This window comes from Nocardia veterana NBRC 100344 (genome assembly GCF_000308855.1).
In the GTDB taxonomy this organism is placed as follows: Bacteria; Actinomycetota; Actinomycetes; order Mycobacteriales; family Mycobacteriaceae; genus Nocardia; species Nocardia veterana.
Genome location: NZ_BAGM01000045.1, coordinates 1 through 48,224 on the forward strand (window position 1 = coordinate 1; position 48,224 = coordinate 48,224).

Consider the following 48,224-nt stretch of genomic DNA (forward strand, 5'->3'; position numbering starts at 1 on the left):
GCTCCGGCCCGCCCGGGTCGGTGCGGCGCCGGCGGCCGTCAGTCGGCCAGGTCGGCAACGGTCGGTGCGATCCGGCCGAACAGATCACCGACGGTGGTCAGGGCGCTGGTGTGCAGGACGTTCGCGGGCACCGTGGTGCCGTCCGGGGCGGCGAGGGGGCGGGTGGCACATGCTTCGGCGACGACGGTCGGGTGGTAGCCGTGGTTGAACGCACCCTGTGCGGTGAAAGTCACGCACATGTGGGTCATGAAACCGGCCAGCACCAGCTCCGGGCCGGCGGCCACGCGCCTCAGGGTGTCGTGCAGGTCGGTCCGGTGGAAGGCATCGGGAAAGGTCTTGACCACCACCGGTTCTCCGTCCACCGGGGCGACCTCGTCGATGATGGCGCCGACCTCGGAGCGGATGTCGTAGGGCGTACCCGGGCCGCCGTCGTTGACGACGTGCACGATCGGCCGGTGCAGCGCGCGCGCCGCGCGCAGCAGCCGGGCGCCGGCCGCGACCGCCGTGCCCGCATCGGGTAGGGCCATCACGCCCGAGCGATAGGTGTTCTGGAAATCGATCAGGACGAGGGTCGCCTCGGCGAGGCGGGGCAGTCGCTGGTCGAGTCCGACGATCCGCCGCAGGGGAGTGGAGACGGTGGTCATGGTGTCCTTCTTTCTTTGTGCGGCAACGGTTTCCGGATCGGCAACCGTGGCTACGGGTGGTACGTGGGTGTTTTCGGGCAGGCGCCGGTGCCGGGCCGGACACAGGGTCCGGCTCGGTCGACAGCGGGATCGGATCAGGCGGTGGTGCGGAACCGCCTGCGGTAGGCACCCGGACCGGTGCCGAGGCGACGCAGGAATGCGCGGTGCAGGGTTTCGACCGAGCCGAGGCCCGCGTCCCGCGCGACCCGGGTCAGCGGCAGATCGCTGGTCTCCAGCAGTCGCCTGGCGGCCTCGACCCGTGCGGCCTCGACATAGGCCGCCACGGTGAGCCCCATCTCCTGCCGGAACACCCGGGTGAAATGCCGCTCGCTCAGGCACATTCGGTGCGCCAGCGCGGCCGCCGACAGATCGGCGTCGAGATTCTCCGCGATATAGGTGCGCAATTCGTCGATATCGCGCCGGGCCGGCGCGGGCCGGCTCAGCGGCACACTGAACTGGCTCTGTCCGCCCTGCCGGCGCAGATAGACGACGAGTTGCCGGGCCACCGCCAGGGCCAGTTCCTCACCATGGTCCTCGGCGACCAGGGCCATCGCGAGATCGAGGCAGGCGCTGATGCCCGCACCGGTCCACACCCGGCCCGACCGCACGAAGATCGGATCCGGATCCACCGTGATGGTGGGGTGATCGGCGGCCAGTTGGTCCGCGGTCGACCAGTGGGTGGTGGCCGTCTTACCGTCGAGGAGCCCGGCGGCGGCCAGCAGATGCGCACCGACGCAGACCGAGGCGATCCGCCCGGTGCGCGGCGCGACCGCCCGCAGCCAGCGCACCACTTCGTCGTCCACCCGGGCGACCGGGCCGGACGGACCGGCGTCGACCGCGCCCGGGACGATGAGAGTGTCGATGCCCGTGTCGATGTCGTCGAAGGCCAGGTCGGGGAGCACCCGGACCCCGGCCGCGGTGCGCACCGCCTCGCGATCCGGTCCGGCCAGCAGCACCTCGTAGTCGGCCGTGCCCCGTCCCTCCCGGTTGGCCAGTGCGAACACCTCCGCCGGACCGGTGACGTCGAGCAGGTCCACATCCGGAAAGGCCGCGACCACCACGCGATGCTTCGATGACATGCCTCCCATCCTGTGGGGTGTCCGGTGGTGGCCGCAACGACAGATCACTGTCGGATCCGGTCATTCCGCTCGTGGAAGGCCCACCCGGCTCCTGCGGCGAGCAGCCCCATGGCGACCATGTACAGCCAGCCGGCCCGGAAATCGGACAGACCGTAGCCACCGGTCCGGGCGAGGATCGCGGTGAGGACGGCGACGCCGAGCGCCGAACTGGTCTGGCGCGCCATCATCAATGTGCCCGAACCCAGCGACAATTGCTCCGGCGGCAGCAGTGCGGAAGCGCCGAACAGGGGCGGTTGCAGCAGGGCGGTACTGATGCCGGCGAGTACGGCACCGGGCAGGAAGACCGTCGCGTAGCTCGCGCCGGTACCGCACAGCGCGGTCCACCACCCCGCACCCGCCGCGATCGCCAGACCGCCGAGTGCCGCCGAGGCCCGCGCGCCGATCCGCGCCACGACACGACCGGACAGCGGCGACACGAGCAGGCAGCTGATCGGGATCGGCGCGATGCCCAGGCTGGCTCGAAGTTCGGAATAGTGCCACTGCGCGGTGAGGAACAGGGTGCCCGACAGCAGCAGGGCGGCGAAGGCCAGGTAGTAGCAGAAGACCCCCAGCGTGGCGATGCGAAACATGCGGTGCCGCAGCACGACCGGGCTCACCACGGGATCCGGATGGCGCCGCACGTGATAGCCGAAGGCCAGCGTCAGGGCCACCGCGCCCGCGAGGGTCGTGAGTGTGGCCGCGGAGCCGTAGCCCCAGGCCGCGGCCTGGACGAACACCGTGGTCAAGGCCGCGGTCGCCCCGAGAATCAGGGCGGCGCCGAGGAGATCGAGCCGCCGCCGAATCCGGGCGCGGATATCCGGCAACACCCGCAGCCCGAAGCCGAAGGCCGCGATCGTGATCGGAACGTTCAGCCAGAAGATCCACCGCCAGCCCAGTTCGAGCAACAGCCCGCCGATCACCGGGCCACTGCTGGCGCCCGCGGCGGCGATCGCCGTCCAGATCCCCATCACCGTGGCGTGTTCGCGCGGATCGAAACACGGCAGCACGAGGCCCAGCCCGGTGGGGACGAGCAGTGCCGCGGCGGCCGCCTGCAGAATTCGGGCGGCGATCAGGATCGACAGCGTCGGCGCCAGTGCGCATCCGACCGATGCCAGGCCGAAAAGCGCTGTGCCGAGGAGGAATCCGCGGCGGCGGCCGGTGTCGTCGGCCAGCCGCCCGGCCGGTACCAGCAGTGCGGCCATCACGATCGTGTAGGCGTTGAGTACCCAGGACACCGAGCTCGCGGAGGCACCCCGGAACGCATGTTCCAGGGTGGGGAAGGCGACGGTGACCGCGAACAGATCGAGGATTGCCAGGTATTGCGCGACGCTTGCCACCGCGAGGACCCGCCAGCGTCGGGGTGAGCCGACGAGAGTGGCCGGGTCGGCCGACCGGAGACTGTCCGTGATTGTCATACCAGCAACTATTCAGTCGCGAACCACCAACGTTCGAGTGGCAGAACTGCCACCATGCGCTAGATTTTCGACATGACAGTGGAATCGCCGGCGGAACCGGGACGACCCCCGACGGTGGCCGTCGCCGTGGCCCCGGGCCAACCGGTGTTCGAGGTCGCCATCCCGTATCAGGTCTTCTTCGAACCGCCGGTCGGTGTCGAGGCCGAGCACTGGTACCGATTGCGCATGTGCGGGCCGCGTGGCACTCGCCATGCGACACTGCGGGATCCGTTCGTCACGCTGACCGACTACGACTACGACGACCTGATCGCCGCCGATACGGTGGTGGTCCCCGCGACCCCGGACGTCCGCGTGGATCCGCCCGCCGACCTGGTCGAGGCGGTCCGCGCCGCCTACGACGCCGGTGCCCGGATCGCCGCACTGTGTTCCGGCGCCTTCGTGCTCGCCGCCGCCGGACTGCTGGACGGTCGACGGATGACCACGCACTGGAAGCATGTGCCCGTGCTGCTGGAGCGCTATCCGCACCTGGATGTCGATGCGAGCGTGCTCTACATCGACGACGGGCAGATCCTCACCAGCGCCGGCACCATGGCGGGTATGGATCTGTGTATCCACATGATCCGCAAGGATCTCGGCGCCCGCGTGGCCAACGCCGCGGCACGGGCACTGGTGGTGCCGCCGCATCGCGCGGGCGGGCAGGCCCAGTACGTGCCGACCCCGGTCCCGGCCGGCGCGACCGATCCCGGCCTGGCCGCCACCCTGCAGTGGGCGCTCGCCCGCCTGGACACCGTCCTCACCATCGGTGACCTGGCCCGCCACAGCGGTCTGAGCGAACGCACCCTGGCCCGTCGCTTCCACGCCGAACTGGGGACGTCGCCGCTGCGCTGGCTGCTGTCCCAGCGCATCATCCGCGCGCGGGAGTTGCTGGAGACCACGGACCTCGCGGTCGATCTCGTCGCCCAGCGTTGCGGTCTGGGGAGCGCGGCGAATCTGCGCGCGCACTTCGGCCGCGAGGTGGGAATCGCCCCCAGCGAGTACCGGCGGTCGCATCGCAGCAGCCGCCACGAGGTCGTCTTGGACACCTCGGCGTAGCGGCGCTCGGCGGGCACGGCTCAATGTGGCTGTGCGGCAGCCCTTCCCGCGCGGCGCCCGAAGAAGGTGCCGTCGCCCAGCGAGGTTCCGCTGATGTAACCGAGTCCGTGCAGGTTGACCGCGGCGCGGCCGGCCGCGAAGAGGCCGGGGATGGGTGTCGCGTCGAGGTCGAGCACCCGGCCCTGCCGGTCGGTGTGCAAGCCCCCGAGGGTGAAGACCGAGGCGCCGGTACCGCGCCGGTCGCCGCTCTCGGCGGGCGGCCGGATGCCCGCGCGCACGTCCACGGCGGCCAACGGGGAGCGCAACGGACGCAGCCAGCGGGCGGCCTTGTGCTGATCGGGATCGGTTCCGCCGGCGGCGAATTCGTTGTATCGCCGCAGTGTCGCGTCCAACGCGCCGGGCGGCAGGCCCATCGCGGCACCCAGTTCCTCGGCGGTGTCGGCGACATGGGTGGGCCGGACCCCCCATCGTTGCTGTTCCGGAACGGCCTCGAAGGCCTCCTCGTCGAGGACCACCCACACCCGCATCCCCTGGGTGAACAGTGCCGCCTGCCCGATCCGGCCGGGGTAGGTGTCCTCGTTGACGAATCGAACGCCCTTGTCGTTCACCACGATTCCGCGCGCCGCCAGGCCGGGGATCAGCGAGATACCGACCTGGCCGGTCGCCATGTGGCGCACGGCGGCACCCGCCGCCTGGGCCATCCGGATCCCGCTGCCGTCGTCGGTCCCGGCGCTGACCTTGGTGTGGCCCAGCAGCAGGGGAGCGTGCGCGGCCAGCATCTCGTCGTTGTCGACGAATCCGCCGGTGGTGAGCACACAGCCGCGCCGCACCCGGATCGTCGACTCCCGGCCGTACCGCCGGGCCACCACACCGGTGATCGCGCCGTCGTCGGTGCGGATCAGCGTGGTCGCGCAGGTATCGAAAAGCGTGCGCACGCCGGCGGATTCGACCGCGTCGGTCAGGCACTGCATCAGCAACCGGCCCCCGAAGTCGTTGGCGGTCGGCCGGTGCCCGCGCGGCGCCGGGCGGGCGATCTCGGTGAACGGCCAACTGTTCTCCCCGAGCCACATCAGTCCGTCGTCGGTCGGCGGCACCCAGGCGGGCGCATCCCACAGCGACGGCTTGAACGGGACGCCGCGGTCGACGAGCCAGTGGAAATGCTCGACGCTGTGTTCGCAGTAGTCGGCGATCTTGTCCGCATCGGCCCCCGGGCCGAGCGCGGCGTTCAGGTACGCGGCCATGTCCTCCGGGGTGTCGTCGAAGCCGCAGGCACGCTGGATGGGCGTGCCACCGCCGAGATAGATCTCGCCGCCCGACATCGCCGAGGAACCGCCCGGGCCGCCCGCCCGATCGAGGACGAGGACGCGGGCTCCGGCCCGCGCGGCCTCGAAAGCGGCTGCGGCACCGGCGCATCCGTAACCGACCACCAGCACATCGGTGTCGAGGTCGTAATGGGTGATCTCGCGCGCCGAGCGGGGCGCGACGGCGTGAACCGGCATGGTTCCTCTCTCGTCGGCGGTACGCCGCGCCCGATCGGACGCGGCGTACCGGTGTGGTCAGCGTCCGGGCTTGTCCAGCAACTTGGTCTTCAGCGCGTCGACCGTCGCGGCGTCGACACCCAGCCCGTCGGACAGGAACCGGTCGAAGGATCCGTAGGACTGGCGTACCTGGTCGAAGGAGGCGTCCAGATAGTCGGCCTGTACGCCGAGGATCGGGTCGAACAGCGCCGGATCCTGGACCAGCCCCCGCTGCACCAGGGCATCCATCTGCGCCTTGTTGCTCGCGGCCAGATAGTCGTTGGAGGCCAGATAGTCCTTGTAGATCTGCCCCTTCGGCACCCCGAGCGCCGACATCAGGATCGCGGTCATCCAGCCGGTGCGGTCCTTACCCGACGTGCAGTGGTAGAGCACCGCGTCGGGCGAGCCGGCGATGGTCTGCACCGCCGCGGCGAACTGGGCCCGGGCCGCGTCGTCGGTGACCAGCCAGCGGTAGTAGTCGCGCATGATCTGCGCGGCCTTGCCGTTGCCCAGCTGGTCCTGCTGGGCCTGCGGGCCACCGGCGATGACGCCGGACACCATGAGATAGAAGTCGTTGCTCGGGTTCCAGACCGACTGTGCGCTGTAGGGGATCGACGGCGGCAGCTGATCGGGGGCGGCCTTCATCTCGTTCGGGCTGCGGAAGTCGATGATCTTGCCGATCCCCAGCGAGGTCAGCTTCTGCTGATCGGCCGGCGAGAGGCGATTGAGCGCATCGGACCGATAGACCACGCCGAAACGGATCTTGCCGCCGCCGTGTTGGGTCGGATAGCCGCCGATATCGCGCGCATTGGGCGCGGAGATACCCAGCGACTGCTGCTGGTCCGAGGTCGCCGGTGCGGTGTGGACCAGCGGTGGGGCGGCGAAGGCGGGGGTGGTCGCCGCGGGCAGAACGGCGATGAGCGCGGCGGCCAGACCGGCCACCGATCCCCGCAGGACATGCGAAATCGGCACGAGTGGTGTTCCTTTCCTCGAGGTCCGCCGCATCGTGGACGGACCGCGTCACACGCCGCGATGACGATGCGGCGTCGATCTCGGCAGCCGGCGGTACTAGGCGTCGGCGAGCAGGGTGACGGTGCCCGTGGCCCCGTCGACCCGCACCCGCTGCCCGTCCGACAGCCCGGTGCTGGCGGTCTTGGTGTCCACCACGCACGGAATTCCGAACTCGCGCGCGACGATCGCGGCGTGCGAGGCGGAGCCGCCGATATCGGTGACCACCGCCGCGGCATAGGCGAACATCGCGGTGTGCCCGGTGTCGGTGACCGAGGCGACCAGGATGTCGCCCGGCTCGATATCGTCGTCGGAGCTCAGTACCAGTTTCACGGTGCCCTCGACCACGCCCGGGCTGACGCCGGTACCGGTGAGGCTCTCGCCGACGGCGAGAGCGCCCGAGACCGGTTGCGGTTCCCAGCGGCCCACCACCAGATCGGGCATCCGGATGGCCTGCAATCGCACCCGCTCCGCCCGGCGGCGTGCCACGCGATCCGCGAGATCATCGGGCGCCCAGAGTAATTCGTCGAGGGTGAGGAACCAGGCGTCGTCGACGTTGTTGAGCAGGTGCCGGTCGACGAGTCGGGTGGCGAGCTCGCGCGCCGCCATCCGCAGGCAGTTCGTGTACCGCACTACCGCGTCGCGCACGCGTTCGCGAGCCACCGTGGCGCCGACCGCCATGCGCGCGGTGCGCGAGGTCGGTTCGGCCACCGCGTCCCGTTTCGGCGCGGGCAGTTCCGCGGCCCGGGCGGCCGCCGTGACCAGCAGTTCCGGCCGGTCGCCGAAGGTCGGGTTGAGAAATTCGCATTCGCCGGGGCCGCGGTGGCCCACCACGGCCAGTTCAGCGTCCAGGGCCGCGGCGAAGCGCGCAGAGCGGCGGCGCGCCAGTGCCACGTCTCCGGCGCGGGCCGCCTCGTGTACCTGCGGGTCCTCGCGGCAGATGGCCGCCAACCGCTCCACGGCCAGCATCGTCCGCGCCGATTCCAGGCGGTTGACATCGATCGCGACGTCCGGCGTATCCGCGCCCCGGGCGTGCATCGCGGTCGCGGCGCCGACCAGCATCACCCCGATCGAGGCCGCCGCCCAGGACTGGTTGAGCCGGTCCCGCCACAGCAGCGCGCGCGCATGCAGTTGCGCATCGGTCAGTTTCGCGATCTCCGCGGCGGTCAACGCCTCGCGGCGGGAGGCCGCGTTGATCGTTTCGGTGGTGCGGCCGTAGCGCAGCGCCGTGGCCAGCACCCGACCGGTCGCCTTCGCGGTGCCCCAGGTACTGCCCAGGCCGGTCGGCATCGGCGGGCGGCCCATGGGCTGCAACGGAACCTCGGGCGGGATCGCGCCGTAGACGTCGCGCCGGATGCTGTCCTCGTCCCAGCCGGGCATGTTGTCCGCCGCGAGCACGCCGATCGAGGCGTTGATGAAAATGTGATGGCCCAGCACCGAGGTGACTCGACTGGTCCAGTGCTCCAAGGCGATTCCCTCGAGCGCGATCATATGGCCCATCGCGGCGTTGGCCAGCCGGATCGCGCCGGCCTGCAGATCGATGGTGAGCGGGCTCATCGGTCCCGGCAGCGCCTCGGAGGTATTGGTCGCGGTGTGGACGGGAATTCGCGGATCGACGCGATCGTCGAATTCGCCCTCCAGACCGTCCGGGGCGGCAACCTCGAGCGGATGTCCGTCGGAGGTCGTCGCTCGCGCCGGAATCACATAGTCGGGCAACGGGATCTCGCCGCGGAGGGCACGGAACCCGGCTCCGTGGGCCCGGCGGCCGATCAGAGCGCGGGCCATATCGTCGACCACCTCCGCGGCGGTCCAGCCGTATCGGAAATCCCACTCGTGCTGCGCCGTCCCGGGATCGAGCGGTGGCAGGCCGGCCCGCCGGGGCCGCCCGACGCGTGCCGGGAGGCGGACTCCGGCCGCGCGGAGGGCGGCGCGCGCCTGTCCACCCGAAATATCGCCGGGCGCAACCAGATCGACCGTTCCGTTCCGGTCCGTCGTCGCGGCGGTCACCAGGAAGCGTTCCACGTCGTCGGTGTGGACCAGGGGCAGCGGCTGGGAGCGGCCGGCGCTCAGCACGGACCGCAGCACCGCACGGCTATCGGCGTCGGTACGCCGCCCCGCCACCCACGCCGTGCGCACCAGCAGCGCCCGAGCGCCCGAGTCGGCCACGACCGTGCGCACCGCGGCTTCTCGGCCGGCGAGCACCGGAACGATCAGACGGGCGCCGGCCGCGCGGGCGGCGCCCGCCGCGGCCGCGATCGGGGCCGTCGACAGGTGCAGCACGGCGGCGCAGTCGTCGGCGAGCCCGCGGAACGACCCGGCGCTGCCGGGGTCGGCGATCCGCACCGGGATCCGCGAATCCACATAGCGATGCCCGGCCCGGTCCAGCCCGACGACCTCGTGCCCGGCGGCCAGCAGCATCCGTGCCACCGCACGGCCGCTCGGTGTGGTGATTCCGGTGATCAGGACCCGCATCGACTCTTCCTCCTCGCGCGCGCCACTCAGGAACGTGACGCCGTTCACACACCATGGCGAGTCCGCCCCGCGCAGCCCCGGCCAAGTCTCGGTCAGCGGGAGCGGCGGTTCGGTGAGCGGATGGGCGCGAGACCGCGGGGGGACGGTTCCGATGATCGGGACTGTCCCGGCGGTCGCTCACCTCCCGGTCGTAGCGTCGAGACATCGCCCAGCGTGGGGCCGCCGCGGTGGAGCGCGGCCGCGGAGATGCAGGAGGAACACCGGCAATGACGAACAAGGTGCTCGACCGGGTGCGTGATCTGCTCCCGGGTATCGGGGAGCGTGCGGTGACGGCCGAAGAGCAACGGCGGGTACCGGAGGAGACGATTCGGGAGCTCACCGCCGCCGGGGTGTTCCGGATGCTGCAGCCCAGCCTGTTCGGCGGTGCCGAAGACTCCCCGGTCGCCTTCTACGAGGTGATCCGGACGATCGCCACGGTCTGCCCGTCGACGGCCTGGGTGGCCTCGGTCCTCGGCGCCCACCCGTGGCAGCTCGCGCTGTTCGATCAGCGGGCACAGCAGGATGTCTGGGGTGCGGACCCCGACACGCTGGTGTCCTCGTCGTACGCGCCCACCGGCAAGCTCACACCGGTCGAGGGCGGCTTCGAGATGAGTGGCCGCTGGAGCTTCTCCTCCGGCTGCGATCACGCGAGCTGGGCCTTCCTCGGCGCGGTGGTGCCGAACGAGCAAGGGGGCGCGGACTATCTGACCGTGTTGGTCCCGCGCACCGACTACCGCATCGAAGACGTCTGGCACGTCTCCGGCCTGTCGGGCACCGGAAGTAACGACATCGTGGTCGAGAAGGCCTTCGTTCCCGCCTACCGCACCTACAGCGCCGCCGACCAGTCGGCGCTCGTCGGGCCCGGGCAGCAGGTGAATACCGCACCGCTGTACCGGATCTCGTTCGCGAGCGTGTTCTCCAACACCATCACCGCGCCCATCATCGGCGCCGCGCAAGGGGCCTACGAGGCGCATCTGCGGCGGCAGCGCGAGCGGGTCCGGTTGTCCTACGGCGGGCAGAAGGTCGCCGAGGATCCGTTCGCTCAGGTTCGGATCGCCCGGGCGGCCTCCGAGATCGACGCCGCCGTCCTGCAGCAGGAACGCAATATCAACGAACAGTTGCGCTATGCCGAAGCGGGCGAGGAGATTCCGTACGAGTTGCGCCTGCGGACCCGCCGCGATCAGGTGCGCGGCACCGAGCGCGCGATCTACGCCATCGACCTGCTGTTCGAGAACTCCGGCGGCCATTCGATCCGCAAACCCAATGTGATCGAACGAAACTGGCGTGATGCGCACGCCGGCAACGCGCACGTGATCAACGACGTCGAACGGGCGCTGGCAATGTACGGTCAGGGTGAAATGGGCGTCGAGGTCGCGGAGCGGATGGTCTGATGGGATTCACTGCCGAGGACACCACGCGCTGGGTCACCGTCGACGGGGTGAAACTGCGCTATCACGAGGCGGGTTCCGGTGCGCCGCTGGTGCTGCTGCACGGGTCCGGCGCCGGCGTCTCGGGGTGGGCGAATTTCGGCGCGAATCTGGACGCGCTCGCTCCGCATTTCCGCTGTCTGGTCCTCGACCAGCCCGGCTTCGGCGCCAGCGAACCGCCGCCGGCCTACGATCGCAACTATCTGCGCATCGCCGTCGACGCGGTCCTCGGGCTGCTGGACGAACTCGGCATCGCCGAGGCGCACCTGCTGGGCAATTCGATGGGCGGCGCGGTCGCGACCCTGCTGGCCGCCGAACATCCCGACCGGGCCGACCGGCTGGTGCTGATGGCTCCCGGCGGTGTCGGGGTCAACATCCTGGGACCCGAACCGTCGGAGGGGATTCGGCGGTTGCTCGACTTCAACGCCGACCCGACTCCCGAGCGGGCGGTGGACTGGTTGAAGACGATGGTGTTCGATCAGGCGGTGCTCACCGAGGAACTGATCGCGGCGCGTACCGCCGCGGCCTCGGACCCGCGTCAGACCAAGGCCCTCGCCGACGCCTATGCGACGTTCTACAACCCGGCCTTCGCCGATCCGGTTCCGCTGTGGGCCCGGCTGCGCGGGATCGGGCACGAGGTGCTGATGCTGTGGGGCCGCGACGACCGGGTGACACCGGTGGAGGGCGCGCTGTTGCCCGCGCGGCAGTTGCCGCGGGCGGATCTGCGCATCTTCTCCCGGTGCGGGCACTGGGTGCAGGTCGAGCGCAAGGATGCCTTCGAACGGGCGGTGATCGATTTTCTGCGCAACGGCTTGTAGCCGAGAGCCGGACCGCTCACCTGACGGCCGCCGGATCCCCCGCGGATCCGGCGGCCGTCACGCGTCCGGGCCGATCGCGTTCACAGCCCGTGGTCGCGGGCCCAGCCGGCGATCTGGGTGCGGGAGGTGAACCCGAGTTTGGTGAGGATGTGCTCGACATGGGTTTCGGCGGTGCGCACCGAGATGACGAGATCGGCCGCGATCCGCTTGTTGCTGTGTCCGGCGGCCACCAGCCGGGCCACATCCTTCTCCCGGCGGGTGAGCACCGACAGCGCGGCGGTATCGGCGGGGGAGGCCGGTACCGACGGGACGATCGGCGCGGGCGGTTCCCCGGCCTCGCTCGCGCGGCCCAGCGCGTAATCGATGGCCGCCGGTAGGGCCATCGCGGCCCCGGCATCGTAGGCGGCCCGAAAACCGTTGTCGCCCAGGGCTGTCCGGACCTGTTCGCGCACCTTCTCACCGACGGCGCTGGTGATGGTATGCGCCAGCCGCACGGTACTGCGTTGCAGTGTTTCCGCGGCGCCCATCAACCGGGCCGCGCGCTCCATATCGCCGCGGGCGGCCGCCGACCAGGCCATGCCGTCGAATCCGGAGGCGAGCCAGACGCAGCGGTCGAAGAGGGCGAATTCCTCGATCGCCCGGCCCAGGTAGTCGTCGGCGGCGTCCTGATCGCCGAGTCGCCAATGATCGATACCCAGTGTCCACAGGGCCAGTCCGCCCAACATGTGCGGACCGTAGCGTTCGGTCAGCGTGTGGAAATCGCGGGCGATCGCACTGGCGCGCGGATCCCGCAGCAGGGTCGCGCACATGAAACCGAATGCCAGACTGTCCATTTCGGTGGCATGATGGCCGTGCTCGCGCGCCCCTCGCGCGGCGGTGTCGGACCGGCGCAGCGCATCGGCGGTATCCGCGTCGGTGAACGCGATCAGCGCGGAATCCAGCTCGGCTTCGGCGAGGATGTCGGATGCGCCGAGATCGCCGGCGAGGGCGACACATTCGTCCACCAGGCGGGCAGCCGACTCCCGATCCGACAGCAGGGCCGCGAGCGAGGCCGCCGACGACAGCGCCCGGGCTCGCTCCCAACTGGGCTCCGGATTGCGCGCCAAGGCATCGGTCAGCCACCGGTAGCCCTCCGACAGGAATCGGTAGTGCTCCCAGAACGGGCGCAGCACGGTCGCGGTCTCCATGGCCAGCTGCGGTGCGTCCGCCATCGAGAACTGTAGGGCCGAGCGGAGATTGGCGTGCTCGCGGGCCAGTTCCCGGAACCACGGCAGATCGTCGGCGGTCCAGTACGCCCGTTGTCCGCGCAGGGCCAGACCCCGGTAATGGTCGCGGTGGCGGGCCCGGACCCGGCGCTCGTCGCCGTGCTGGACGAGCCGTTCGTGACCGAATTGGCGGATCGGCTCCAACATCGAATAGCGCGCCGCCGCATCGTCGTAGCGCAGCCGCAGCACCGACTTGTCCACCAGCCCCGCGAGTGCGTCGATCAGTCCCTGCGGTGCGGGCGGCAGGTCACAGACCGCCTCGGCGGCATCGATGTCGAAGCCACCGGCGAAAACCGACAACTGTTGCCACAGCAGCTGTTCGGTCGGGGTGCACAGCTCGTAACTCCAGCGGATCGCCCCCTCGATCGTCTGCTGCCGCTCGGGTGCGGTGCGTGGGCCGGCGCTGAGCAGCTCCATGGTGTCGTCGAGCCGGTCGCGGATCTGTTCGGGGGTGAACACCCGGAAGCGCAGTGCCGCCAGTTCGAGGGCGAGGGGAATCCCGTCGAGCCGGTGACAGATCGCGGCCAGGGTGTCGCGGTTGGCGCGGGTCGGGGTGAATTCCGGATTGGCCGCCGTCGCCCGCTCCACGAGCAACCGCATCGCGTCGCTGTCGTCGTCGGCGATGGGTAGCGGCGGGATCGGCATCACCTGCTCCCCGGGAACGCCCAGCACCTCGCGGCTGGTCGCCAGCACTCGCACCTCGGGGGTGGCGGCGACCAGATGGGCGACGAGTTCGGCACAGGCGTCGATCAGATGTTCACAGTTGTCCAGTATCAGCAGCAGTCGCTTGTCGGCGAGAAATTCGGTCAGCCGCCGCAGCGGGACGGTGGTGTCGTCGCGCAGATTCAGCGCTTCGGCCACGCTGAGGGTGACCAGCTCCGGATCGTGCACATCGGCCAGTTCGACCAGCCACACCCCGTCGGGAAAGGCACGTGCCGTCGCCGCGCCGACCTGCCGGGACAGCCGGGTCTTGCCGACCCCGCCCGGTCCGAGGAGGGTCAGCACCCGGGTCGCGGGCAGCAATCGTTTCGCGGTGGCCAGCTCGTCGCGGCGGCCGACGAAACTGGTGACCTCGGCGGGAAGATTCCCGGTGACACGCCGCGCCATGATCGCCAACCCTATCCTGATCGAAACGCCTGCGGACCACATCGGCGATGTCGGGCGCGGCGGTGTGCCCGGGCCGGGAACGGGAATAGTCTGGGTGGGTCCACAGCCGTTCCCCCGCCGGTCCGTTCGGGCCGCGGGCACCGGTGGTACCCGACTACTCCAGGAGGCCCGCAGTGCGGATCGGCATCATGCTCAGCGAACAGACCGGACCGGATGCGCTGGTGCGCATGACCGATGAACTGCAGCAGATCGCCGACGAGGGGTTCGAATCGGCGTGGCTGTCGCACATCTTCGGCCTCGACGCGCTCACCGCGCTCGCCGTCGCCGGCAGCAAGGTTCCCGCCATCGAACTCGGCACCGCGGTGGTGCCGACCTATCCGCGCCACCCGGGTGCCCTGGCCCAGCAGGCTGCCACGACCGCGCTGGCCGTCGGGCGAGGCCGGCTCACCCTGGGCATCGGCCTGTCGCATCGGATCGTCATCGAGAACATGTTCGGTTACGACTTCGAGCGCCCGGCCCGGCATATGAAGGAATATCTGTCGATTCTGGGCCCGCTGCTCGACGGCCGGCCGGTGTCCTACCGCGGCGAGACGCTGAGCGCGAATCTGGGCTTGACCGTCGGCGAGACCGGCCGGATCCCGGTGCTGGTGGCCGCGATGGGCACGCAGATGTTGAAGTTGGCCGCCCGCCGCACCGACGGCACCGTGTTGTGGATGACGGGACCGGCGACGATCGCCGACCACATCGCCCCGACCATCACCGCCGCGGCGGCCGAGGCGGGCCGCCCGGCGCCGCGCGTGGTCTGCTCGCTGCCCGTCCTCGTCACCGACGATGTCGACCGGGGCCGCGAGCGGGCCGCGACCGTGTTCGCCGCCTACGGTTCGCTGCCCTCGTATCGCGCGATGATGGACCGCGAGGGCGCCGAGGGACCGGCCGATCTGGCGATCATCGGCACCGAGGAGCAGGTCGCCGCGCGCATCGAGCAGGTGTTCGCGGCCGGTGCGACCGAGTTCGTCGGGGCACCCTTCGTCGGCGGCCAGGCCGCCGAACGCACCCGCAAGCTGCTGACCCAATTGGCGGACTGAGGCGTCGCGGTGGCGCGCCGCGCGCGGCTCGAGGATGTGGAGCGGCTGGCATCGGAGATGCCGCATGTGAACGTGGTCCGCGGCTCGCGCGGTAATCCCGTCTACCAGGTCGGCGGCAAATCGTTCATCTTCTTCCGCAACCCGCGCCCGGATGCCGTCGACCCGGAGACCGGACAGCGGTACCCCGATGTGATCGTCTTCTGGGTGCCGTCGGAGTCGGACAAGCTCGCGCTGGTTCAGGATCCGGACTCGCCGTTCTTCACCACCCCGCATTTCGACGGACATCCGTCGGTCCTGGTGCGGGGGTCGCGAATCGGCGAACTCGATCTCGACGAATTGCGTGAGGTTGTGCAGGACGCCTGGCTTGCGCGGGCCTCGCCGGCGCGGGCGCGGCGCTGGTCGGCGGAACATCGGCTCTGACCGACCGGCCGCGCGAGACCGCGACCGGTCCTGTGCCACAGGGGGATTCAGTGGGCCGCGACCGCGTCCAGACCGGCGAGCTGGTGTCGCATCCGCTCCCGTTTGGTGCGCAGGTAGCGGACGTTGTGCTCGGTCGGGTCGGTCTGCAGCGGGATCCGGCGGGTGACCGCGATCCCGTGGGCCTGCAGCCCGGCCTCCTTGTCCGGATTGTTGCTGAGCAGCCGCACCGACTCGACGCCCAGATCGCCGAGGATCTGCGCGCCCGCCCCGTAGCGACGGGCGTCGATCGGCAGGCCCAGGCGCAGATTCGCATCGACGGTGTCGGCGCCGGCATCCTGTAATTCGTAGGCGCGCAACTTGTTCAGCAGCCCGATCCCGCGCCCCTCCTGACCGCGCAGATACACCACGACGCCGCGGCCCTCGGCCGCCACCGCGCGCAGCGCGGCGTCCAATTGTTCCCCGCAATCGCACCGCAGTGAGCCGAAGGCGTCACCGGTCAGGCATTCCGAGTGCAGGCGGGCCAGCACATCGGTGCCGGCCGGATCGCCGAAGACCAACGCGAGATGTTCGACCGGCGGCTGCGTTCCGGAATCGGCGTCGCGGTAGCCGTAGACCTGGAAATCGCCGTAGCGGGTGGGCAATCGAGTCGCGGCGAGACGGGTGACGGTGTGCTCGTTGCGCTTGCGGTGCTCGATGAGGTCGGCGATCGAGATGATCGGCAGTCCGTGGGTGCGGGCGAAGGTCAGCAGCTGTGGCAGGCGCGCCATGGATCCGTCGTCGTTGACCACTTCGGCGATGACGCCGGCCGGCCGCAGTCCGGCCGCCCGCAACAGATCGACCGTGGCCTCGGTGTGGCCGGGGCGGCCCAGCACTCCGCGCGGATGGGCTCGCAGCGGGAAGACGTGACCGGGGCGGGTGAGATCGGCCGGCGTGGTGCGCGGATCGGCCAGCAGCCGCATGGTGTGCGCGCGATCGGCCGCCGAGATCCCGGTGCTGATGCCGGCGGCGGCATCCACCGATACGGTGTAGGCGGTGCCCTTGGGATCCTCGTTGACCGCGGTCATCGGTGGCAGTGAGAGTCGGTCGAGGTCCGTACCGGGCATCGGCACGCAGAGCACGCCGCTGGTATGGCGGATGAGGAAGCCGATGGTTTCCGGGGTCGCGAACTCCGCGGCCAGGACCAGGTCACCTTCGTTCTCCCGATCCTCGTCGTCGACCACCACGACGGGTCGACCGGCGACCAGGGCGTCGAGTGCGTTCCGGATGGAATCCAATTCACCGCTCATCATGCACCTCCTGTATGCCTAATAGAAATATTCCGGAACACGTACCGCTAGGAAGGGTTCCGCTCAGTGAGATTCTGGGCAGCCGGTCGTCCGCCGGTCGCCGGATCGGCATTGACCTCGAGTGCGGTTGAGGATGCACGCTGGAGGCATGACACAGGCCGCAGAGTTCTGGAACACCGTGTACGACAACGACACCGCACCGTGGGTGATCGGCGAGCCGCAGCCGGCGATTCTCGAGCTGGAGCGGGCCGGGCTGATCCGGGGCCGGGTCCTCGACATCGGCGCCGGTGCCGGCGAGCACACGATCGCGCTGACGCGCCGGGGATACGACGTGCTCGGCATCGATCTCTCGCCGAGCGCGGTCGAATACGCCCGTCGCAATGCCGCCGACCAGGGCGTGCCCACCGCGCGATTCCGGGTCGCCGACGCGGTCCGGCTCGGCGCCGACCCGGCCGCCGCCGCCGAACTCGGCGTGTTCGACACCATCGTCGACAGCGCCCTGTTCCACATCTTCCGCGAGGAGCCGGACGATCGCGCCATGTATGTGCGCGCCCTGCACGCCCTGTGTGCGCCCGGGGGCACCGTGCACCTGCTGGCGCTCTCGGACGCCGAACCGGGGATCGGCCCGCGGATCAGTGATCGCCTCATCCGTGAATCGTTCGGTACCGGTTGGGAATTGGCCGATGTGCAACCATCGCGATACCGCGGGCGGGTGACCGGGTTGGTCTCGGCCGAGGCCGCCGATCTCGACCTCCCCGCGGACGGGATCGTCGAGAGCGCCGCGTGGTTGGCCCGGATCCGCCGGTTGTGACGGCTCGGCCGCTAGCGCTGCCGCGCCTTCGAATTCGGTGGGGCCAGCGGTGATTCGCGATGACGCGGCAGCCGGCCCCGCTTGTTCAACGCCTCCAGATCCGCGAGCAGATCCTCGGCCAACTGCCGTTCGGCCTCGTAGTGCCGAATGCACCAGCGCAGCACCGCACTGGGGAAGGCCCAGTCCGGATTCGCCTCGGAACCCTCGGCGTCGGCGGCGGCGCGGCGGCGCATCTTCTCGGCGTAATCGATATGCGCCGTGAGGATTTCCCGCAGCCGCTCCGGTTCGGCCAGATGTCCCAGCCAGGCGCGCAGCAGCACACTGTGTTTGAGTACCGGCGCCTCCACCGGCGAGTGATTGACCCAGTGCGCCACGGCATCTCGACCGGTCGGGGTGATCGCGTACATCCGCTTGCCGCGCACACCGTCCTCGGAGGTCACGGTGCGCGAGGTGACGTATCCGTGCTTCTCCAGGCGTTTGAGTTCGGCGTAGATCTGGCTGAACGACGGGCTCCAGTAGAAGAACTGCAAACTCCAGTCCGCCCACTTCTTCAGGTCGTAGCCGGACAGCTCGTCCGCATGCGAGAGCATCCCCAGCACGGCCCACGAGGTGGTCGGCAGATCGGTGCCAGATGTCATCGCCGAACTATACCGCCCAGTCATATGTGGATCCGAAATCAGCGCCAGCGGGTGCGGTGCGGGAACAGTGCCCGTCCGGCCTCGTGTACCACCTCGAGGACGACGCGGGCCAGCCGGTCGTAGCTCATCGCCTCGGCCCGGCCGGACAGCGACAGCGCGGCCGGCGGAGCGCCCCGTCCGCGCAGCGGCGCCGCGACGCAGGCGATTCCGACCATCGCCTCCTCGCGGTCGATCGCCACCCCCTGCCGCAGCCGGATCTGGCCGAGTTCACGGTGCAGCGCATCGGGTTCACAGAGGGTGCGCGGGGTCAACCGCGGCAGCCGGGAGCGGAATGCGGCCTCGGCGATCGTCGGTTCCAGGGCCGCGAGCATGGCCTTGCCGAGTGCGGTCGCGTGGGCGGGCATCCGGCCGCCGAGGCGCGTCGGCAGTGCCGCGGCGACCCGGCCGCCGGCCTTGTCCAGATACACCACCTCGCGCCCGTCCAGCACGGCCAGATGGCCGACCATGCCGGTGCGCTGGGACAGCTCGTGCAGCAGCGGACTCACGGCATCGCGAATCTCGTTGTGGTCGGCGGTCAGTCCGCCCAATTCCAGGGTGCGCATGCCGAGCCGGTAGCCGCCGGCCGAATGGGCCAGCCAGCGCAGCCGGATCATCTGATCCAGGATGCGGTGCACGGTCGAGCGGGGCAGGCCGGTCCGTTCGACGAGTTCCAGCAGCGTCAGTGTGGGCGTCGCGGCATCGAAGGCGTCCAGGATCAGGGTCATCCGCTCGATCATCGACACCGGGATCGGTCCCGACCGCGGACCGCCGGACGCGCGCCGGCCCGATTCGACCGGATGCCGGGTGGCGGCGGACTCGGCGGCTCGATGAGCCGCGGCGGGCGTCGCGTGATGCGGGGCGGTGGTGGTGCGTTCCGCGGCGGGCAGCACGGTGACGGTCATATGTACCTCCGTTGGCTCATATGCAGTCTAGAAGTATTTCGACTAGGCATGTGCGGTTTCGGTGTGTGTGTTACCAGTCACAGTGGCCGGTCACCCGCCCCTCGCGAATCGGTGGAACTACGTAGGCGCTACCGAACTATTTCCCGGTCACCGGGCCTGCTCGTTGACCCGCACTGGGCGCGACCTGGTGTCATGACGAGAAGCTATATATCGGTTCGAAATAAGGAGTGGACGTGGAGCCGTTGGTCCGGATGGATCCCACGATCTCGGATACGACCTTCAAATCCGTGCTGAGCAGGTTCTGCACCGGCGTCACGGTGATCACGGCACTGGCCGGCGACGAGCCGGTCGGCTTCAGCTGTCAGTCGTTCTCGTCGCTGTCCCTCGATCCGCCGGCGGTCGCGTTCTTTCCCGCGCGTACCTCGACCTCGTGGCCGCGCATCCGCGAGGTGGGCCGGTTCTGCGTCAACATCCTCGCCCACGATCAGGCCGATATCTGCCGGGCGCTGGCCCGCAGCGGGACCGACAAATTCGCGGGCGTCGACTGGGTTCCCTCCGAGAACGGGGCACCGCGGCTGAGCGGCGCGCTCGCCACTGTCGACTGTGAACTCGACCGAGAGATCGACGGTGGGGATCACACCATCGTGATCGCCCGGGTCACAGCGCTCACCGAGCATTCCGACCAGCCCCCGCTGCTGTTCTACCGCTCCGCTTTCGAACGACTCCACGGCCACTGACGGGCGCGTACCGAACCGCCCCGCACCGGCGGGAACCGTGGCCGGTGGCCGGTGCCGATCTCCCGGACAGTGGGACTACGCATGCCGCGGGCCGTTCCGGATGGCGAGCATCGAGTCGGTACCCGGGGCGTGGTTCTGCCGACGGGCGATCGGAGCCGACGGCAATCGAGACGGAGGAATCATGAACAGCGACAGCGAAGTGCGGGTCATCGACGCCGGCGCACCGCCCACCCGGTTCGCGCGCGGGTGGCACTGCCTGGGCCTGGCCGACTCCTTCCGCGACGGTAAGCCGCACACCGTCGCCGCGTTCGGCACCGAACTGGTGGTCTTCGCGGCCGCGGACGGCACCCTGAACGTGCTCAACGCCTACTGCCCGCACATGGGCGGCAATCTCGCCGACGGCACGATCAAGGGCGACTCGCTGGCCTGCCCGTTCCACGACTGGCGCTGGAACGGCAAGGGCAAGTGCACCGGAATTCCCTACGCGCGCCGGGTTCCCCCGCTGGCGCGGACGAAGGCGTGGCCGACGCTGGAGGAGAACAAGCAGCTGTTCGTGTGGAATGATCCGGAGGGTAAACAGCCGCCCGCCGATATCGTGATTCCGCGCATCGACGCCGCCTTCGACGACGAGTGGACCGACTGGACGTGGAATTCCATGATCGTCGAGGCCAACTGCCGCGAGGTGGTCGACAACGTGGTCGACATGGCGCACTTCTTCTATGTGCACTACGGCTTCCCGACCTTCTTCAAGAACGTCTTCGAAGGTCACATCGCCAGCCAGTACATGACCTCCATCTCCCGCGAGGACATGATGGGCGAGACCGCGAAGGCATTGGGCGGCAAGAACACCCTGCATTCCGAGGCCTCCTACTACGGCCCCTCCTACATGATCGACTATCTGCGCAGCGAGAGCGCGGGACTGTCGGTCGAGGGCTACCTGATCAACTGCCACTACCCGATCACCGAGAACCGGTTCGTCCTGCAGTACGGGGCGATCGCGAAGAAGCCCCAGGGCGTCCCGCCCGAGCGGGCCGAACAGATCGCCGCGGCCTTCGTCGGCGGCCTCGGCAAGGGGTTCGAGCAGGACGCGGCGATCTGGAAGCGCAAGTCCCGCATCAACAATCCGCTGCTGTGCGAGGAGGACGGCCCGGTCTACCAGCTGCGGCGGTGGTACGAGCAGTTCTACACCGACGTCGCCGACGTCACCGACGAAATGACCGCCCGCTTCGAATTCGAGGTCGATACCACCCGCGCGGTCACCGCCTGGGAGGCCGAGGTCGCGGAGAATCTGGCCAAACGTGCCGACCAGGCCGTAGCGGGCTGAGAGTAATCGCGATGGAACAGGTTACGTGCGCATCCTGTGGCACCTGTGTGCTGGTGGAGAAATTCAGCCCGCAGCATACGAGCGTGCAGTGGAACCGCGCGGCCACGGCGCGGTGCACCGAACTGGCGCCGGGCGGGGCCCGCGCGCACACCTGCTCGGCGCTGCGCGGCAGCATCGACGCGGCCGTGCGGGAGGGCCGGTTGACAGTCAGCACGCGCGATGTCGATGTGCGGACCCGCGGCCGCACCCGCGCGTAGCGGCCCGCCATCGGACCCGAAATCGACAGCACAGGAATGGATGTGGTGCAGCCGATGACACCGGCAACCGGTATCGACACCCGCGATCGGCAGACCGCGGCGCAGGCGGATGACGGGGCGGACGCTCCGGCCACGGAACCGGCCGGCGCCGCGGGTCGCAACGGCGAGGGGCCTGCGCTGGTCCGTATCGTCCGCGTCGTCCGCGAGACGGCCGACGCGGTCTCGTTGGAGCTGACCCCCGAGCCCGAATCCGCCGACCGATTCGACTATCGGCCCGGTCAGTTCCTCACCCTGCGCATACCCAGCGAGCGGACCGGATCGGTGAGCCGGTGTTACTCGCTGTCCAGCGCCCCGCACGAAGACGGTCCGCTGAAGGTCACCGTCAAGCGAACGGCCACCGGTTACGGTTCGAACTGGTTGTGCGACAACGCCGTTGCCGGTGACACCCTGCAGGTGTTACCGCCGGCCGGCCTGTTCACCCCGGCCTCGCTGGACACGGATCTGGTGTTGTTCGCCGGCGGCAGCGGGATCACCCCGGTGCTGTCGATCCTGAAATCGGTGCTGGCCCGGGGCAGCGGGCATTGCACGCTCGTCTACGCCAATCGCGATGAAGCGTCGGTGATCTTCGCCGCCGAACTCGCCGAACTCGCCGCTGCCCACCCGGATCGGTTGCTGGTGCTGCACTGGCTGGAATCGGTGCAGGGATTGCCGAGCGCGCATCAGCTCACCGAACTCGTGCGGCCCTGGGCCGGCCGGGAGGCGTTCGTCTGCGGTCCGGCTCCGTTCATGGACGCGGTCGCCGCGGCCATGGCTGCCCACGGCGCGGACCGGCGCCGCGTGCACATGGAGAAGTTCGTCTCGCTCAGCGGGAACCCGTTCGAGGCCGAACAGCCGGTCTCCGGCGAAGCCGGTGGCGACGACGCGGACACCGCGCGGGTCGAGGTCGAACTCGACGGCGCGAATCATCGGCTGACCTGGCCCCGGAGTCAGGTGTTGTTGGATACCTTGCTGGCGGCCGGGCTCGAGGCGCCCTACTCGTGTCGTGAAGGCGCCTGCAGCGCCTGTGTGTGCCGGGTGGTTTCCGGCGAGGTGTCCATGCGCCGCAACGAAGTGCTCGAGGACGAGGACCTCGCCGACGGCTATGTGCTGGCCTGCCAGGCGGTTCCGGTCACCGACGACGTATCGATCACCTATTCCTGAATCAGCGAACCTCCAAGGAGTGCATATGGCCGCCGTCAGCTCGCTCGGCTACGTCCGCGCGCAGATCGCCGATGTCGCCGCGTGGCGTGAATTCGCCTTCGACATCATCGGATTCGCGGAAGGAACGGGACCGAATCCGGATTCGATCTACCTCCGTACCGACGAGCACACCTACCGGCTGGAGTTGGTACCCGGCGAGCGCGACGAGGTCATCGCGGTCGGCTGGCAGGTCGCCGACCGGCGCTCGCTGGCGCTGGTCCGCGAAACCCTGGTCGGCGCGGGCGTCGAGGTCACCGAGCTGAGCCTCGCCGAGGCGGCCGGGCGGCACGTCGAAGAGGCGATCAGCTTCACCGATCCCGCCGGTTTCACCGTCGAGGTTTTCCACGGCCCGCTGCTCGATCACAGCCTGGTCGTCGGCAAATTCGGAAACCGTTTCGTGAACGGCGATCTCGGCCTCGGGCACGTGGTGTTGCCGGTCCCCGATATCGAGGCCGCCCGACAGTTCTACACGGAGGTGCTCGGTTTCGCCTCGCGCGGATCGTTCCGGGTGGGTCCGCCGGAGCATCCGATCTGGATTCGTTTCATGGGTGTCAACCCGCGGCATCACAGTCTGGCGCTGATCCCCGGCGGGCGGGGCGACGGGCCGGGGATCGTGCATGTGATGGTGGAGGTGGACGCGCTCGACGATGTCGGCCGGGCGCTGGACCGGGTCACCAAGGCGGGCTATCACCTGTCGTCGACGCTGGGCCGGCACACCAACGACAAGATGATCTCCTTCTACGTGCGCACGCCCGGCGGCTGGGATCTCGAATTCGGCTGCGAGGGAATGCTGGTGGGCGAGGACTACGTCGCGGAAGAGATGACGGCCGACAGCTACTGGGGCCACGAATGGGCCCGCGGCTGAGCCGAACGCGACGAGCCGCACCGGCGCGGGGCGCAATCGGATCCGGCCCTGCGCACGGTGTGGATCGCCCGACGAGGATTCAGGCGCCCGCCGACGGCGGGGCGTCGGTGAACGTGACCCGCACCGAGATCGGGTCGGTCTGCAGCGCTGCGAAACCGGCGGCCGTCAACGGGGCGAGCGCCGGATGCGGGGCGAAGGCCCGGGCGCGGGCGACCACATCGTCGTCCGGGCGCAGTTCGGCGGTGGCAGCGCGCCACCGTCCGTTCTGCCGCAGCCGGACCGCAGGATTCGCTCGCACGTTGTTACCCCAACCCGAACGCATCCCGTGCTGGCAGATGATCCAGGCGCCCTCGTCGTCGAACCGAACCGACACCGGCACTCGGCGCGGCTGCCCGGACTTGCGCCCGATGGTTTCCAGCTCCGTGGCGAAGGTCGACCGCACACCGATCCGGTCCAGCGCCGCGAATCCGGGGTTGACCAGATAGCGGCCGATCGCCCGTTCGACGCGGAACTTGTCGATGCGGAACTTGGTCGAGCCGCGATCGCCGCCGACCGCACCGCGCCGGGACCGGAAGGCGTCGAAACCGTTGCGGCGCAGCATCGTCACCGCGGTCGACCAGGGGGACCGGGCCGGGTCCGGATCGAGCCCGGCGCCGAGCCGGTGCAGTTGATCGGTATGCCACTGCAGATCGAGTGCGCCGTCGACGGCGCGCAGCGCACTGCTGCGCGCCAGGCGCCCGCGCAGGCCCAGTGAGATCAGCGGCGGGCGCAGGACGTCGATACCGCCGGCGAGCAGATCGGTGGCCGCGGCGGGACGAACGGTGCTCGGGCGACCGAGACCGACCACATCGCAGACACCGGAGTCGATCGCGTCCGACATCGCGGCCCGGCTCCGGAATCCGCCGGTGACCGCGAGTGGCACGGAGGCCGCGAGCGTGCGGACCGTGTCGGCGTACTCCAGGAAATAGGCCTCGCGCGCCGCCGTGCGGGCCGAGACGGTCTGCGCGCGGCCCATCATCGCCGGGGATTCGTAACTGCCGCCGCTGATTTCGATCAGATCCAGCTGTTCGCCGGCCAGCTGCTCGATCACGGCACGGGATTCGTCCTCGGTGAAACCGCCACGCTGGAAATCGGCCGAATTGAGTTTCACCGCCACCGCGAATCCGGGTTGGACGGAGCTCCGGACGGCGCGGACCACCTCGAGCAGGAACCGGGCCCGACGCTGCGCGTCCCCGCCCCAGTCGTCGGTGCGCTGATTGGCCAGCGGCGAGAGGAACTGCGACACCAGATAGCCGTGCGCGGCGTGGATCTGCACGCCGTCGAATCCGGCCGCCTCCGCGATCCGGGCCGCCGTCGCGAATCGGTGGATCAGGTCGCGAATCTCCGCGTCGGTGAGTGCCCGTGGCACCGGCAGGCCCGGGATGCCGGCGGCGAGTGCCGAGGGCGCCACCGGTCGCTGCCGGGTGGCCAGCGGATTGGCCTGGCGGCCCGGATGATTCAGCTGCATCCAGATCGGGGTGCCCCCGTCCTGGGCGGCCTTGGCCCACCGTGTCAGCGCCGCGAGATCGCGGTCGTCCTCGATCACGACGTTCCCCGGTTCACCGAGCTGGGTGCGGTCGATCATCACATTGCCGGTGACGATCAGGCCGAAGCCGCCGGCGCCCCAGCGGCGGTACAGCCGGACCAACCGTTCGTCGGGAGCATGGTCGGCCGTCGCCAGCCCCTCGCTGAGCGCGGACTTCATGAGTCGATTGGGGAGTACCCGGCCACAGGGCAGCGGGAGCGGGGTGGCTAATCCGGACATGCCTATCCTCCAGGGCGCGGATCGGGGAATGAGGTATACCGATCGGTATAGTCGGCACAGTAGTACACCGATCGGTCTAGGGCAACGGTAGGCTGGACCGTGCAGGGTGGGCGGAGAAAGGATCGCAGCATGGGAGCCCGCGACCGGCTCATCGACAGCGCCGTCGAATTGATGCGCAGCAACGGGGTGTCCGGTACCGGTATCGCGCAGCTGCTGGAACACAGCGGCATCTCCCGCCGCTCGGTGTACCTGAACTTTCCCGGCGGAAAATCGGAACTGATCGCGGAGGCGACCCGGGCCGCGGGTGCCGCCTACAGCGCCCTACTGCGCACGATCACGGCCGGGGCCGATGTGGCGTCATCGGTGGGCGCCTTCCCCGCGATCTGGCGGGACAAGCTCGCCGCGAGCGAATTCACCGCCGGTTGCCCGATCGTCGCGGCCGCGCTGGGCCGAGCGGAGGCGCCGGAGGCGGCCGACGCGGCCGGTGCGACCTTCACCGAATGGGAGACGATTCTCGCCGAGCGCCTCGAATCCGAAGATGTCGCACCGGATTTGGCGATAGCGCTGGCAACGACGGTCATCGCCGCGCTCGAGGGCGCGGTCGTGCTGTCCCTGGCGACACGCTCGATGGCCCCGCTGGAACGCGTGGGCGCCCAGATGGCGGAACTGATCGCCCGCCACACGACCCGGGCCGAGTAGATCGAGGCGCGTCCCTCGTCATCCAGCGGCGGCTACTCGGCGAGTGCTCGCTGCACCGCGGCGAAGGAGGGGATGGATGCGGTGGCGCCGACGATGGTCGTGGCCAGGGCGCCGGCCGTGCAGGCCCAGGCCAGCGCGGCGGCCGGGCCGTCGTGCCAGTGCGCGGCGAGGGCGCCGGTGAAGGTGTCGCCCGCGCCGGTGGTATCCACCACCTCGACCCGGACGCCCGGATGGGTGAGCTCACCGTCCGGCCCGCGATAGGTGGCCCCGTCGCCACCGCGGGTGACCAACACGTGCGGGACGGCCCGAAGTTCCGAATCCAGTTGCGCCGCTTCGCCTTCGTTGACGACCGCGATATCGACCGATTGCCACAGGCTCGGCGGCAGCGACCGTGCGGGCGAGGGGTTGAGCAGGACGAGGGTGTCGTGATCGCGTGCGCAACGGGCGGCCTCGATCACGGTGGGCAGTGGAATCTCCAACTGGCACAACAGGATATCCGCGGCGGCGACGACGTCGCGGTCGGCCGCGGTGAGCCCGGACAGCTCGGCGTTCGCCCCGCCCACGACGATGATCGTGTTCTCGCCGGACTCGTCGACGACGATCGTCGCGGTTCCGCTGGCGCCCTCGACGGTGCGCAGCCCGGCGGTGCCGACCTCGTTGTCCTCGAGCACCTTTCGCAAGGCGGGGCCGAAGACGTCGGTCCCGACCGCACCGACGAAGTCGACCTCCGCGCCCGCACGCCGGGCCGCGATCGCCTGATTCGCGCCTTTTCCGCCGGGCACCGTGTCGAATGCGGTGCCGAGGACGGTTTCCCCGGCCCGCGGCCGCCGCCGGGTGCGCGTCACCAGATCCATGTTGATGCTGCCGACCACCGCTATCCGTGCCATGCACGCACCGTAACCCGCCCGGCGCGCGGACGGGGTCGAACCTCGCCGCGGGTCAGGCCCGTTCGGCCGCGGTCACCACCGCCGCCAATCGATCGATGGAGCCGCGCAGTTTGTCGGATGTGGTCGCCCGCGCCCGCGGCAGCCGGCCCTCGTCGGTCAACCGGGTCCAGTCGTAGGTGTGCCGCACGAGCGTACGGGTCGCGTCGATCGGTTCGAGTTCCCACCGCCACAGGTGGCCCGGCGGCTGCTGCCCGGGTTCCGAAGGCAGCCAAGCGATTCGGCGTCCCTCCTCGAATTCCACGATGTGGTTCTCGCGCACGGCGCCGTTGGTCAGCGTCATGGTAAAGACATCGGCCACGTTCCGGACACGTTGCCCGCTCTCGGCCCGGGCGAGATTGTCGTTCCCGTCCCAGCGCGGCTGCTGGGCCGGGTCGGCGATCAATTCGAAGATGTCCGCCGCCGGCGCGGAGACTTCTCGTTCCGCCGATACCACCCTGTCGATAGCTGCCATGGCCCCATCGAAACATCCGGCGCCCGTGTCGACAATCCGGCGGAGTCCCGCGTTCACTTCTGGGTGCCGATCGGCCCGGCGGGCGATTCGTCCCGACGCGGTTCCACGGGCGGTCCCGCGACCGCGCAGTTCACCTTGCACTGCGGCTCGGCGGCGGGGCCGGCCTCCCGCAGGGCGTCGTCGCGGACGGCTACCACTGTCAGCACCGCGGCCGCGGCCATCACGACCGCGCAGATCACCATGGCCTCGCGGAACCCGCGCTCGAAGGCGGCGGGGTCGGTGTAGGCCGCGCCGGTCAGGCCGGTCAACGGTGGAACAGCCGCTACCGCAAGCAATCCCGCCGCGCGCGCGACGGCGTTGTTGACGCCGCTGGCCACCCCCGCGTGGCGTTCGTCGGCGGTCGCCAGCACGGTCGCGGTCAGCGGGGCGACGGCCAGGGTGAGGCCGAGGCCGAACACGAGCGCGGCGGGCAGCACATCGGTGAGATAGGAGGCGTTCGAGCCGATTCGCATCATCAACACCATGCCGACGGCCGCCAGTGCGACGCCCGCGGCGATCGGGATGCGCGGCCCGATCCGCTGCGCCAGATCGCCCGAGCGGGCGGAGAACAACAGCATCAGTACGGTCGCGGGCAGCATCGCGGTCCCGGCCGCCATGGGGCTGAATCCGGCTACCACCTGCAGGGTGAGCACCAGGAGGAAGAACACCACACCCATCGCGCCGTACATGACGAAGGTGACCGCGTTGATCACGCTGAACTGCCGGGACGCGAAGATCTCCACCGGCAGCATCGGCGGCGGGCCGCCGGGCCGGCCGGCCCGGGCGTATCGCGCCGACCGCCGCCGCTCCACGAGCACGAAGGCGATCCCCGCGACGACGCCGACCGCCGCCGCGCCGACCACCGCCACCCGGCTGCTGCCGGGCTCGGCCGCCATGGTCAGCGCGTAGGTGATGCCCGCGAGGCACAGCGCCGCGAGAACCGCGCCGAGCACATCGAACCCTTCGTGGCCCGCGGTCCGCGCCGGCTGTCCGGCCACGTCGGCATCACCGACCGGACGCGGCGACTCGGTGCGCTCGCCCGCGCCGGGACGGGTCCGAGCGGCCGTGCTGCCGGCGGTTTCGGAACCGTACGTTTCCGGCACGTGTCGCGCTGCGACCAGCACGATCACCGCCGCCAGCGGAATATTCAGCAGGAACACCCAGCGCCACCCGGCCGCGCCGACCAGCCAGCCGCCGAGGAAGGGACCGATCGCACCCGCGACGCCGCCGAGACCGGACCAGGCGCCCACGGCGCGAGCGCGATCGGCCTTGACGAACGAGGCCTGGATGATGGCCAGTGAACCCGGTGTCAGCAACGCCCCGCCCACTCCCTGCAGGGCACGGGCGGCGATCAGCATCGGAATGCCCTGGGCCGCACCGCATATCGCCGAGGCCAGGGCGAACCACACCACCCCGACCAGGAAGATCCGCCGGCGCCCGAACCGGTCTCCCAGCGAACCGCCGAGCAGGATCAACCCGGCCAGCGTCAGGGTGTAGGCGTTGACGGTCCATTGCAGCCCGGCCATCGAAGTGCCGAATTCCTCGCCGATGCGCGGCAGCGCCACATTCACCACGGTCGCGTCCAGCATCGCCATACCCGATCCGAGCACGGTGGCGAGCAGCACCCAGCGACCGGAACCGGTGGACAACCGGATGGTGGCGACCATGTGCACACGGTAGTCGCCGGCACCGACGGGCGCCGGGTTATCCGGCGGCGCGCTCCGTGGCCCGGTCAGTAGGCTGTTCACCATGACTGCTGGAACTGTCGGCGAAGTGGATACCGTGCGCGAGGCCGTGCACGACGCGGCTCGGCGGGCTCGGGTGGCGTCGCGGACGTTGGCGCAGCTGACGACCGCGCAGAAGGACGCGGCGCTGCATGCCGCGGCCGATGCCCTGCTCGCGGCGAAGGACACCGTGCTGGGCGCCAACGCCGAGGACATCGCGGCCGCCGAGGCGACCGGGACCGCGGCCTCGCTCCTGGACCGCTTGCGGTTGACGCAGGATCGCATCGACGGCATCGCCTCCGGGCTGCGGCAGGTCGCCGGCCTGCCGGATCCGGTCGGAGTGGTGCTGCGCGGATCGACTCTGGCCAACGGGCTGGAGATCCGGCAGGTGCGGGTGCCGCTGGGTGTGGTCGGAATGGTCTACGAGGCCCGCCCGAATGTCACCGTCGACGCCTTCGGACTGGCCCTGAAGTCCGGGAACGCGGCCCTGCTGCGCGGTTCGTCCTCGGCCGCGCGATCCAATGCCGCGCTGGTGGCGATCATGCGCGACGCCCTTGTGGCACAAGAGATTCCGGCCGACGCCGTCCAGTTGCTGCCGAGTGAGGACCGTTCCAGCGTGACCCATCTGATCCAGGCGCGCGGTCTGGTGGATGTGGTCATCCCGCGCGGTGGCGCCGGCCTGATCAACGCAGTGGTGCGCGATGCGCAGGTCCCGACCATCGAAACCGGCACCGGCAACTGCCATGTCTATGTCCACGCCGCCGCCGATCTCGAGATGGCGGAATCGATCCTGCTGAACTCCAAGACCCGCCGCCCCAGTGTCTGCAACACCGCCGAGACGGTGCTCATCGACCGTGCGATCGCCGACACCGCGGTGCCCCGCCTGATCGGCGCGCTGGAACGCGCCCAGGTGACGGTTCACGGCGATCTGCCGGGTCTGGTCCCGGCCACCGACGACGACTGGGCCGACGAATATCTCTCGCTGGATATCGCGCTGAAGGTCGTGGACGATCTCGACGCCGCGGTCGATCACATCAACGAATGGGGCACCGGGCACACCGAGGCGATCGTGACCGCCGACCTGAAGGCGGCGCGCGAATTCACCGCACGGGTGGACGCGGCCGCGGTGATGGTCAACGCTTCGACGGCATTCACCGACGGCGAACAGTTCGGGTTCGGCGCCGAGATCGGCATCTCGACGCAGAAACTCCACGCCCGCGGGCCGATGGCGCTGCCGGAGCTGACCTCGACCAAGTGGATCGTCTGGGGTGACGGCCAGATCCGGCCGAGCTGACTCGGCCCGGCCGGCCTCGGCCGAGCCGGTGGTCTCGCCGGCACCGGAGTATCGGATCCGGCCCGCGGGTGTGTACCGTCGTGAGCAGGTGTTCTTTACGGTGCATACCTGCTGTGGTCTGCGCTGTTGTTCGTCGATACGGGCGCCGGACCCGTCGAAGGAGGGCCACACACGTGCAGACGACTGTGCACGAGCCGATTTTCGCCTCGGTCGACGATGTGATCGATCGTCTCGCCGGCACCGGCTACCTGGCCGACAAAGCCACGGCGACCTCGGTGTTCCTGGCCGACCGGCTGGGTAAGCCGCTGTTGATCGAGGGTCCCGCCGGTGTCGGCAAGACCGAGCTGTCGCGCGCGGTGGCTCAGGTCGCCGACGCCGAACTGGTCCGGCTGCAGTGCTACGAGGGCATCGACGAGGCGCGGGCGCTCTACGAGTGGAATCACGCCAAGCAGATCCTGCGCATCCAATCCGCCACCTCGTCCGGCAACGCCGATGCCGGAAACGCCTGGGCCGATACCAAAGCCGACGTATTCAGCGAGGAATTCCTGCTACAGCGCCCGCTGCTGACCGCGATCCGGCGCACCGACCCGACCGTGCTGCTGATCGACGAGGCCGACAAGGCCGATGTCGAGATCGAGGGCCTCATGTTGGAGGTACTGAGCGATTTCGCGGTCACCGTCCCCGAACTGGGCACCATCACCGCGACCCGGCGCCCGTTCGTGGTCCTCACCTCGAACGCCACCCGGGAGCTGTCCGAGGCGTTGAAACGCCGCTGCCTCTACCTGCACATCGACTTTCCGGACGAGGAACTCGAGCGTCGCATCCTGGCCAGCCGGGTTCCCGACCTCGAGCCCGCCATCGCCGCACAGCTGGTCCGGGTCGTGCACGTGCTGCGCGGAATGCAGTTGAAGAAGCTGCCCTCGGTCGCCGAATCCATCGACTGGGCCCGCACGCTGCTGGCCCTGGGGCTGAAGGATCTGGACGACAAGACGGTGCGCGCGACGCTCGGGGTGGTGCTCAAACATCAGAGCGATCACCAGCGCGCCCTCGCCGAGTTGAAATTGGCCTGATCGTGTCCGGTAAGCGCACCTCACCGCGCGCGCTGGTATCCGCCGCGCTGCGTGGCGGGTCCGCACCCGCGTCCGCAGCGGCGCCCGAGCCGGGGCAGATCGCCCCGCACGGATTGTCCGGACACGTGGTGGGCTTCGTGGAGGCATTGCGCGCCAGGGGAATTCCGGTCGGCCCGTCGGAGACCGTCGATGCCGGCCGGGTGCTCACCGTGGTCGATCTGATGGATCGCGAGATGCTGCGCGAGGGGCTGGCCTGCGCGCTGCTGCGCCGCCCCACCCAGCGTGCCACCTTCGACGGCCTGTTCGAGCTGTGGTTTCCCGCTGCGCTGGGGGAGCGGTCCGGCGCCGAGGACATCGAGCTGCCGCGGCGGGCCGACGGGGACATCGATCTGTTCGAACTGCGGCGGATGCTCGCCGAGATGCTGGCCGCCGAACCAACCGGTGAGCAGACCCGGCAGCTGCAGAATCTGGCCGCGCAGATGGTCGAGCAGATGGGGCAGTACCAGTCCGCGAACGGGCCCTCCTTCTCGGCGTATCAGACGCTGAAGGATGTGCAGCCCGAGGTACTGATCAGCAAGATCCTCGCGGGTTTGGCTGCCGGACAGAACAATTCGGAATTCGACACCGAGGTCGCCCGCCGCGCCGCCCGCGAGCGGGTCAAAGCCTTCCGTGGCACGGTCGAGGCCGAGACCCGCCGCCGGGTCGCCGAGCGGCTGGGCCGCGAGCGGGTCGCCACCTACGGCGTGCAACGTCAGGCCGAAGACGCCGATTTCCTGCGGATCTCGGAGAACGAACTGGCCGAATTGCGGCGCGGTTCGCAGCGGCTGGCCCGGGTGCTGGCATCGCGCCTGGCCGCGCGCCGCCGCCGTTCCCGGCGCGGGGAGATCGATCTGCGCAAAACGCTGCGCAAGTCGATGTCGACCGGCGGCGTGCCGATCACGCTGCAGACGCGCAAACCGCGACCCGGCCGTCCCGATCTGGTGTTGCTGTGCGATATTTCGGGCTCGGTCGCCGGATTCTCCAGTTTCACCATGCTGCTGGTGAATTCGCTGCGCGAACAATTCTCCCGGGTGCGAATCTTCGCCTTCGTCGACCGGGTGGACGAGGTGACCCACATCTTCGATCAGGTCACCCCGCTGGACCAGGTGACCCGGCGCATCTTCACCGAAACGAAGGTGGTCGGATTCGAAGGCCATTCCGACTACGGGGCGGCGCTGCGGGGATTCGCGCAGGAGTGGCCCGATGTGGTGACCAGCCGCACCTCGCTGCTGATCCTCGGTGATGCCCGAACCAACTACCGCGACCCGGCGCTGGACACGCTCGCCGAGCTGGTCCAGGTGGCCAAACACGCGCACTGGCTCAATCCGGAGGCCGAGAAGATGTGGGGCACCGGCGATTCCGCCGCGAATCGGTACGCCGAGGTGGTCGAGATGCACGAATGCCGTTCGGCACGTCAGCTGACCGGAGTGGTGAGCCGGCTGCTACCGGTGTAGCGAGCGAGGAGGGTCATGAGCGATCTGCTGCGATACTGCCTCACCAAGCCGGGCGCCTGGCGCGACGAACCCTGGGAGGGCGATGTGGTCGCGAAGGTCGGCGACAAGATCTTCGCCTTCGTCGGCTCCGATGCGGTGACGCTGAAATGTGGCCGCAGCCGGCTCGAGGCCGACGAGTTTGTGCACATCTACCCCGATGAGGTCAGCGCATCGGCCTATATCGGGCGCTACGGCTGGAACACGATTCGGTTGGGGGGAGCGGTGTCCGATGCCGAAGTGCACGAATTGATCGATCAGTCCTACGCCGAGATCGTGGCGAAACTACCCAAATCCAAGCGTCCGCAGGGATAGCCGGCGGTCTGCCGCGCGGGTGCGCCACCATCAGCGGCTGTTAAGCACTTCCCAAGCCGGACCGCCGATCATTCGCGCGTGCCGAGCCCATCGGGGGAGTTCGCCGACGAATTCCCCGCCGCCCATCCGAGCGTCCCCGCGGCGCAACGACGTTCCCACGGGTCGGAGGCCGTTCGTTGAGTGCCGAATCCGACCCGTTCCGGGACGAGGGGGACATGCGCGAGCTGACCGAGGCCGCGATCGCGCGGCTGCGGGCCGACCCCGCGGCCGCCGAGCGCATGCTGCGGCAGGCGGTCGATATCGGTTCCGGTGTGCTGTCGGATCGGCAGCTGGCCAGGCTGGCCTCGCTCGTGGTCACAGCGGTCGCCCAGCAGCGCGGCCGCGAGGACGATCTGGCCGCCGCCGCCTTGGCCGCTGCCCACCGCTGGATGGACGTCTCCGCCGCCGACGCCGCCCATCACACCGTGCTCGCCGCCCGCGTGCATTACCGACGGGGGCGCTACCGGTCGGCCCTGCCGCTCCTCGCGAGTGCGCTGAGCGCTGCGGAACTGCCCTATCCGCCGGAGGAGATCGCCGTGCTCTACGAACAACTCGGCCACTGCCTGCAGCAGGGCCGTCGGTATCGCGCCGCCGCGCGCGCCTACCGCTCGGGCGCGGCGGTCGTCGTCGGCCGGTCCCAGTGGGCCGAACTGCACGGTGACCTGGTCGGTGCTGCCGCTCGAGCGGAACTGCGGGCCCGCGGTCCCGTGGCGTGGGTGCGCGAAGGGGCGGCCGCGCGGTGGCAGCGGTGGACTCACCGCGCTCGACGGCGGTAGCCGAGGACATCGCCGGGCGGACGCCGCGGCACATCGCAGGACAGTGTGCGCGGGCGCGATCGGGCGGATCGGCCGACGAGACCGACTCGGTTCGGGCCCGCCCAGTAAGCTCGGCATTCGTGCAAAACACAGGTCGGCGCAAACTGGGCGTGATGGGCGGTACCTTCGATCCGATCCATCACGGGCATCTGGTTGCCGCCAGCGAGGTCGCCAACCGGTTCGACCTCGATGAAGTGATCTTCGTACCCACCGGGCAGCCGTGGCAGAAGTCGTCGCGGCAGGTCTCGCCCGCGGAGGACCGCTATCTGATGACGGTTATCGCCACCGCCTCCAATCCGCGGTTCTCGGTCAGCCGCGCGGACATCGACCGGGAGAAGGCCACCTACACCGTCGACACCCTGCGTGACCTGCAGAATCAGCATCCCGATGCCGATCTGTACTTCATCACGGGTGCGGACGCGCTGGCCAGCATCCTGACATGGCAGGATTGGGCGGAACTGTTCGAGCTGGCGAAGTTCGTCGGGGTGAGCCGTCCGGGGTACGAATTGAATGTCGACCACCTCGAGGAGCATCTGCGAAATCAGCCGGCCGACGCGGTCACCGTCATCGAGATCCCGGCTCTGGCGATCTCGTCGAGCGAATGCCGTCGCCGCGCCGCCGAGGGGCGCCCGGTGTGGTACCTCGTTCCGGACGGCGTCGTGCAGTACATATCGAAACGGCACCTGTACGTGCCGGGAGGGAACGGGAAGGTGTGAGCCGATGACCGCATCAGCGCAAGCGGTGGAGATGGCGCGGGTCGCCGCGCGGGCCGCCGACGAGAAGTTGGCGACCGATGTCGTCGTCCTCGATGTCTCCGATCAGCTGGTGATCACCGACTGCTTCGTCATCGCCTCCGCGCCGAACGAGCGCCAGGTCAACGCGATCGTCGACAACGTCGAGGAGAAGTTGCGTCTCGCCGGGCACAAGCCGGTCCGCCGCGAGGGCACCCGGGAAGGGCGCTGGGTGCTGCTGGACTACGTCGATGTGGTGGTACACATCCAGCACAGCGACGAGCGCAATTTCTATGCGCTGGAACGATTGTGGAAGGACTGCCCGCAGGTCGAGGTCCCGGGCCTGGCGGCCCCGGCACCGGCGAGCGGTAGCGGGGACCCCGCGTGAACGACAGGCCCGAAGGTGGTGCGGCACCGGCCGGTTCGCGGGCGACGAAGTATCCGGGGGTGCGGCGGCTGATCCTGTTGCGGCACGGGCAGACCGAATGGAACGCCGTCGACCGCATGCAGGGCCAGATCGACACCGAACTCAGCGAATTGGGCCGTCGCCAGGCGAAAGACGCTGCGCGCGAACTGGTCTCCCAGGACGCCATCGCGATCGTGTCCTCGGATCTGCGCCGCGCCTACGACACCGCTCTGGCGCTCGCCGAACACAGCGGCCTCGAGGTGGTGCGGGATCCGCGGCTGCGGGAAACAAGTCTCGGCGACTGGGAGGGCATGGACCATCTCGAGGTGGACGCGCAATATCCGGGTGCGCGCAAGGCCTGGCGGCTCGATCCCACCGTCACCCCGCCGGGCGGGGAGAGCAAACTCGAGGTCGGCGCCCGCGCGCTGCCGGTGGTTCGCGAACTGTTCGCCGAGCGGGCCGACTGGCCCGGCCGTACCATCATCCTGGTCGCGCACGGCGGGCTGATCGCGGCCCTGACCGCCGCGCTGCTGGAACTGCCCGAGCACAAGTGGCCGATTCTGGGCGGATTGGCCAATACCAGCTGGGTGCAGCTGAGCAGCCACGGTCCGGGCATCGAGCAGCCGGGATGGCGGCTGGATGTGTGGAATGCGGCGGCGAAGGTAGCTCCTGATGTCCTCTGAACGCTCCTCCGACGACCGGGACGAACCGGTCCGGCAGGTATCCGACGCACTGTTGCGCAAGGCGTCCGAAGGTCCGGTTCGGCGCCTGCCGGATGCGTTGTTCGGCGGCCCGAGCGTGCCCGCGGAACCGGTCGAGGAATCCGCTGCGGAATCCGGATCTCCGGATGCGGACGAGGACGGCGGTTCCACCGGTCCGCCAGGGGAACACACGGGGCCGACCGCAACGCCGCAAGCAGCGGTCGACGCCGTCTCCGGAATCGACGAAGCGGTATCCGCCGCGGACTCCGTCCCCGCTCTCGGCGGGAATACCGAACCGGTTGCCGCATCGGGGAATTCGGACCGGCCGGTGCTGGTCGTGATCGCCGATTCGCTGTCGTACTTCGGCCCGAAGGGCGGACTGCCCGCCGACCATCCCCGGATCTGGCCGAATCTGGTAGCGGCGGAACTGGATTGGGACGTCGAGCTGGTGGCTCGGATCGGCTGGACCTGCCGGGACGCCTACTGGGCGCTGATCGGTGATCCCCGGGTGTGGGCAGCGGTCCCGCGCGCCGGCGCGGTGGTGCTGGCGACCGGTGGGATGGACACGCTGCCCTCGCCGCTGCCGACCGCGCTGCGCGAACTGATCCGCTATGTGCGGCCGCCGGTGCTGCGTCGCCAGGTGCGCACCGGATATCAATGGCTACAACCGCGACTGTCGAAACTCGGCCGGCCGGTGGCGCTTCCGCCGCATGTCAGCATCGACTACCTGGAACAATCGCGCCACGCCCTGGCGCAGTTGCGACCCGATCTGCCCGTCGTCTCGGTGCTGCCCTCGGTACACGACTGCGAGGCCTACGGCCGGGTGCACGCCGGTCGCGAGCCCGCGGTGCGCGCGCTGCGCGAGTGGTCGGCGAAAACCGGTGTGCCGCTGGTGGATCTGGGGGAGGCCGTGCGGGACGACATCTTCTCGGGTGCGGCGAATCCGGACGGTATCCACTGGGGGTGGGAGGGCCATGCGGCGGTGGCGCGGGCCATGGTGAAGGTGCTGGCGGAGGTACGCGCGGTCGAGGCCGGTGCATGAACCGGTCCGGATGAGCCATGGCCGTTGTCGTGGTGACCGATTCGGCGGCGAGCGTCCCCGCCGAACTGGTATCGGAACTGGGCATCGTGGTGGTGCCGTTGCATGTGCTGGTCGATGATCGAGCCATGTCGGAGGGCGTCGACGACTGCGAGATCGACTACGGTTCCTCGACGGTGACGACGTCCTCGGCCTCGCCGGGGGAACTGCGCGCGGCCTACGAGCACGCCTGGGAACTCAGCGCCGGAGACGGCGTGGTGGCGGTCCACATCTCCCGGCAGCTGTCGGCCACCTGGGAGGCCGGCCGGCAGGCGGTGCAGGATATGGACGCCGGGCACCGGGTGCGGCTGGTGGATTCCCTGAGCGCGGGACTGGGCACCGGCCTGCCGGTACTCGCGGCGGCGCGCCGAGCCCGGGCGGGCGCGACGCTGGACGTCGTCTACGACACCGCGGTGGCGGCGGCCGGCCGTTCGCGCACCTTCATCGTCGTCAACCGGACCGAGCAGTTGCGGCGCGGTGGGCGGCTGAGCACCGCCGCGATGTTCTTCGGCACCGAATTGGTGACCAAGCCGATTCTGCAGATCGTGGACGGCAAACTCGAGCTGCGGGAGAAGGCCCGCACGCGATCCAAGGCATTCGCGAAACTCGTTGCCGCAGCGGTCGATGCGGCCGGGGACGACGGCGCCGCGGTCGCGGTCCAGCACCTCGGTGCGGCTACCGCCGCCGCGACCGTCGCGGCGCAACTCGGTGAGCTGATTCCCGGGCTGCGGGAACTGGTCACGGCGGAATTCGGGCCCACGCTCGGCGTGCACGTGGGCGTCGGGGCAGTGGGCGTGCTGGTCGTGCCGGGCGGTTGCGGCTGATCGGTCGGCAGTAGCCACCGACAGATACGGTGGCCGGACGTCCTGTTGTCCACAGGCTGGGCCACTGTCCCCAGACATTTCGAAAGCCCAGGTCGCGCCGCGGATCTCGGGCCTCGTCCCGCCTAGCGTGACGGCATGGCGCGAAATGAGGAACGGACCCGGCTACGGTGGCGGCTCGGCGAGGTATCGGCGCGAACAGTGGGCACCCTCGGTCACGACGGCGAGCGGACGGCCGCCGCCGGAGCGTGGGATCTCGCGGAACCTCCGCCGGCATCGGATAGCCGACATCGGCCTGCGGGGTGGCGCGGTTCCGGCGCGCCGACCCGGCAGACCTCGAGGAGCGCGGGCGGCTCGAAATCAGCGCTGGCCGCGAAGAGTTCGGGGACCGCCGAGAGCTCGGGATCCGCTCATGCGGCGGCTGCTGCGTCCGCGACCGCCCGGCTCGCACCCGGCGGATCGAGACCGCGCCGCGGCACCGGCGAACCGCCCTCGGCCGAGGAATACGCCCAGGATTCGTCCGTCGAACCGCCGGCACCGGCTTCGCTGACCGAATCTGCCGAGGGACCACGGTTTCCGCAATGGCTCAGCGAGCCGGTCGGGTCCGTGACGCTCTGGCAGCGCCTACGTCCGGACCGGTTGCGTGCCGTCCGCGTGGACCCGGGCCGGCGGGGCGTCCTCGCCTTGGCCGCGGTGGGGGTTGCCGCGGTGATCGTCGCCGCGGCGGCCGCCCACCGCGACGATCCGGCCGCGGCTCCGGTCGCACCCCTGCCCGCGCTTCGGACCGATGCACCGGAGCGTGCGGCCGCCGCTGCACCGGGTGAGGGCGGTGGCCTCGCCGTGCGAGCCGAACCCGGCGCCCGACCCCCGACGGTGGCACCCGGTGCCGACGCACCGGTCGGGGCGGACCTGGTGGTGAGTGTGATCGGATTGGTCGACCACGCCGGCTTGCTGCACCTGCCACTCGGCGCCCGGGTGGCCGATGCCGTCGCGATGGCGGTCGCGCGGGAGGGTGCGGATCTGACCAGCCTGAACCTGGCTCAGCGCCTCGCCGACGGGGACCAGATCGTGGTCGGGGCGCCGGGGCCCGCGGGCGAACCCCGGCTGGGATCCATGGTCGTTTCCGGCGCCCCGCACGGTGCCGCTCCGGCCGGTGGGGGATCGGCCCCGGCGCCCAAGGTGAACCTCAACACCGCGAGTGAGCAGGAGCTCGACGGGCTGACCGGCGTCGGACCGACCACCGCCGCGGCCATCCTGGCCTGGCGCAGTCGGCACGGCCGGTTCACCAGCATCGACCAGTTGGCGGAGGTGACCGGCATCGGCCCGGCGAAACTGAAGCGCCTCCGGGACCAGGTCACGCTGTGAGCACGGGATCGGAGGACACCTCCGTGCTCGGGGAGCCCGCGGGGGCGACGGACCCCACCCAGCTGGACGCCCGCCTGTTACCGTCCGCGCTGGCCTGCTGGGCGGTGACGATCGTGGCCGTTGCGACGGGCTGGCGGGTGGGCGTCGGAGTTGCTGCGGCACTGGGTCTTTCGGCTGCCGGAGTCGGACTCTGCCTCCTGCGCGGCCTGATTCGGCCGGGACGTCGGACGCTCGCCTGTACGGTGCTCGCCGCGTTGACCGCGGCCGGCGGGTTCGCGGTGGCCGCCTCCTGGCAGGAGCACCGGGCGAGTACTCATCCACTGGGCCGGTTACCGGCCGGGACGGTCGTGACCGCGGAGGCGATCAACGGAGATTCGAAACCGTTGCCGGCCCGCTCGTTCGGTGGGCGCCAGTGGATGATGCGTGCCACCGTCCGGGAGTTCCGTTCCGGCGCGACGACCGTACGCACGCCGGCGGCGGTCACGGTGATCACGCCGGAACGAACCTGGTCCGAACTGGTGCCGGGACAGCGGGTGGTCTTCCGCGCTCGCGTCGACCGGCCCTGGCGGCACGATCTGACGGTCGCGGTCCTGCGTGCGCAGGGTCCACCGAGTGCCGTCGGACCACCCTCGTGGTGGCAATCCGCGGCGGCGACGGTGCGCACCAATCTGGCCGCCGCGGCGCAGCGGGCACTTCCGCCCGACGCCGCCGGCGTGCTGCCCGGGCTGGTCGACGGCGACATCTCCCACCTGCCAGATCACGTGCGAGCGGACTTCCAGGCCGTCGACCTCACTCACCTGCTGGCCGTGTCCGGTACCAATGTGTCGATCACTCTGGCCGGTGTCCTGCTGGCCACTCGAGCGTTGACCTTGGACCCGCGGTGGAGCGCCGCGGCCGCGGGGCTGGCGCTGCTGGGGTTCGTCGTGCTCGCACGTCCCTCCCCGTCGGTGCTCCGGGCCGCGGTGATGGGGTCGATCGCGGTGCTCGCGCTGTTCACCGGGCGACGTAAACAGGCGTTGCCGGCGCTGTGCGCGGCAGTTCTCGTCCTGACCGGAATCTGGCCGCAGTTGGCGGTGGATATCGGATTCGCCCTGTCGGTATTGGCCACCGCCGCCCTCATCCTGCTGGCGCCGGTCTGGTCGGCGTGGCTGGAACGCCGCGGTTGGCCGGGACCGGTGGCCGAGGCGTTCGGGGTGGCGGCCGCCGCGTTCGCGATCACCACGCCGATCATCGCCGCACTCACCGGACATCTCAGCGGTGTGGCGATCGTGGCGAATGTGCTGGTCGAACCGGTCGTCGCCCCGATCACCCTGCTCGGCGTGATCGCCGCCGGGGTGGCGTGGATATCGCAGCCCGCCGCGGTATGGGTGCTCGATCTGGCCGAACCGTTCCTGTGGTGGCTGCTCGTCGTCGCCGAACACGCGGCAGCACTGGGCATTTCGCTTCCGTTGCCGACCGGCGCGACCGGCGCCCTGCTGGCCGCCGGACTGGTCGCCGTCACGGTGGCCGCGCTCGGTGTGTTCGGCACGCGTCGAAGACCGAAGCCCCGGGTGTCGGGCCGGGCCTCGGCCCACCGCACGCCGGGCCTTCCGAACGTGTCGCCGGGCACCCGTAGGATCGTGCCGTGACCGATCACCTCGCTGCCCTGCATCTGGTACTCGGTGAGGAGGAATTGCTCATCGAACGGGCGGTCGCCTCGATCGTGGCGCGGGCACGGGCCGCCACTTCCGACCCCGACGCGCTGCCGGTGGATCGGCTGCGGGCCGGCGATGCGAGTTCGGCCGAATTGGCCGAACTGCTGAGCCCGTCGCTGTTCGCCGAGGATCGGGTGATCGTGCTCGAGTCCGCGGCCGAGGCGGGGAAGGATGCGGTCGCGTTGATCACCGCCGCGGCGGGCGATCTGCCCGACGGAGTGGTTCTGGTGGTGCTGCACACCGGCGGCGGTCGCGCGAAGGCGCTCGCGCCCGCGCTGCAGAAGGCCGGTGCGCAGGTGCACAGTTGCGCCAAGATCACCAAGGCGGCCGAACGAAACGAGTTCGTACGCAACGAATTTCGCACGGCGGGGGTGCGGATCTCCGCCGAGGTGGTGCAGGCGGTGGTCGAGGCCGTGGGGTCGGATCTGCGCGAGCTGGCGGCGGCCTGCTCGCAGCTGGCGGCCGATACCGGCGGCAAAGTGGATATCGCGGCGGTGCGGCGCTATTACTCCGGGCGCGCGGAGGTCACCGGTTTCGAGGTCGCCGAACTCGCCGTCGCCGGCGATCGCCCGGCCGCGATGGAAGCCCTGCGCTGGGCCACCGACCGCGGGGTGCCGGCCGTACTTCTTGCCGACGCCCTGGCCGATTCGGTGCATACCATCGCCCGAGTCGGCTCGGCCGGTCGCGGTGACCCGTTCGCTCTGGCCTCCCAGCTCGGGATGCCGCCGTGGAAGGTGAAGAAGGCACAGGCTCAGGCACGCGGTTGGAACGCCGCCACCATCGGCACCGCGCTGCAGGTGGTGGCTGCCCTGAATGCCGACGTCAAAGGCGGTGCGGCCGATACCGATTACGCCCTCGAACACGCCCTGGCGCGCATCCTGGACCTGCATTCCGCGCGCTGACGGCGCCGGCGTCCCGCGCAGACGCGACTATCGGCGGTTGTGCGCGATGATCTCGCCGACCAGTGCCGGGCCGGGGAAATCCATCATCACGACGCCCGCCGAGATATCGGGACGACCCCGCAGGTAGTCGAGGGCGCGCTGATTCTCGAAGGTCGCGTAGCGATCGGGAAATTTGCTCGGGTCGGGTACACCGGAGGCCGACAGATAGTCCATCGACAGCACGGTCCCGCCGTGGGCGGCGATCGAGCCGAGATGGGTCGCGACGGCCGCCCATTTGTCCTCCCGGCTCGGCCCGTTCCACATGTCCTGCACATCCAGCGGCAGCCCGCGCTGATCGATGCCGTCGGCGCACAACACCACCAACTGTCCCCGCACGTCCCCTATCCGCGGTATCGCCGCGCGGCCGATCGCCGCGGGCCGCCAGACACTCCGATGGGCGTTCAGATAGCGATCGATCAGCGCCGAGTCGGGGGGCCGGGATTCGGCATCGGAACACTGAAAAGGCTTGCCGTCGTTGGTGCATTCGGCCTTGAGCCGCATCAGCACGAGCTCGTGCGGATGCCGGGACAGGAACTGCTCGGTCGCCTCCAGCACCCGATCCAGATCCACGTGCTGCGAGAAACCGCCGTGCTGGACGGTCAGCTCGCCTGCCTCGTCGCGTCGCACACGGATGTCGAGTGCGCGGACACCGGCTTCGAGCTGCGTGCCGAGGGTGCGTATCGAGGCGCAGCCGGGATCGGCACATCCGGAGTCGAATGTCTCCTGGGTGACCACCGCCGGTCCGGCCTTACCGCCGTGGATCGACATCGTGTCGTGGGTACCGGGAACGGAGAGGGCACTGATCGGCAGGTCGTCGGGTAGCGCACTCATCCAGTCGGGATTGTGTGCGGTGTCCAGGCGGCCGGTGGCGCCGGTATCCGCCCGGGGCAGGCCCGCGGCCTCGGTGTCCGGCGTGGCCGATGCCGGGACCGACTGTGCCGCGGCGACCGGCTGTGCCGCCGGCGGCATCGCTCGACCACAGCCGCTCAGGACGGTGCCCACCAGTACGGCGACAGCGACGACCGGAAACGACTTCGTGCGAAACTCCCCACCCGACACCCGATTACGGTAGCCGACGGGAACGTGGTGGCCAAACGGAGCCAACGACAAAAGCCGCCGTGGTCATCTGCGATGCAGATCCTCTGCCACGGCGGCGTTGCGAATGCTGTGGTGCGGCGGTTGGCCGCCTCGAATCCGGCGACTGCCGGATCGGATCGTCAGCCCAGCTTGTTGTAGGCCAGCGACAGTGCGGACTTCTTGTTGGCAGCCTGGTTGGCGTGGATGACGCCCTTCGAGGCGGCCTTGTCCAGGCTGCGGCTCGCCGAACGCATCAGCTCGAGCGCCTTGTCCTTCTCGCCCGCCGCGGCGGCCTCGCGGAACTTGCGGATGGAGGTGCGCAGCGCGGACTTGACCGACTGGTTGCGCACCCGCGCCGCCTCGTTGGTACGGATCCGCTTCATCTGGGACTTGATGTTGGCCACGCGTGTTTCCTCTGATTCCTTCTCGTCAGTGATGTCTGTGAAAAGTCTCTGGGCGCCCTACACGAAAACAGGTAGCGCTGCGCCGACGATCGAGGTTACCAGTTGCCCCGCCGCGAAGTGAAATCGCGGTGCCCGTCCCCGGGCCGGCCGGCTGCCGCCGCGGATCCGCTACCTGCTCGCGACATGCTGATCGGCGTCGTTGTGCGCCCGGGTGCGCTCCCGTAGCGTCCGATCGGGACGACCGTACTGGTCGTCCGGTGAATTTCCTGGATCTCCGCGTAGTACCGGCTCGAAGCACAGCTCGACGATGGGAAGGGTGGCAGATGTCTCCGACTGCTCAGGAAGTGATCGAAGATGTAGTCGAACAGCGGGAAGTCTCGCTGGCTCGAAAACTGGTGGCCGAGGCGATCGGCACTTTCGTACTGGTTCTCGGCGGTGTCGGTACCGCCGTCTTCGCCGGAAGCCGAGTGGGGGCGCTCGGCGTCGCGCTGGCTTTCGGTTTCTGCCTGTTGCTGCTGGTGTATGCGATCGGGCCGATCTCCGGATCGCACGTCAATCCCGCGGTGACGATCGGGCAGTTGGTGATGGGCCGGATCAGCTGGCTCACCGCCGTCTACTACTGGGTGGCTCAACTGGTGGGCGGGTTCGTCGCCGGTGCGGTGATCTTCGCCATCGCGACGGACCTGCCTTCCTACCACCGCGCCTCCGACGGTCTGGGCGCCAACGGGTGGGGTGCGCACAGCCCGTCGAAGATGCAGGTGAGCGGGCCGATCGCGACCATCACGCAGGACGGTTACGGCCTGGCGGCGGCCATCACCGTCGAGGTGTTGCTGACCGCCCTGCTGGTCTTCGTGGTGCTCGCCTCCACCGACCGGATCTCGCATGTGCCGATGTCGGGGCTCAGCATCGGCATCACCCTCGCGGTGATCCACCTGATCGCCATTCCGATCGACAACACGTCGGTGAACCCGGCTCGCAGCCTGGCGGTCGCTCCGTATCAGGACGGTGCCATCGCCCAGGTCTGGGTCTTCGTCGTCTTCCCGCTGATCGGCGGCGTGCTGGGAGCCTTGGTCTACAGCATGTTGTTCGGCCGCGACCGGCACCTCGCGGACTGATCCGCTCCGACGAATCCGGTCGCCGGGTGCGGCCGGATTCGTCGTTTCCGGGTGCGTTCCGGATGGTTTCGACACCCGGGCCGCGGCGCTGCTGCGCCTCAGCCCCAGTGGTACTCCGCGCACAGCCGATGCGCGATCCGGTCGAAGGTTTTGCGCGGCAGAATCGCGCCTTCGCGCCGGATCCCGGCCTCCGGGACGTCGAGGACCCGATCCAGCCGGACCCAGCTGTCGCGACCCTCGTAATCCCACGGTCCCGCGCCGATTCCGATCCAATCGGGCTGGCCCTCGCGGGCCGGATTCGACGAAAGCATCAGTCCCAGCAGGGTTTTGCGCTCCCGCCCGACCACCAGGACCGGGCGGTCCTTACCGTTGGCCGGATCCTCCTCGTAGGGGACCCAGGTCCACACGATTTCGCCCGGGTCGGCGCGGCCGTCGATCTGGGGGCAGTAGACGATCTGGCGGGCCCGCTCGCGGGTGGGCACCGGCGCGGAGGCCGCCGGTCGCACCACCACGGGCTGCTTGCGCCGGCCGAGGGCCCGGTCGAACATCGCCGAGCGCTGCATCCGGTCGACGAGCTTCGGTGCCTGCTTCTTGACGATCCGGGGCCCCTGCTCCTTGGCAATGGTCCCCAACTGCTTGCCCAGAGAGCTCCATGTGCTGGCCATGTTCGCAGAGCTTAACGGCGGCCGGCGACCATCTCATCCCGTCCCGGATCCGCTTGTGCCCGCAGCGAATCGACTGTGCCGTCACTCACATCGGCGGCGGCCGTGACCGACGCCCGGCAGCGGTCGCGGCCGACGGTCGCCGGTGCGTGCACGACCACGCGGTATGCGCACGTAGACTGCCGCATGGCGACTTATCGACTTGTTCACGGGTAGGAGTGTCCCATCAGCACGTTTGCCGACACGACGTTCACCGATCCCGCGCGGATCCGGAACTTCTGCATCATCGCGCATATCGACCACGGGAAATCGACCCTGGCCGACCGGATGCTGCAGCTGACCGGTGTGGTCGAGGAACGGCAGATGCGTGCGCAGTATCTGGACCGGATGGATATCGAGCGGGAACGCGGTATCACCATCAAGGCGCAGAACGTGCGGCTGCCCTGGAAGATCGATACCGCGGACGGACCGGAAGACTACGTCCTGCACCTGATCGACACCCCCGGTCACGTCGACTTCACCTACGAGGTCTCGCGGGCGCTGGAAGCGTGTGAAGGCGCGATTCTGCTGGTCGACGCCGCCCAGGGCATCGAGGCGCAGACGCTGGCGAACCTGTACCTGGCCCTGGACAAGGATCTCGAGATCATTCCGGTGCTGAACAAGATCGACCTGCCGGCCGCCGATCCCGACCGCTACGCGGCGGAGCTGGCCCACATCGTCGGCTGTGAGCCCGAGGACGTGCTGCGGGTTTCGGGGAAGACCGGTGTCGGTGTTCCCGAACTGCTGAACAAGGTGATCGAGGTCGTGCCGCCGCCGGTCGGCGAGGCCGACGCCCCCGCTCGGGCGTTGATCTTCGATTCGGTCTACGACACCTACCGCGGTGTCGTCACCTACGTCCGCGTGGTCGACGGCAAGCTCACCCCGCGTCAGAAGATCAAGATGATGTCCACCGGCGCCACCCACGAGCTGCTCGAGATCGGCATCGTCTCGCCCGAGCCCAAGCCGACCCAGGGCCTCGGCGTCGGCGAGGTGGGGTACCTCATCACCGGTGTGAAGGATGTGCGTCAGTCCAAGGTCGGCGACACCGTCACCACCGCTCGCGACGGCGCCACCGAGGCGCTCACCGGTTACCGGGAGCCCCGGCCGATGGTCTACTCCGGCCTGTATCCGGTCGATGGCTCCGACTATCCGGATCTGCGCGACGCGCTGGACAAACTGCAGCTCAACGATGCCGCGCTCACCTATGTGCCGGAGACCTCGGTGGCGCTGGGCTTCGGATTCCGCTGCGGCTTCCTCGGTCTGCTGCATATGGAGATCACCCGGGAACGCCTGCAGCGCGAGTTCAATCTGGACCTGATCTCCACCGCGCCGAACGTGATCTACCGGGTGATCATGGAGGACGGCACCGAACATGTGGTCACCAATCCGTCGTTCTGGCCGGAGGGCAAGGTACGGCAGATCTTCGAGCCGGTGACCAAGTGCACGATCATCGCGCCGAGTGAATTCGTCGGCACGATCATGGAGTTGTGCCAGTCCCGCCGTGGCGAGTTGCTCGGCATGGACTACCTGTCCGAGACCCGGGTCGAGATGCGCTACACGCTGCCGATGGCGGAGATCATCTTCGACTTCTTCGACTCGTTGAAGTCGCGCACCCGTGGCTACGCCTCGCTCGACTACGAGGAGGCGGGCGAACAGGAGGCCGCGCTGGTCAAGGTGGACATCCTGCTCCAGGGCGAGGCGGTCGACGCGTTCTCCGCGATCGTGCACAAGGATGCCGCCCAGGCCTACGGCCACAAGATGACCACCAAACTGCGCGAGCTCATCCCACGGCAGCAGTTCGAGGTGCCGATCCAGGCGGCGATCGGATCGAAAGTAATTGCGCGCGAGAATATTCGGGCGATCCGCAAGGATGTGCTGGCCAAATGCTACGGCGGTGACATCTCGCGTAAGCGCAAACTGCTGGAGAAGCAGAAGGAGGGCAAGAAGCGCATGAAGACCATCGGACGGGTGGACGTGCCGCAGGAAGCCTTCGTGGCCGCGCTCTCCACCGATTCGTCATCCGACAAGCCGAAGAGGTAGGGTCGACGGTTCCGGGGAGTTAACTGGACCATTGACCGAGTCAATCGCCGGTTGGTCTCGGGACCGTTGTGCCGGGCCGTCCTCGACGGGATGGGTGGCACAGCTGTGTCCTGTCATTGTCCGGTGGGGAGAAAACCTGAAGGATGTGACAGGCATGTTTTCCGGAAATAAGGTGTAAAAGAGGCCGAATTCGGTAAGTCCCCGTTCGGTTTCGAACGCAGAACACTGAGAGCGGAGTTTCTATGTCGCGTGAGCTGCCCTTCGACGACGATGCGGACGCGGGCGATCACGCGAGTGATGCCGCCTATCGCGTCGCGACGGGCGTCGCGCGGGTGGCTCGGGCCGGTGCGTATGTCACCGGCGGGGCGCTGATCGCCTCGAACGGCTCTCCGGCCCCGGAAAACGAGTCGCACAACAGTCACATCACCGGCTGGTCGACCGCCGATCCGCATCAGGACGCGCCGAGTCCCGTTGTGACATATCCGGATCCGTCACCCGATTCGGTGCCGCCGGACCTGGGCACCTCCGCCCCGAACACGCCGCCCGCGGCGGCGCCCGCCCCGGTGGATCCGCCCGCCGCGCACGGCTACAGCGGCTTCCAGGTGCCATACGCCGACGGTCGGACGGTCGCCCCCGGTGCCGGGGAGACCCCCGGCGACGGGTCGTATACCTTGCCCGGCACCGACTACACCGTGCCGGGCGCCGGCTACGGATTCGACGGCACCGAGTACGCGAACCCGGGATACTATGCGGGCCAAGATTTTTGGCAGCCGGGCCGGCACCCCGCCGCCGCGCCTGCCCATGACGCCGTGCCCGGCGCCGGCGCTGCGACCGGCCGCGGCGACGGCTTCGGGATGCCC

General features: G+C 69.6%; 44 protein-coding genes and 1 pseudogene. 28 read left to right on the forward strand and 17 right to left on the reverse strand.

Features of this window, described 5'->3' with window-relative positions:
- Positions 1 to 38: 38 nt before the first annotated feature.
- The 3 genes from ON37_RS07475 to ON37_RS07485 all read right to left on the reverse strand — a co-directional run bounded on the left by ON37_RS07475 (position 39) and on the right by ON37_RS07485 (position 3,216).
- On the reverse strand, positions 39 to 644 hold the full coding sequence (locus ON37_RS07475; protein WP_040718065.1) for an isochorismatase family protein: 606 nt from the start codon (positions 642 to 644) through the stop codon (positions 39 to 41).
- Between the two features lie 134 nt (positions 645 to 778).
- Positions 779 to 1,762, reverse strand: a complete 984-nt coding sequence (locus ON37_RS07480) for a GlxA family transcriptional regulator (RefSeq protein ID WP_040718066.1) — start codon at positions 1,760 to 1,762, stop codon at positions 779 to 781.
- A 44-nt stretch (positions 1,763 to 1,806) separates the two neighbouring features.
- The gene (locus tag ON37_RS07485; RefSeq protein WP_040718067.1) at positions 1,807 to 3,216 is read right to left on the reverse strand and encodes an MFS transporter; all 1,410 of its coding nucleotides are present in this window, start codon (positions 3,214 to 3,216) and stop codon (positions 1,807 to 1,809) included.
- Positions 3,217 to 3,288: 72 nt separating this feature from the next.
- Here ON37_RS07485 and ON37_RS07490 point away from each other — a divergent pair, with 72 nt between their 5' ends.
- Positions 3,289 to 4,308, forward strand: a complete 1,020-nt coding sequence (locus ON37_RS07490; RefSeq protein WP_051031310.1) for a GlxA family transcriptional regulator — start codon at positions 3,289 to 3,291, stop codon at positions 4,306 to 4,308.
- 20 nt (positions 4,309 to 4,328) lie between these two features.
- Here the strand turns inward: ON37_RS07490 and ON37_RS07495 are convergent, their stop codons facing one another.
- The 3 genes from ON37_RS07495 to ON37_RS07505 form a co-directional block, all read right to left on the reverse strand.
- The gene (locus ON37_RS07495; protein ID WP_051031312.1) at positions 4,329 to 5,807 is read right to left on the reverse strand and encodes an FAD-dependent oxidoreductase; all 1,479 of its coding nucleotides are present in this window, start codon (positions 5,805 to 5,807) and stop codon (positions 4,329 to 4,331) included.
- 57 nt (positions 5,808 to 5,864) lie between these two features.
- The gene (locus ON37_RS07500) at positions 5,865 to 6,797 is read right to left on the reverse strand and encodes a tyrosine-protein phosphatase (protein WP_245553102.1); all 933 of its coding nucleotides are present in this window, start codon (positions 6,795 to 6,797) and stop codon (positions 5,865 to 5,867) included.
- Between the two features lie 96 nt (positions 6,798 to 6,893).
- Positions 6,894 to 9,353 carry a PEP-utilizing enzyme gene (locus tag ON37_RS07505; RefSeq protein ID WP_040718068.1) on the reverse strand — a complete coding sequence of 820 codons (2,460 nt, stop codon included), beginning with the start codon at positions 9,351 to 9,353 and terminating at the stop codon, positions 6,894 to 6,896.
- 218 nt (positions 9,354 to 9,571) lie between these two features.
- Here ON37_RS07505 and hsaA point away from each other — a divergent pair, with 218 nt between their 5' ends.
- A complete protein-coding gene (gene hsaA / locus ON37_RS07510) occupies positions 9,572 to 10,735 on the forward strand; it encodes a 3-hydroxy-9,10-secoandrosta-1,3,5(10)-triene-9,17-dione monooxygenase oxygenase subunit (RefSeq protein WP_040718070.1) in 1,164 nt (387 codons plus the stop codon).
- Positions 10,735 to 11,589 (forward strand): alpha/beta fold hydrolase, encoded by an 855-nt coding sequence (locus ON37_RS07515; RefSeq protein WP_040718071.1) that lies wholly within the window; start codon positions 10,735 to 10,737, stop codon positions 11,587 to 11,589. The genes hsaA and ON37_RS07515 overlap by 1 nt, the downstream gene beginning before the upstream one ends.
- A gap of 80 nt (positions 11,590 to 11,669) precedes the next feature.
- Here ON37_RS07515 and ON37_RS07520 read toward each other — a convergent pair whose 3' ends face one another.
- Positions 11,670 to 13,961, reverse strand: coding sequence for a LuxR C-terminal-related transcriptional regulator (locus ON37_RS07520; protein WP_040718072.1), 2,292 nt, complete (start codon positions 13,959 to 13,961; stop codon positions 11,670 to 11,672).
- 173 nt (positions 13,962 to 14,134) lie between these two features.
- Here ON37_RS07520 and ON37_RS07525 point away from each other — a divergent pair, with 173 nt between their 5' ends.
- Together ON37_RS07525 and ON37_RS07530 are read left to right on the forward strand one after the other, a co-directional pair.
- A complete protein-coding gene (locus ON37_RS07525) occupies positions 14,135 to 15,046 on the forward strand; it encodes a TIGR03564 family F420-dependent LLM class oxidoreductase (RefSeq protein WP_040718074.1) in 912 nt (303 codons plus the stop codon).
- Positions 15,047 to 15,103: 57 nt separating this feature from the next.
- Positions 15,104 to 15,466, forward strand: a complete 363-nt coding sequence (locus ON37_RS07530) for an MmcQ/YjbR family DNA-binding protein (RefSeq protein WP_051031316.1) — start codon at positions 15,104 to 15,106, stop codon at positions 15,464 to 15,466.
- Positions 15,467 to 15,513: 47 nt separating this feature from the next.
- On the opposite strand, the gene ON37_RS07535 is transcribed toward ON37_RS07530, so the two are convergent.
- A complete protein-coding gene (locus ON37_RS07535; protein WP_174362081.1) occupies positions 15,514 to 16,752 on the reverse strand; it encodes a bifunctional 3,4-dihydroxy-2-butanone-4-phosphate synthase/GTP cyclohydrolase II in 1,239 nt (412 codons plus the stop codon).
- A 148-nt stretch (positions 16,753 to 16,900) separates the two neighbouring features.
- Here ON37_RS07535 and ON37_RS07540 point away from each other — a divergent pair, with 148 nt between their 5' ends.
- Complete coding sequence (locus ON37_RS07540; protein WP_040718078.1) at positions 16,901 to 17,563, forward strand: class I SAM-dependent methyltransferase; 663 nt, start codon at positions 16,901 to 16,903, stop codon at positions 17,561 to 17,563.
- A gap of 11 nt (positions 17,564 to 17,574) precedes the next feature.
- Here the strand turns inward: ON37_RS07540 and ON37_RS07545 are convergent, their stop codons facing one another.
- Positions 17,575 to 18,201 (reverse strand): PadR family transcriptional regulator, encoded by a 627-nt coding sequence (locus ON37_RS07545; RefSeq protein ID WP_051031313.1) that lies wholly within the window; start codon positions 18,199 to 18,201, stop codon positions 17,575 to 17,577.
- Between the two features lie 38 nt (positions 18,202 to 18,239).
- Positions 18,240 to 19,142, reverse strand: coding sequence for an IclR family transcriptional regulator (locus ON37_RS07550; protein WP_083892801.1), 903 nt, complete (start codon positions 19,140 to 19,142; stop codon positions 18,240 to 18,242).
- A 251-nt stretch (positions 19,143 to 19,393) separates the two neighbouring features.
- Here ON37_RS07550 and ON37_RS07555 point away from each other — a divergent pair, with 251 nt between their 5' ends.
- The 5 genes from ON37_RS07555 (at position 19,394) to ON37_RS07575 (ending at position 23,564) form a co-directional block, all read left to right on the forward strand.
- Positions 19,394 to 19,879, forward strand: coding sequence for a flavin reductase family protein (locus ON37_RS07555; protein ID WP_040718109.1), 486 nt, complete (start codon positions 19,394 to 19,396; stop codon positions 19,877 to 19,879).
- 181 nt (positions 19,880 to 20,060) lie between these two features.
- A complete protein-coding gene (locus ON37_RS07560; protein ID WP_040718110.1) occupies positions 20,061 to 21,203 on the forward strand; it encodes a 3-ketosteroid-9-alpha-monooxygenase, oxygenase component in 1,143 nt (380 codons plus the stop codon).
- Between the two features lie 11 nt (positions 21,204 to 21,214).
- Positions 21,215 to 21,460, forward strand: coding sequence for a hypothetical protein (locus ON37_RS07565; RefSeq protein ID WP_040718079.1), 246 nt, complete (start codon positions 21,215 to 21,217; stop codon positions 21,458 to 21,460).
- Positions 21,461 to 21,514: 54 nt separating this feature from the next.
- Entirely contained in the window at positions 21,515 to 22,660 is a 1,146-nt protein-coding gene (locus tag ON37_RS07570) for a ferredoxin--NADP reductase (protein ID WP_083892806.1), read from the forward strand.
- Positions 22,661 to 22,685: 25 nt separating this feature from the next.
- Entirely contained in the window at positions 22,686 to 23,564 is an 879-nt protein-coding gene (locus tag ON37_RS07575; RefSeq protein ID WP_040718112.1) for a VOC family protein, read from the forward strand.
- A 79-nt stretch (positions 23,565 to 23,643) separates the two neighbouring features.
- Here the strand turns inward: ON37_RS07575 and ON37_RS07580 are convergent, their stop codons facing one another.
- A complete protein-coding gene (locus ON37_RS07580; protein WP_040718080.1) occupies positions 23,644 to 25,368 on the reverse strand; it encodes a nitroreductase family deazaflavin-dependent oxidoreductase in 1,725 nt (574 codons plus the stop codon).
- A 129-nt stretch (positions 25,369 to 25,497) separates the two neighbouring features.
- Here ON37_RS07580 and ON37_RS07585 point away from each other — a divergent pair, with 129 nt between their 5' ends.
- Positions 25,498 to 26,067: a TetR/AcrR family transcriptional regulator gene (locus ON37_RS07585; RefSeq protein ID WP_040718081.1), complete on the forward strand. Its 570-nt coding sequence runs from the start codon at positions 25,498 to 25,500 to the stop codon at positions 26,065 to 26,067.
- 32 nt (positions 26,068 to 26,099) lie between these two features.
- On the opposite strand, the gene ON37_RS07590 is transcribed toward ON37_RS07585, so the two are convergent.
- The 3 genes from ON37_RS07590 to ON37_RS07600 are packed head-to-tail and all read right to left on the reverse strand — an operon-like array spanning position 26,100 to position 29,171.
- A complete protein-coding gene (locus ON37_RS07590) occupies positions 26,100 to 26,954 on the reverse strand; it encodes a ribokinase (protein WP_040718083.1) in 855 nt (284 codons plus the stop codon).
- A 52-nt stretch (positions 26,955 to 27,006) separates the two neighbouring features.
- Complete coding sequence (locus tag ON37_RS07595) at positions 27,007 to 27,465, reverse strand: SRPBCC family protein (RefSeq protein WP_040718084.1); 459 nt, start codon at positions 27,463 to 27,465, stop codon at positions 27,007 to 27,009.
- 53 nt (positions 27,466 to 27,518) lie between these two features.
- Positions 27,519 to 29,171 (reverse strand): MFS transporter, encoded by a 1,653-nt coding sequence (locus ON37_RS07600; protein ID WP_040718113.1) that lies wholly within the window; start codon positions 29,169 to 29,171, stop codon positions 27,519 to 27,521.
- Positions 29,172 to 29,253: 82 nt separating this feature from the next.
- Between ON37_RS07600 and ON37_RS07605 the strand changes: the two genes are divergently transcribed.
- The 13 genes from ON37_RS07605 to holA all read left to right on the forward strand — a co-directional run bounded on the left by ON37_RS07605 (position 29,254) and on the right by holA (position 41,988).
- Entirely contained in the window at positions 29,254 to 30,522 is a 1,269-nt protein-coding gene (locus ON37_RS07605; RefSeq protein ID WP_040718085.1) for a glutamate-5-semialdehyde dehydrogenase, read from the forward strand.
- Positions 30,523 to 30,695: 173 nt separating this feature from the next.
- Positions 30,696 to 31,592 carry an AAA family ATPase gene (locus tag ON37_RS07610; protein ID WP_040718086.1) on the forward strand — a complete coding sequence of 299 codons (897 nt, stop codon included), beginning with the start codon at positions 30,696 to 30,698 and terminating at the stop codon, positions 31,590 to 31,592.
- 47 nt (positions 31,593 to 31,639) lie between these two features.
- Positions 31,640 to 33,085: a vWA domain-containing protein gene (locus ON37_RS07615; RefSeq protein ID WP_040718114.1), complete on the forward strand. Its 1,446-nt coding sequence runs from the start codon at positions 31,640 to 31,642 to the stop codon at positions 33,083 to 33,085.
- Positions 33,086 to 33,100: 15 nt separating this feature from the next.
- Positions 33,101 to 33,436, forward strand: coding sequence for an MmcQ/YjbR family DNA-binding protein (locus ON37_RS07620; protein WP_040718088.1), 336 nt, complete (start codon positions 33,101 to 33,103; stop codon positions 33,434 to 33,436).
- 176 nt (positions 33,437 to 33,612) lie between these two features.
- On the forward strand, positions 33,613 to 34,251 hold the full coding sequence (locus ON37_RS07625) for a hypothetical protein (protein ID WP_157171379.1): 639 nt from the start codon (positions 33,613 to 33,615) through the stop codon (positions 34,249 to 34,251).
- Between the two features lie 119 nt (positions 34,252 to 34,370).
- Positions 34,371 to 35,006 carry a nicotinate-nucleotide adenylyltransferase gene (gene nadD, locus ON37_RS07630; RefSeq protein WP_083892802.1) on the forward strand — a complete coding sequence of 212 codons (636 nt, stop codon included), beginning with the start codon at positions 34,371 to 34,373 and terminating at the stop codon, positions 35,004 to 35,006.
- Positions 35,007 to 35,010: 4 nt separating this feature from the next.
- Positions 35,011 to 35,409, forward strand: coding sequence for a ribosome silencing factor (rsfS, locus tag ON37_RS07635; protein WP_040718092.1), 399 nt, complete (start codon positions 35,011 to 35,013; stop codon positions 35,407 to 35,409).
- Between the two features lie 59 nt (positions 35,410 to 35,468).
- Complete coding sequence (locus tag ON37_RS07640; protein ID WP_040718115.1) at positions 35,469 to 36,110, forward strand: histidine phosphatase family protein; 642 nt, start codon at positions 35,469 to 35,471, stop codon at positions 36,108 to 36,110.
- 346 nt (positions 36,111 to 36,456) lie between these two features.
- Positions 36,457 to 37,170, forward strand: a complete 714-nt coding sequence (gene octT / locus ON37_RS07645) for a diglucosylglycerate octanoyltransferase (RefSeq protein WP_040718116.1) — start codon at positions 36,457 to 36,459, stop codon at positions 37,168 to 37,170.
- Positions 37,171 to 37,187: 17 nt separating this feature from the next.
- Complete coding sequence (locus ON37_RS07650; RefSeq protein ID WP_040718093.1) at positions 37,188 to 38,030, forward strand: DegV family protein; 843 nt, start codon at positions 37,188 to 37,190, stop codon at positions 38,028 to 38,030.
- Between the two features lie 603 nt (positions 38,031 to 38,633).
- Complete coding sequence (locus ON37_RS33785) at positions 38,634 to 39,392, forward strand: ComEA family DNA-binding protein (protein ID WP_040718117.1); 759 nt, start codon at positions 38,634 to 38,636, stop codon at positions 39,390 to 39,392.
- Positions 39,389 to 41,020, forward strand: coding sequence for a ComEC/Rec2 family competence protein (locus ON37_RS07660; protein WP_210741070.1), 1,632 nt, complete (start codon positions 39,389 to 39,391; stop codon positions 41,018 to 41,020). The genes ON37_RS33785 and ON37_RS07660 overlap by 4 nt, the downstream gene beginning before the upstream one ends.
- Entirely contained in the window at positions 41,017 to 41,988 is a 972-nt protein-coding gene (gene holA, locus ON37_RS07665) for a DNA polymerase III subunit delta (RefSeq protein WP_040718094.1), read from the forward strand. The genes ON37_RS07660 and holA overlap by 4 nt, the downstream gene beginning before the upstream one ends.
- Positions 41,989 to 42,015: 27 nt before the next feature.
- Here the strand turns inward: holA and ON37_RS07670 are convergent, their stop codons facing one another.
- Together ON37_RS07670 and rpsT are read right to left on the reverse strand one after the other, a co-directional pair.
- Positions 42,016 to 43,086: a phosphatidylinositol-specific phospholipase C gene (locus tag ON37_RS07670; protein WP_040718095.1), complete on the reverse strand. Its 1,071-nt coding sequence runs from the start codon at positions 43,084 to 43,086 to the stop codon at positions 42,016 to 42,018.
- Positions 43,087 to 43,244: 158 nt separating this feature from the next.
- Complete coding sequence (gene rpsT, locus ON37_RS07675) at positions 43,245 to 43,508, reverse strand: 30S ribosomal protein S20 (RefSeq protein ID WP_040718096.1); 264 nt, start codon at positions 43,506 to 43,508, stop codon at positions 43,245 to 43,247.
- Between the two features lie 323 nt (positions 43,509 to 43,831).
- Between rpsT and ON37_RS07680 the strand changes: the two genes are divergently transcribed.
- Entirely contained in the window at positions 43,832 to 44,623 is a 792-nt protein-coding gene (locus ON37_RS07680; protein ID WP_040718098.1) for an aquaporin, read from the forward strand.
- A gap of 98 nt (positions 44,624 to 44,721) precedes the next feature.
- On the opposite strand, the gene ON37_RS07685 is transcribed toward ON37_RS07680, so the two are convergent.
- Positions 44,722 to 45,288 carry a type II toxin-antitoxin system PemK/MazF family toxin gene (locus tag ON37_RS07685; RefSeq protein ID WP_040718099.1) on the reverse strand — a complete coding sequence of 189 codons (567 nt, stop codon included), beginning with the start codon at positions 45,286 to 45,288 and terminating at the stop codon, positions 44,722 to 44,724.
- A 222-nt stretch (positions 45,289 to 45,510) separates the two neighbouring features.
- Here ON37_RS07685 and lepA point away from each other — a divergent pair, with 222 nt between their 5' ends.
- Positions 45,511 to 47,364, forward strand: a complete 1,854-nt coding sequence (gene lepA / locus ON37_RS07690; protein ID WP_083892805.1) for a translation elongation factor 4 — start codon at positions 45,511 to 45,513, stop codon at positions 47,362 to 47,364.
- A gap of 242 nt (positions 47,365 to 47,606) precedes the next feature.
- A pseudogene (locus tag ON37_RS07695) lies at positions 47,607 to 48,224 on the forward strand (hypothetical protein); the annotation flags it as partial.

What these genes read in the sequence shown, in the direction of transcription:
- ON37_RS07535 (WP_174362081.1), bottom strand. Translation starts at nt 16,752, where the DNA reads ATGAGCGGTGAATTGGATTCCATCCGGAACGCACTCGACGCCCTGGTC.
- rsfS (WP_040718092.1), top strand. Translation starts at nt 35,011, where the DNA reads ATGACCGCATCAGCGCAAGCGGTGGAGATGGCGCGGGTCGCCGCGCGG.
- ON37_RS07545 (WP_051031313.1), bottom strand. Translation starts at nt 18,201, where the DNA reads ATGACATCTGGCACCGATCTGCCGACCACCTCGTGGGCCGTGCTGGGG.
- ON37_RS07575 (WP_040718112.1), top strand. Translation starts at nt 22,686, where the DNA reads ATGGCCGCCGTCAGCTCGCTCGGCTACGTCCGCGCGCAGATCGCCGAT.
- ON37_RS07515 (WP_040718071.1), top strand. Translation starts at nt 10,735, where the DNA reads ATGGGATTCACTGCCGAGGACACCACGCGCTGGGTCACCGTCGACGGG.
- ON37_RS07620 (WP_040718088.1), top strand. Translation starts at nt 33,101, where the DNA reads ATGAGCGATCTGCTGCGATACTGCCTCACCAAGCCGGGCGCCTGGCGC.
- ON37_RS07600 (WP_040718113.1), bottom strand. Translation starts at nt 29,171, where the DNA reads ATGGTCGCCACCATCCGGTTGTCCACCGGTTCCGGTCGCTGGGTGCTG.
- ON37_RS07595 (WP_040718084.1), bottom strand. Translation starts at nt 27,465, where the DNA reads ATGGCAGCTATCGACAGGGTGGTATCGGCGGAACGAGAAGTCTCCGCG.
- ON37_RS07540 (WP_040718078.1), top strand. Translation starts at nt 16,901, where the DNA reads ATGACACAGGCCGCAGAGTTCTGGAACACCGTGTACGACAACGACACC.
- ON37_RS07495 (WP_051031312.1), bottom strand. Translation starts at nt 5,807, where the DNA reads ATGCCGGTTCACGCCGTCGCGCCCCGCTCGGCGCGCGAGATCACCCAT.
- ON37_RS07565 (WP_040718079.1), top strand. Translation starts at nt 21,215, where the DNA reads ATGGAACAGGTTACGTGCGCATCCTGTGGCACCTGTGTGCTGGTGGAG.
- ON37_RS07580 (WP_040718080.1), bottom strand. Translation starts at nt 25,368, where the DNA reads ATGTCCGGATTAGCCACCCCGCTCCCGCTGCCCTGTGGCCGGGTACTC.
- ON37_RS07490 (WP_051031310.1), top strand. Translation starts at nt 3,289, where the DNA reads ATGACAGTGGAATCGCCGGCGGAACCGGGACGACCCCCGACGGTGGCC.
- ON37_RS07475 (WP_040718065.1), bottom strand. Translation starts at nt 644, where the DNA reads ATGACCACCGTCTCCACTCCCCTGCGGCGGATCGTCGGACTCGACCAG.
- ON37_RS07520 (WP_040718072.1), bottom strand. Translation starts at nt 13,961, where the DNA reads ATGGCGCGGCGTGTCACCGGGAATCTTCCCGCCGAGGTCACCAGTTTC.
- ON37_RS07685 (WP_040718099.1), bottom strand. Translation starts at nt 45,288, where the DNA reads ATGGCCAGCACATGGAGCTCTCTGGGCAAGCAGTTGGGGACCATTGCC.
- ON37_RS07555 (WP_040718109.1), top strand. Translation starts at nt 19,394, where the DNA reads ATGGATCCCACGATCTCGGATACGACCTTCAAATCCGTGCTGAGCAGG.
- ON37_RS07530 (WP_051031316.1), top strand. Translation starts at nt 15,104, where the DNA reads ATGCCGCATGTGAACGTGGTCCGCGGCTCGCGCGGTAATCCCGTCTAC.
- ON37_RS07650 (WP_040718093.1), top strand. Translation starts at nt 37,188, where the DNA reads ATGGCCGTTGTCGTGGTGACCGATTCGGCGGCGAGCGTCCCCGCCGAA.
- ON37_RS07590 (WP_040718083.1), bottom strand. Translation starts at nt 26,954, where the DNA reads ATGGCACGGATAGCGGTGGTCGGCAGCATCAACATGGATCTGGTGACG.
- ON37_RS07485 (WP_040718067.1), bottom strand. Translation starts at nt 3,216, where the DNA reads ATGACAATCACGGACAGTCTCCGGTCGGCCGACCCGGCCACTCTCGTC.
- ON37_RS07680 (WP_040718098.1), top strand. Translation starts at nt 43,832, where the DNA reads ATGTCTCCGACTGCTCAGGAAGTGATCGAAGATGTAGTCGAACAGCGG.
- ON37_RS07550 (WP_083892801.1), bottom strand. Translation starts at nt 19,142, where the DNA reads ATGACCGTCACCGTGCTGCCCGCCGCGGAACGCACCACCACCGCCCCG.
- ON37_RS07570 (WP_083892806.1), top strand. Translation starts at nt 21,515, where the DNA reads ATGACACCGGCAACCGGTATCGACACCCGCGATCGGCAGACCGCGGCG.
- ON37_RS07480 (WP_040718066.1), bottom strand. Translation starts at nt 1,762, where the DNA reads ATGTCATCGAAGCATCGCGTGGTGGTCGCGGCCTTTCCGGATGTGGAC.
- ON37_RS07560 (WP_040718110.1), top strand. Translation starts at nt 20,061, where the DNA reads ATGAACAGCGACAGCGAAGTGCGGGTCATCGACGCCGGCGCACCGCCC.
- ON37_RS07585 (WP_040718081.1), top strand. Translation starts at nt 25,498, where the DNA reads ATGGGAGCCCGCGACCGGCTCATCGACAGCGCCGTCGAATTGATGCGC.
- hsaA (WP_040718070.1), top strand. Translation starts at nt 9,572, where the DNA reads ATGACGAACAAGGTGCTCGACCGGGTGCGTGATCTGCTCCCGGGTATC.
- ON37_RS07605 (WP_040718085.1), top strand. Translation starts at nt 29,254, where the DNA reads ATGACTGCTGGAACTGTCGGCGAAGTGGATACCGTGCGCGAGGCCGTG.